The organism is Streptomyces vastus (assembly GCF_039532825.1).
Classification (GTDB): Bacteria; Actinomycetota; Actinomycetes; order Streptomycetales; family Streptomycetaceae; genus Streptomyces; species Streptomyces vastus.
In genome coordinates this window covers 63915-121585 of record NZ_BAAASJ010000027.1, presented here as the reverse complement: position 1 = coordinate 121585, position 57671 = coordinate 63915, and the positions used below count along the sequence as shown (strand labels likewise).

The 57671-nt window shown below is 70.9% G+C and carries 51 protein-coding genes and 4 pseudogenes; 29 read left to right on the top strand and 26 right to left on the bottom strand.

Translation table 11 applies throughout. The annotated features are described in order from the left end of the window. The first annotated feature begins 102 nt into the window (after nt 1-102). The 3 genes from ABD357_RS12965 (at nt 103) to ABD357_RS12955 (ending at nt 3381) form a co-directional block, all read left to right on the top strand. Nucleotides 103-519: a DUF6098 family protein gene (locus ABD357_RS12965; RefSeq protein ID WP_344389902.1), complete on the top strand. Its 417-nt coding sequence runs from the start codon at nt 103-105 to the stop codon at nt 517-519. Between the two features lie 67 nt (nt 520-586). Further along, on the top strand, nt 587-1327 hold the full coding sequence (locus ABD357_RS12960) for an HAD family hydrolase (RefSeq protein ID WP_344389901.1): 741 nt from the start codon (nt 587-589) through the stop codon (nt 1325-1327). Continuing rightward, complete coding sequence (locus tag ABD357_RS12955) at nt 1324-3381, top strand: glycoside hydrolase family 65 protein (protein ID WP_344389900.1); 2058 nt, start codon at nt 1324-1326, stop codon at nt 3379-3381. The genes ABD357_RS12960 and ABD357_RS12955 overlap by 4 nt, the downstream gene beginning before the upstream one ends. A 226-nt stretch (nt 3382-3607) precedes the next feature. On the opposite strand, the gene ABD357_RS12950 is transcribed toward ABD357_RS12955, so the two are convergent. Both ABD357_RS12950 and ABD357_RS12945 read right to left on the bottom strand, forming a co-directional pair. Then, nucleotides 3608-4402 (bottom strand): SAM-dependent methyltransferase, encoded by a 795-nt coding sequence (locus ABD357_RS12950; RefSeq protein ID WP_344389899.1) that lies wholly within the window; start codon nt 4400-4402, stop codon nt 3608-3610. Nucleotides 4403-4861: 459 nt separating this feature from the next. Continuing rightward, the gene (locus ABD357_RS12945; protein ID WP_425584843.1) at nt 4862-5839 is read right to left on the bottom strand and encodes a terpene synthase family protein; all 978 of its coding nucleotides are present in this window, start codon (nt 5837-5839) and stop codon (nt 4862-4864) included. Between the two features lie 1098 nt (nt 5840-6937). Here ABD357_RS12945 and ABD357_RS12940 point away from each other — a divergent pair. Then, nucleotides 6938-7774 carry an ATP-grasp domain-containing protein gene (locus ABD357_RS12940; RefSeq protein ID WP_344389897.1) on the top strand — a complete coding sequence of 279 codons (837 nt, stop codon included), beginning with the start codon at nt 6938-6940 and terminating at the stop codon, nt 7772-7774. Between the two features lie 494 nt (nt 7775-8268). Here the strand turns inward: ABD357_RS12940 and ABD357_RS12935 are convergent, their stop codons facing one another. From ABD357_RS12935 to ABD357_RS12915, 5 genes are all read right to left on the bottom strand, one after another. Then, the gene (locus ABD357_RS12935) at nt 8269-8472 is read right to left on the bottom strand and encodes a cold-shock protein (protein WP_033318262.1); all 204 of its coding nucleotides are present in this window, start codon (nt 8470-8472) and stop codon (nt 8269-8271) included. A 374-nt stretch (nt 8473-8846) separates the two neighbouring features. Then, nucleotides 8847-9407 (bottom strand): TIGR03086 family metal-binding protein, encoded by a 561-nt coding sequence (locus tag ABD357_RS12930; protein WP_344389896.1) that lies wholly within the window; start codon nt 9405-9407, stop codon nt 8847-8849. Nucleotides 9408-9409: 2 nt separating this feature from the next. Further along, nucleotides 9410-9886 (bottom strand): SRPBCC family protein, encoded by a 477-nt coding sequence (locus tag ABD357_RS12925; RefSeq protein WP_344389895.1) that lies wholly within the window; start codon nt 9884-9886, stop codon nt 9410-9412. Between the two features lie 63 nt (nt 9887-9949). Then, the gene (locus ABD357_RS12920; RefSeq protein ID WP_344389893.1) at nt 9950-10288 is read right to left on the bottom strand and encodes an ArsR/SmtB family transcription factor; all 339 of its coding nucleotides are present in this window, start codon (nt 10286-10288) and stop codon (nt 9950-9952) included. A 382-nt stretch (nt 10289-10670) separates the two neighbouring features. Further along, entirely contained in the window at nt 10671-11540 is an 870-nt protein-coding gene (locus ABD357_RS12915; RefSeq protein WP_344389892.1) for an alpha/beta fold hydrolase, read from the bottom strand. Between the two features lie 538 nt (nt 11541-12078). On the opposite strand from ABD357_RS12915, the gene ABD357_RS12910 reads away from it, so the two are divergent. From ABD357_RS12910 to sthA, 4 genes are all read left to right on the top strand, one after another. After that, nucleotides 12079-12651 carry a hypothetical protein gene (locus ABD357_RS12910; RefSeq protein WP_344389891.1) on the top strand — a complete coding sequence of 191 codons (573 nt, stop codon included), beginning with the start codon at nt 12079-12081 and terminating at the stop codon, nt 12649-12651. A gap of 294 nt (nt 12652-12945) precedes the next feature. Then, complete coding sequence (locus ABD357_RS12905) at nt 12946-13806, top strand: SCO2400 family protein (protein ID WP_344389890.1); 861 nt, start codon at nt 12946-12948, stop codon at nt 13804-13806. Nucleotides 13807-13953: 147 nt separating this feature from the next. After that, on the top strand, nt 13954-16755 hold the full coding sequence (locus ABD357_RS12900; protein WP_425584841.1) for a SpoIIE family protein phosphatase: 2802 nt from the start codon (nt 13954-13956) through the stop codon (nt 16753-16755). A gap of 143 nt (nt 16756-16898) precedes the next feature. Further along, the gene (gene sthA, locus ABD357_RS12895; RefSeq protein ID WP_344389889.1) at nt 16899-18302 is read left to right on the top strand and encodes a Si-specific NAD(P)(+) transhydrogenase; all 1404 of its coding nucleotides are present in this window, start codon (nt 16899-16901) and stop codon (nt 18300-18302) included. A 299-nt stretch (nt 18303-18601) separates the two neighbouring features. On the opposite strand, the gene ABD357_RS12890 is transcribed toward sthA, so the two are convergent. Continuing rightward, on the bottom strand, nt 18602-19417 hold the full coding sequence (locus ABD357_RS12890) for an SAM-dependent methyltransferase (RefSeq protein ID WP_344389888.1): 816 nt from the start codon (nt 19415-19417) through the stop codon (nt 18602-18604). A gap of 176 nt (nt 19418-19593) precedes the next feature. Then, complete coding sequence (locus tag ABD357_RS12885; protein WP_344389887.1) at nt 19594-20643, bottom strand: hypothetical protein; 1050 nt, start codon at nt 20641-20643, stop codon at nt 19594-19596. A 498-nt stretch (nt 20644-21141) separates the two neighbouring features. Between ABD357_RS12885 and ABD357_RS12880 the strand changes: the two genes are divergently transcribed. Continuing rightward, nucleotides 21142-23106, top strand: a complete 1965-nt coding sequence (locus tag ABD357_RS12880; RefSeq protein ID WP_344389886.1) for a serine/threonine-protein kinase — start codon at nt 21142-21144, stop codon at nt 23104-23106. Between the two features lie 144 nt (nt 23107-23250). Here the strand turns inward: ABD357_RS12880 and ABD357_RS12875 are convergent, their stop codons facing one another. Further along, a complete protein-coding gene (locus tag ABD357_RS12875) occupies nt 23251-23613 on the bottom strand; it encodes a hypothetical protein (protein WP_344389885.1) in 363 nt (120 codons plus the stop codon). A gap of 450 nt (nt 23614-24063) precedes the next feature. On the opposite strand from ABD357_RS12875, the gene ABD357_RS12870 reads away from it, so the two are divergent. Beyond that, nucleotides 24064-24375 (top strand): ArsR/SmtB family transcription factor, encoded by a 312-nt coding sequence (locus tag ABD357_RS12870; RefSeq protein ID WP_344389884.1) that lies wholly within the window; start codon nt 24064-24066, stop codon nt 24373-24375. Between the two features lie 115 nt (nt 24376-24490). Here the strand turns inward: ABD357_RS12870 and ABD357_RS12865 are convergent, their stop codons facing one another. Beyond that, entirely contained in the window at nt 24491-26470 is a 1980-nt protein-coding gene (locus ABD357_RS12865) for a heavy metal translocating P-type ATPase (protein ID WP_344389883.1), read from the bottom strand. 208 nt (nt 26471-26678) lie between these two features. Between ABD357_RS12865 and ABD357_RS12860 the strand changes: the two genes are divergently transcribed. The 6 genes and pseudogenes from ABD357_RS12860 to ABD357_RS12835 all read left to right on the top strand — a co-directional run bounded on the left by ABD357_RS12860 (nt 26679) and on the right by ABD357_RS12835 (nt 31297). Further along, the gene (locus ABD357_RS12860) at nt 26679-28343 is read left to right on the top strand and encodes a ricin-type beta-trefoil lectin domain protein (RefSeq protein ID WP_344389882.1); all 1665 of its coding nucleotides are present in this window, start codon (nt 26679-26681) and stop codon (nt 28341-28343) included. Between the two features lie 216 nt (nt 28344-28559). After that, nucleotides 28560-29246, top strand: a complete 687-nt coding sequence (locus ABD357_RS12855; protein ID WP_344389881.1) for a nucleotidyltransferase family protein — start codon at nt 28560-28562, stop codon at nt 29244-29246. Continuing rightward, nucleotides 29243-29563 (top strand): hypothetical protein, encoded by a 321-nt coding sequence (locus ABD357_RS12850; RefSeq protein ID WP_344389880.1) that lies wholly within the window; start codon nt 29243-29245, stop codon nt 29561-29563. The genes ABD357_RS12855 and ABD357_RS12850 overlap by 4 nt, the downstream gene beginning before the upstream one ends. Next, entirely contained in the window at nt 29560-30327 is a 768-nt protein-coding gene (locus tag ABD357_RS12845) for a metallophosphoesterase family protein (protein ID WP_344389879.1), read from the top strand. The genes ABD357_RS12850 and ABD357_RS12845 overlap by 4 nt, the downstream gene beginning before the upstream one ends. A 109-nt stretch (nt 30328-30436) precedes the next feature. Continuing rightward, nucleotides 30437-30999 (top strand): annotated as a pseudogene (locus tag ABD357_RS12840) (hemerythrin domain-containing protein). A 103-nt stretch (nt 31000-31102) separates the two neighbouring features. Continuing rightward, a complete protein-coding gene (locus ABD357_RS12835) occupies nt 31103-31297 on the top strand; it encodes a DUF2795 domain-containing protein (protein WP_033319846.1) in 195 nt (64 codons plus the stop codon). A 107-nt stretch (nt 31298-31404) separates the two neighbouring features. Here ABD357_RS12835 and ABD357_RS12830 read toward each other — a convergent pair whose 3' ends face one another. Then, nucleotides 31405-32160 carry an SDR family oxidoreductase gene (locus ABD357_RS12830; protein ID WP_344389878.1) on the bottom strand — a complete coding sequence of 252 codons (756 nt, stop codon included), beginning with the start codon at nt 32158-32160 and terminating at the stop codon, nt 31405-31407. A 517-nt stretch (nt 32161-32677) separates the two neighbouring features. Here ABD357_RS12830 and ABD357_RS12825 point away from each other — a divergent pair. Continuing rightward, on the top strand, nt 32678-33946 hold the full coding sequence (locus tag ABD357_RS12825; RefSeq protein ID WP_425584848.1) for an MFS transporter: 1269 nt from the start codon (nt 32678-32680) through the stop codon (nt 33944-33946). Between the two features lie 126 nt (nt 33947-34072). Here the strand turns inward: ABD357_RS12825 and ABD357_RS12820 are convergent, their stop codons facing one another. The 11 genes from ABD357_RS12820 to ABD357_RS12770 form a co-directional block, all read right to left on the bottom strand. Continuing rightward, entirely contained in the window at nt 34073-35131 is a 1059-nt protein-coding gene (locus ABD357_RS12820) for a glycosyltransferase family 9 protein (protein WP_344389875.1), read from the bottom strand. Then, nucleotides 35128-36528 carry a D-glycero-beta-D-manno-heptose 1-phosphate adenylyltransferase gene (gene rfaE2, locus ABD357_RS12815; RefSeq protein WP_344389874.1) on the bottom strand — a complete coding sequence of 467 codons (1401 nt, stop codon included), beginning with the start codon at nt 36526-36528 and terminating at the stop codon, nt 35128-35130. The genes ABD357_RS12820 and rfaE2 overlap by 4 nt, the downstream gene beginning before the upstream one ends. Then, on the bottom strand, nt 36525-37166 hold the full coding sequence (locus ABD357_RS12810) for a D-sedoheptulose-7-phosphate isomerase (RefSeq protein ID WP_344389872.1): 642 nt from the start codon (nt 37164-37166) through the stop codon (nt 36525-36527). The genes rfaE2 and ABD357_RS12810 overlap by 4 nt, the downstream gene beginning before the upstream one ends. 107 nt (nt 37167-37273) lie before the next feature. Next, nucleotides 37274-38542: a glycosyltransferase gene (locus tag ABD357_RS12805; RefSeq protein ID WP_425584839.1), complete on the bottom strand. Its 1269-nt coding sequence runs from the start codon at nt 38540-38542 to the stop codon at nt 37274-37276. Further along, entirely contained in the window at nt 38539-39504 is a 966-nt protein-coding gene (locus ABD357_RS12800) for a glycosyltransferase (protein ID WP_344389871.1), read from the bottom strand. Before ABD357_RS12800 ends, ABD357_RS12805 begins: the two co-directional genes overlap by 4 nt. Beyond that, complete coding sequence (locus ABD357_RS12795; RefSeq protein WP_344389870.1) at nt 39501-40592, bottom strand: glycosyltransferase family 9 protein; 1092 nt, start codon at nt 40590-40592, stop codon at nt 39501-39503. Before ABD357_RS12795 ends, ABD357_RS12800 begins: the two co-directional genes overlap by 4 nt. Further along, a complete protein-coding gene (locus tag ABD357_RS44660; protein ID WP_425584837.1) occupies nt 40589-41569 on the bottom strand; it encodes a D-glycero-alpha-D-manno-heptose-1,7-bisphosphate 7-phosphatase in 981 nt (326 codons plus the stop codon). The genes ABD357_RS12795 and ABD357_RS44660 overlap by 4 nt, the downstream gene beginning before the upstream one ends. Beyond that, entirely contained in the window at nt 41566-42651 is a 1086-nt protein-coding gene (locus ABD357_RS12785; RefSeq protein WP_344389868.1) for a glycosyltransferase family 2 protein, read from the bottom strand. Before ABD357_RS12785 ends, ABD357_RS44660 begins: the two co-directional genes overlap by 4 nt. Further along, nucleotides 42648-44315, bottom strand: a complete 1668-nt coding sequence (locus ABD357_RS12780; protein ID WP_344389866.1) for a carbamoyltransferase family protein — start codon at nt 44313-44315, stop codon at nt 42648-42650. Before ABD357_RS12780 ends, ABD357_RS12785 begins: the two co-directional genes overlap by 4 nt. Before the next feature lie 88 nt (nt 44316-44403). After that, a complete protein-coding gene (locus ABD357_RS12775; protein ID WP_344389864.1) occupies nt 44404-45387 on the bottom strand; it encodes an NAD-dependent epimerase/dehydratase family protein in 984 nt (327 codons plus the stop codon). A 494-nt stretch (nt 45388-45881) separates the two neighbouring features. Next, nucleotides 45882-46409: a hypothetical protein gene (locus ABD357_RS12770; protein ID WP_344389862.1), complete on the bottom strand. Its 528-nt coding sequence runs from the start codon at nt 46407-46409 to the stop codon at nt 45882-45884. 297 nt (nt 46410-46706) lie between these two features. Here ABD357_RS12770 and ABD357_RS12765 point away from each other — a divergent pair, with 297 nt between their 5' ends. The 7 genes and pseudogenes from ABD357_RS12765 to ABD357_RS12735 form a co-directional block, all read left to right on the top strand. After that, nucleotides 46707-46886, top strand: coding sequence for a hypothetical protein (locus ABD357_RS12765; RefSeq protein ID WP_344389860.1), 180 nt, complete (start codon nt 46707-46709; stop codon nt 46884-46886). A gap of 231 nt (nt 46887-47117) precedes the next feature. After that, nucleotides 47118-49196, top strand: coding sequence for a SpoIIE family protein phosphatase (locus tag ABD357_RS12760; RefSeq protein WP_344389858.1), 2079 nt, complete (start codon nt 47118-47120; stop codon nt 49194-49196). A 223-nt stretch (nt 49197-49419) separates the two neighbouring features. After that, a pseudogene (locus ABD357_RS44655) lies at nt 49420-49482 on the top strand (universal stress protein); the annotation flags it as partial. Nucleotides 49483-49774: 292 nt separating this feature from the next. Beyond that, nucleotides 49775-50020 (top strand): universal stress protein, encoded by a 246-nt coding sequence (locus ABD357_RS12750; RefSeq protein ID WP_344389941.1) that lies wholly within the window; start codon nt 49775-49777, stop codon nt 50018-50020. Between the two features lie 261 nt (nt 50021-50281). Then, nucleotides 50282-50947, top strand: coding sequence for a DUF4389 domain-containing protein (locus tag ABD357_RS12745; RefSeq protein WP_344389855.1), 666 nt, complete (start codon nt 50282-50284; stop codon nt 50945-50947). After that, entirely contained in the window at nt 50944-51324 is a 381-nt protein-coding gene (locus ABD357_RS12740) for a hypothetical protein (protein WP_344389853.1), read from the top strand. Before ABD357_RS12745 ends, ABD357_RS12740 begins: the two co-directional genes overlap by 4 nt. 161 nt (nt 51325-51485) lie before the next feature. Continuing rightward, nucleotides 51486-51703 (top strand): annotated as a pseudogene (locus ABD357_RS12735) (ATP-binding cassette domain-containing protein); the annotation flags it as partial. A 212-nt stretch (nt 51704-51915) separates the two neighbouring features. Here ABD357_RS12735 and ABD357_RS12730 read toward each other — a convergent pair. Together ABD357_RS12730 and ABD357_RS12725 are read right to left on the bottom strand one after the other, a co-directional pair. Next, nucleotides 51916-52602 (bottom strand): helix-turn-helix domain-containing protein, encoded by a 687-nt coding sequence (locus ABD357_RS12730; protein WP_344389852.1) that lies wholly within the window; start codon nt 52600-52602, stop codon nt 51916-51918. A gap of 6 nt (nt 52603-52608) precedes the next feature. After that, nucleotides 52609-53694, bottom strand: a complete 1086-nt coding sequence (locus ABD357_RS12725) for an alcohol dehydrogenase catalytic domain-containing protein (protein WP_344389851.1) — start codon at nt 53692-53694, stop codon at nt 52609-52611. 255 nt (nt 53695-53949) lie between these two features. Between ABD357_RS12725 and ABD357_RS12720 the strand changes: the two genes are divergently transcribed. Continuing rightward, the gene (locus ABD357_RS12720) at nt 53950-54654 is read left to right on the top strand and encodes a CBS domain-containing protein (RefSeq protein WP_344389850.1); all 705 of its coding nucleotides are present in this window, start codon (nt 53950-53952) and stop codon (nt 54652-54654) included. A gap of 457 nt (nt 54655-55111) precedes the next feature. Continuing rightward, nucleotides 55112-55567: a hypothetical protein gene (locus tag ABD357_RS12715; RefSeq protein WP_344389848.1), complete on the top strand. Its 456-nt coding sequence runs from the start codon at nt 55112-55114 to the stop codon at nt 55565-55567. Nucleotides 55568-55686: 119 nt separating this feature from the next. Here the strand turns inward: ABD357_RS12715 and ABD357_RS12710 are convergent, their stop codons facing one another. Next, a complete protein-coding gene (locus ABD357_RS12710) occupies nt 55687-55959 on the bottom strand; it encodes a hypothetical protein (RefSeq protein WP_344389846.1) in 273 nt (90 codons plus the stop codon). A gap of 13 nt (nt 55960-55972) precedes the next feature. On the opposite strand from ABD357_RS12710, the gene ABD357_RS12705 reads away from it, so the two are divergent. The 3 genes and pseudogenes from ABD357_RS12705 to ABD357_RS12695 all read left to right on the top strand — a co-directional run. Further along, nucleotides 55973-56470 carry a transposase family protein gene (locus ABD357_RS12705; RefSeq protein ID WP_344389844.1) on the top strand — a complete coding sequence of 166 codons (498 nt, stop codon included), beginning with the start codon at nt 55973-55975 and terminating at the stop codon, nt 56468-56470. Between the two features lie 232 nt (nt 56471-56702). Continuing rightward, nucleotides 56703-57326 carry a hypothetical protein gene (locus ABD357_RS12700; protein ID WP_344389843.1) on the top strand — a complete coding sequence of 208 codons (624 nt, stop codon included), beginning with the start codon at nt 56703-56705 and terminating at the stop codon, nt 57324-57326. 160 nt (nt 57327-57486) lie between these two features. Next, nucleotides 57487-57671 (top strand): annotated as a pseudogene (locus ABD357_RS12695) (Rv1733c family protein); the annotation flags it as partial.

The following is a 57671-nucleotide window of genomic DNA, read 5'->3' as shown; positions in this document are numbered from 1 at the left end:
GAGCGGGGCGCGGTGAGGAGGACACGCGAAACGCCCTCGGAGCGATGGGCCGGCCGCGAGGCCGGCGGCCGGAGGAGCCGACCGCAAGGAGTGACCACCCGCATGAACACCTCGGGCGATCTGCCGGTCCTGCACACACTGCAGGACATCGCCCGTCTGGTCGAACGGCACCAGGGTCTGTACGTGCGCTGGTCCCGCGGCCCCGAGACGGACCTCGGCGATGCGAAGAGCAGGGACGATCTGAAGAGCAGGGACGACCTGACGGGCACGCACATGCCGGGGCTGTCCGCCAATCCTCTCGACGTCGAACCGTGGTGGGACGACCGGCCCGTCGACCTGTGGGTGGCACGCCGCTGGGTGCTGCTCGGCCGCGAGAAGGGCCGCGGGCCCGAAACCGAGCCGCTGGTCCAGGACGTCGAGCCGATGGGATGGATCGATTCGAAGGTGATCGAGGAGGCTCGCGCCGAGGTCGCCCGGCAGGACAGCGCGTGGGGGCCGCTGCGGCGCGCACATGACTGACCTGCGATCAAAAACGACCCTCTATGCGCCACCTTGTGGTCGGCGCCTCACCGGGAAGGTTTCCTGTATGACAAAGCTCGGTCTGCCGGACGATATCCAGGCCTGCCTGTTCGACCTGGACGGGGTCATCACCAAGACGGCCGTCGTCCATGCGGCTGCCTGGAAGGAAGCCTTCGACGAGTTCCTGCGCCGGCGGGACGGCGGGGGTTTCCGTCCGTTCGATCCGGTCGGGGCATACGACGAGTACGTGGACGGCAAGCCGCGAGCCGACGGCGTTCGTTCCTTCCTCGCCTCCCGTGGCATCGAACTGCCGGAAGGCCGGTCCGACGACCCCCCGGGCCGGCCGACGGTCCACGGACTGGGCAACCGCAAGAACGACCTCCTGCTGGAGAAGATCCGTACCGGTGGTGTCGAGGCGTACGAGGGCACCTTGCGCTACATCGAGGCCGTACGGGCCCACGGCCGGCGCACCGCCGTGGTCTCCTCCAGCGCCAACTGCCGCGACGTGCTGCGTGCGGTCGGCGCGGAATCCCTCTTCGACGTACGGATCGACGGCGTCGTCGCCGCTGAGCGGCACCTGCCGGGCAAACCACGGCCCGATACGTTCCTGGCCGCGGCGAGCGACCTCGGCGTCGAGCCGGCGCAGGCCGCGGTGTTCGAGGACGCGCTGGCCGGCATGGACGCGGGGCGCTCCGGTCACTTCGGCTACGTCGTCGGTGTGGACCGAGTCGGTCAGGCCGACGCCCTGCGCGCCCACGGCGCGGACCAGGTCGTCAAGGACCTCTCGGAACTGGGGGGCGAAGCATGATCACGCACGCGTCCTATGGAGTCGAGCCCTGGTGCCTGCGTGAGAAGGTCCTGAACCTCGACGTACTGCCGCAGAGCGAGTCGGTGTTCGCGCTGTCCAACGGCCATGTCGGCTGGCGCGGCAACCTCGACGAAGGCGAACCGCACGGACTGCCCGGCTCCTATCTCAACGGCGTCTACGAGACCCACCCGCTGCCCTATGCGGAGGCGGGCTACGGCTATCCCGAGTCGGGGCAGACCGTTATCAACGTGACCAACGGCAAGGTCATCCGCCTGCTGGTGGACGACGAGCCCTTCGACCTGCGCTACGGGCGGCTGCTGTCCCACGAGCGGGTGCTGGACCTGCGCGCGGGTGTACTGCGGCGCACCTGCGAGTGGACCTCCCCTGCCGGCCGCACCGTACGGGTGCGCTCCACCCGGCTGGTGTCCTTCACCCAGCGGGCGATGGCCGCCATCGCCTTCGAGGTCGAGGCAGTCGACAGCCCGGTCCGCGTCGTGGTCCAGTCGGAACTCGTCGCCAACGAGCAGTTGCCGACGTCGGCGAAGGACCCCCGCGCCGCGGCGGTGCTCGAGTCGCCGCTGGCGGCAGAGGACCACCTCGCGGCCGGCAGGCGTCTGCGACTCGTACACCGCACCCGGCGCAGCGGGCTGCGAGTCGCCGTCGCCGCCGACCACACGGTCAGCGGACCCGACCGGACCCGGACGAGCAGCGAGTCCGGCGACGACATCGCCCGGCTCACCGTCACCTCCGCTCTCGACCCCGGGCAGCGGCTGCGCCTGGAGAAGTTCGTGGCCTACGGCTGGTCGAGTATGCGATCCCTGCCTGCCGTCAGCGACCAGGTGGACGCGGCGCTGGCGGCGGCCACCGACACCGGCTGGCCGGGACTCGTGGACGACCAACGGGCCTACCTGGATGCCTTCTGGGCTCACTCGGACGTCGAAGTCGACGGCGACGAAGAAGTCCAGCAAGCTGTCCGCTTCGCGCTCTTCCACGTCCTGCAGGCCGGCGCGCGGGCGGAACGGCGTGCGATTCCGGCAAAGGGTCTGACCGGCTCCGGATACGACGGTCATGCCTTCTGGGACACGGAGACGTTCGTTCTGCCCCTGCTGACGTACACCGCGCCGAGTGCCGTGGCCGAGGCACTGCGCTGGCGCCACGCGACCCTGCCCGCCGCGCGGGAACGGGCGGCCCAACTGGGCCTCCAGGGCGCGGCGTTCCCCTGGCGCACGATCGACGGCTCGGAGGGCTCCGCATACTGGCCCGCCGGCAGCGCCGCCTTCCACGTCAACGCCGACATCGCCGATGCCGTGGTGCGCTACGTCTCCATGACCGGCGACGAGCAGTTCGCCCGCGACAGCGCGGTCGAGCTTCTCGTCGAGACGGCCAGGCTGTGGAGGTCGCTGGGCCACCACGACGCGCACGGAGCGTTCCACATCGACGGCGTGACCGGCCCCGACGAGTACAGCGCGATCGCCGACGACAACACGTACACCAACCTCATGGCCCGGAGGAACCTGCTGGCGGCCGCCGACATCATCGAGCACCACCCCGAGCAGGCCGCCGCGCTCGGTGTCGACGAGGAGGAGAGCGCCGCCTGGCGGGACGCCGCCGAGGCCGTGCACATCCCGTACAACGCCGATCTGGGTGTGCACGAACAGCACACCGGCTTCACTCGCCACCAGCACTGGAACTTCGCGGCAACCCGGCCCGACCAGTACCCGCTGATGCTGCACTTCCCCTACTTCGACCTTTACCGCAAGCAGGTGGTCAAGCAGGCAGACCTGGTGCTCGCGATGTACACGTGCACGGACTGCTTCGACGAGGAGCACCAGGCCCGCAACTTCGCCTACTACGAGCCGTTCACATCTGTAGTCCAGCCGCCAGATTGCTGGACGACTCTCTGTAGCCGACGGGAAAGCCTGCCATCACGTGCGGAGACCACGTCTCTCCACCCCTACCTGGACCGCATCGACCACGACCCCTGGCTCGAGGCAAGGATCGCCGACACCGGCCCGGTCTGGCTCGACTTTTACGTCAACCCTCCGCCCACCTGAGACCCCCTTCTCGCAGACCGGACGCGGCACCATTTCGAACTGTTTGGGCTGGCCAAACTCTTCGCCGTCCAGGCCAACCGCACCCTGAACAACATCCGCCAGCACCTCATAACAAGCCAGGCGGCAGGCGGCAGGGAACTGGTCCGCTGTAGGCACGACGTCCTTTCCCCCTACGGCCGACGCGACTGAAGCTCTCTATCCATACGGCAGGCCCCTGGACGGCTGACTACTGCTTGCGCGCCACACCACCGAAGTCGTCGACCTCGGCGGGCGCTTGTTCTCCGGACTGGCTGGGGCGCCACCGGGAGACGGAGACCAGGCCGGGCTCCAGCAGTTCCAGGCCATCGAAGAACCGGGCGAGTTCTTCCGGGCTGCGGTTGATACGGGGGTTGTCGCTCGCCTCATTCCACTGCTCGATCATCTCGCGCATCTGCTGCGGGTTGAGTACCTCGGTGTCGTCGCAGAGCACGAGGTAGCTGCCGGAGGGCAGAGCGTCCATCAGGCGGCCGACGATGTCATAGGCGGTGTCGTCGGTGATGTGGGCGGTGATCCCCAGCAGTATCAGCGCGACCGGCTGGGTGAAGTCCAGTGTCTTGGCGGCCAGTTCCAGGATGGCGGTGGGATCGCGCAGATCGGCGTCGATGTAGTCCGTCGTCCCTTCGGGCGTGCTGGTGAGCAGCGCCTCCGCATGGGCCAGGACGACCGGGTCGTGATCGACGTAAACGATCCGGGTCTCGGGGACCAACCGTTGGGCGACTTCGTGGGTGTTGTTCGCGGTGGGCAGGCCGGTACCCACGTCCAGGAACTGGCGTATGCCGGCCTCGCCGACGAGGTACTCCACCGCCCGGACGAGAAACGCCCGCTGCGCCACGGCGATGTCGAGGATCGCCGGGTTGGCGCCCGCGATCTGGTCGCCGACCTCCCGGTCGATCTCGTAACAGTCCTTCCCCCCGAGCCAGTAATTCCAGATCCGGGCGGAGTGCGGCACACTGCTGTTGATCAGCGAGCGCTCAAGTGGCATGGGAACTCCCCGAGTTGGGCGGATGACACTCCATAACCTAGACGTGTGAACCAACGCGCGCCCGGAATCGCCGGCGCCGGCTCCGGGGGGTTCGGGGAGCCCGGCGTGCGAGGACTGGGAGACCGAGACCATGCGCGCCCACGGCTGGGCACGCACCGCGCCGCCGGAGCCTCCCGCCAGCAGACCTCCCGCCTGGCCTCACACCGCGCGGACGAGGCCGGGCACGAGCACGCCGAAGCCTCCGACACCCACGAGCTGACTCAGTACGGCGTGGCACCGTCTCAGGGGCCGTGCCATCAGCGATCCGGCCCCCGACGACCTGCTGGACCGGCTGCGCCACCTGCCCGTCATCATCGGGAGAGGTCCCTGCAGGGACGGCCTACCGTGCTCGTCGACGTCGACGACGGAGGTGGGCGACGGACGCACAGGCGCCGCGGACCGGGGGCCACTGCCGCCGTGCTACCGCCGCCATCGGCCGCAGTCGGCAGTCGGTTGCGGATTCGAGGGGACGACAAGGCCGAGTGCGTCGACGGCACGGACGGGGCAACCGCCCGGTGAGACCCTCGCGCACCCGCTGCAGGGGCACCTCAGGCGCGGCCCCGTCCGCGGGACGGCGGCAGGAGTGCGGAGGCGTGCGGAGGCCGGGATACGAGCCGCTGATGTACCGAGACCGGTGGGACGGGTGGGCAGGCTGGTCCACCTGCCCACCGGGCGGCACAGCTCGGCCTCCTCGTATCGGTGGCACTGCCGGTGCCAGATGAGGATTCCGGCGAGCCAGTGCTTGAGCTCCTGTGCGTACCCGGTGAGCGTGGCCCGTGTGTCGGAGTCGAGATCCAGCTGGTCGAACATCTCCGGCAGCTCGGTGGACACCACGCGTTCGAACTCCCGCATCCGTGAGGTCATCAGATCGGCGACGATGCCGAGCGCTTCGGTGAGGCCGCAGTCGAAGAAGTCCTGGACGACGAGGACGGCGTTGTGGATCTCACCCTCGAACTCGATCTCCTTCTGGTACGAGTACAGGTCGTTGATCAGGGCCGCGTAGTCCGCCGCCGAGTTCTGCATCGCCTGGACGGGACGGCTCCGGTACGCCTCCGGCGGTACCGTGCGCCGGAGGGACAGGCGGCACAGACTCATCGTGAGGTCCGCCCCGAAGGTCTTGCGCCGCATCTCGATGTAGTCGACCGGGTCGGGGATGCGGTTCTCCGCCGCGTTGCACAGTTCCCACACCCAGCTGCCGGTCATGTCCTCGATGGTGCCGCGGAACGCGCGTCGTGCGGCGGTCGTCATCGGGCCGACCGTACGGGACCACAGGTCCGCGAGCCCGCGTTCCAGCGCGTTCGCCGGGGTGGGGACCGCCGTGGAGTCCACCGGCATGAACGCGGACAGCCGCTCGTTGCACAGCCTGGCGCCGGTGATGTCGGACCGGGGTCCGAACACGGCGGGGTAGACGGCCGCGCCCGCCGCCCCGGGACGAGGAACGCGTGCGCAGGGCCGCCGCGGCCAGTACCGCCGGAGCCAGGAGCAGCAGGGCCAGGGTCATCAACGAGATCCCGTCGCGTGTCGCTCTGCGCGGCGGGGCCTGGTACGTCCGGTGCGTGACGGGCTGCGGGGTCGGCGCCGCCCGCTCCGGCTGCTTCGGCTTCTGGCTCGGCGTACCGGCCGCCTTCGAGGGGTGCGGCCGGGCCGGCACGGGAAGCGCGGCCTGCGGAGCTGTGACCCTCGGTGGGGAGGGCGTGGGGGTCGGGGAGGTAGGGGTGGGGGACGGGGCGCTCGGAGGCGAGGGCTCAGGACGCGGAGTAGGTGGGGGCGGTGCGGGCGGCGTGGCGGGCGGCCTCTCGCACGGTCGCTTCCACACGAGGCTCAACTGCAGCTGGGGCGCCGTGCGCGCTGTCACGGCCACGTACGAGTGTGGGCAGGCGTCACATCCCACGGTCACCAGGGAGTGGCTGCCCTCGGTGTCAACCATCGAACGGCATCCAGGCGCGGGCCACGCCGTCACTTCGACACGTACACCGTGGGGCGGCGAGCTGTCCGTATCGGCCGTCTCCGCCCGCACCGCACCGCTCGTGAATGCAACCGAGCCCAGCACGACAACGGCGGCCACGCTCACTCGCGTCAGTCCCCTGCGGGCCGACGTGATCCCCCACTCCGTCATGTCTTCAAGGCTGTGCAGGTAGACCTGCGGGCAATCGGGATACGTCGCGCTTCCGCCGGACGAGGCATGCCACGACCTGGTGTTCGAAGAGACAGGAGTCCGGGGATCCCGCAGGAGGCCCGGCCGGCCTCCGCCGACCCGCAGTAGCCGGCTGTCCGCCGGCACGATCAACTCCGCGGTGGCGTCCGCCCGCACGCCCCCGTGACAGCCGCCCCGTTCTCCTCTTCCGCCGCCTCCCACGGTCCCCCTCTGGGAGGGGCCGTGGTGCAGGGGAGGGGCCAGGGCGCGAGCTCGGTGGGCACTGGTGGAGGCGGGCCCGGCGCGGGGCGGTGTTCGGCGGCGTGGGTAGGTTTGGTGGCCACCGACCCAGGAGATGCCCCGTGCCCGGCCGTCCCAGCGTTTTGTTCGTGACTGATCTCGCCTACCAGGCCCGGGGGCGGCGCTACTGCGACGAGGACATCTTCCTGTCTTCGCGGCTGCGGAACGACTTCGACATCGCTTTGTGCCACCCGCTGGATGCCGCCGCTCTCATGGACACCTTCGACGGGGTCGTGGTCCGCAACAGCGGCCCCGTGCTGCACTACCAAAAGGAGTACGACGCCTTCCGGAACCGGGCCGCAGAGCGCGGCACCCGGGTCTGCAACCCGCTGTCCGGCCGGGCCGACATGGCTGGCAAACAGTACCTGCTGGACCTGACGGCAGCCGGATACCCGGTCATCCCCACCATCGACCGGCCCCAGAACCTCGGCGCGCTGCCCGAGACCGACCAGTACGTGGTCAAGCCCATGGCAGGGGCGGACTCCATCGGCCTCAACTTCGTCTCCCGGGACCAGCTGGAAGGCCTCACCTACGGCCACATTCTGGTCCAGCCCCGCATCGACTTCCGCTATGAGGTGTCGTTCTACTACGTCGACGACGCCTTCCAGTACGCCCTCCACGCCCCCGAACCCGAACGTCGTTGGGTCCTTGAGCCCTACCAGCCCACGGAAGCCGACCTCGGTTTCGCCCGCTGCTTCATCGACTGGAACACCCTAGGTCACGGTATCCAGCGCGTGGACGCCTGCCGTACCCAGGAGGGCGACCTTCTCCTGGTCGAGCTGGAAGATCTCAACCCCTACCTGTCCCTTGACCATGTCGACGACCCGACCCGTGACACCTTCGTCGCCAGCATGACCACCTCCCTCCACCAGTTCCTGGGCATCTCACCCCGCACCTGACCGGCACACCCCCGATCACCTCAACTGACGCCGGCAAGTGTGCAGGCAGTGATGGCCCCGGCGTACAGGTCGACCTTCGACTGCGAGTGACAGAGGCCGACGCGCCCACGGGCTCGGGATGGCCTTTACCGACGTGGGGTTCGCCGATTTCTCCATCGACTGACTCGCCCCGGCCCCCCGTTAGCGGGCGCGGTCATGCATGCAGGGCCAGGGTGGCCGCGGCGTCGTCGTATCCGCCGGGGCGGGCGGTGGCGAGCTGCTGGGAAGAGGCGCCGGCGAAGAGCGCGGCGGCGAGGCCGGCGGCCAAGCGCGGGGGCGTCGGTCGCGGGCCGGAGGGCGGGTACCTGCTCGGCGACCGCGATCGTCAGGCTCAGCACGCCGGCGTCGTAGGGGCTACTCGTTCCTCGGCAGCCGCTTCACGTTGAGTGAGACGGTTATCTCACCTGGTCGGTGCCCCAGTGCCGGCCTTCCATCTGGTCCTGCGGGGCGCTGTGTCACGCCGGGCGGATGTTCTCCGCCTGCGGGCCCTTCTGGCCCTGCACGACGTCGAACTCAACTTTCTGCCCCTCCTGCAGCTCGCGGAAGCCCTGAGCGGCAATGTTGGAGTAGTGGGCGAAGACGTCGGGTCCGCCGCCCTCCTGCTCGATGAAGCCGAAACCCTTTTCGCTGTTGAACCACTTCACTGTGCCCTTGGCCATGGCCTGCTCCTTCGAGGAACCCCGGGCTCGCACTCTGCAGACCCGGGATGTGACTGCCCTGATCCGGAGAGGCGCTGAACAGCAAGAACGCCCATGATCGTGATCACGGGCGAACTGGACTTCGGAACCACGACAGCTGAATACCGACGCTACACCGCGCGGTCGGCAGCCGCTATCGGCGCGGCCGCGGATCGTCGCGCTTTCCCCGGCTGTCGCGTGGGAAACGGCGGGCCCGCCGGTGACGGGCCGGACGCTCCCCTGCGCACGTCATCCCATGACATCAGTGGTGGCAGGCAAGGTGGCGGGCATGACCACACCAGTCGCAGTGATCGTGGATGCCTGCGCCGGACCCGCCGACGGTGCCTTCCGGCGCGTCAGGGCTTGCGGCCGATGAAAGCAAGCAAGCGAGTCTGGACGTCGGCTGTCTCAGGCATTTCGACTCGCGGGCCGTACTGCCCGCTCGCACGGAGAACGTCGTCGAGCGGCATCATCCCGTCGAGCAACTGGGCGCATTTGACGGGATCGAGTTGTTCGTCCTGGCCGGTGGCCCGTGCCAGGTCCCAGGTGTGCATGAAGACATCTGCGGTGTAGAACCGGTCGACCGCCTGGTCCAGTGGGATCTCACCGATGTGCGGATTAGACAGCAACTTGTGTGCGGTGGCCGGATCGTCGAGGAGGGCCTGAACTCCGTCGCGGTGCATCGCCCAGGCGGCCACCGGGTCGTCGTCCACTGAGGGCCCTTTCGGCAGTTCGACTCCGGCGCCGGCTTCGAGGAAGGCGGGGAACCACTCGACGAGGTGGCGGACGACGTCCCGGGCGGCCCACCCCTCGCACGGCGCCGGGTTGTCCCATGCCTCTGGATCCGTGCCGCGTACGCGGTCGGTGAATGCGCGAGCCACGGTGCGGTGCTCATCGGCTGATGTTCTCGCTGCCATGATCAAGATCCTGTCTCGGTGTGCCGGTCGACGTGCCGGCCGACGCTGTTGCTCTGTTGGCTGCCGAGCAGCTCGTCAAGCCGCTCGTGGCCTTCGCGGACGCCGTGGTCCATGCCGCTCTTGAGCATCGAATCGCGGGCTTCTATGGAGTCCATGAGCGACTTGCCGGTGACCCGGGTGCGGCCACCAAGGTCCTCGAAGACGGCCGTCTCCAGGCTGACGCCGTCCGGATAGCCCTCGTAGGTGAAGGTCTGCACGATGCGCTCGTCGGGGCGCACCTCGTGGAACACACCGTGGAAGCCGTACTCGGTTCCGTCGTCGTCGCGATGCACATAGCGATAGGAGCCGCCGCTGCGCGCGTCGTACTGGTCGATCCGCATCGTGAGCCGGCGTGGGCCGAGCCACTGGACGACCAGATCGGGGTCGGTGTACGCCCGGAACACGTGCTCCGGCGGAGCGTCGAACTCCCGGGTGATCACGATTGTGGGCAGATGCGGGTCGGCGACGATCCGTCTCGTTGCGGTGGTGCGTGTCCGTGGTGCTCATGATGCCGCCTCTTTCCCCTGGGTGTCCGTCACCGGCTGCTCGCCCATCTGTCCAAGGAGGGCATCGAGTCGGAGAAGACGGTCCTCCGCCTCGCGCCGATATCGCTCGATCCACTTCGTCATCAGGTCGAAGACCTCTGCCTCGAGGTGGCAGGGCCGCCGCTGGGCGTCTCTGCTGCGACTGACCAGACCAGCGTCCTGAAGGACCTTGATGTGCTTGGACACGGCCTGCACCGTGACCTCGTGCGGCTCGGCCAGTTCGTTGACCGTGGCGTCCCCGGCGGCGAGCCGGGCCACGATGTCGCGCCGAGTGGGGTCGGCCAGTGCAGAGAACACCAGAGACAGTCGGTCGTCAGCCACTTCGCACCCGGTTCGGTGCCCTGATCATGGCGGCCTCCAGCCGCTGCCGCGCTCACACACCCGCCGTCACCTCGGCTGGTATCCGCACCACACCGACATGCTGACCATGGTCGGAGAACCTCGCTTGAGAGAGGAGGCTTCCGCCCGCCCGTAACTGTCGCCCCCGCGAGGGCTGGGTACACATCGCTCCACTGCACCAACACGGCAGCCTCCTGGCCTGGGACAGGGCCGCCCGCCCCACAAGGTGTGGGCGTTGATCGCCAGCAGGCACCGATACCGCTGCGGGTTACGCGGCGTGCTGCACCTGGGGGGGATCGTCGTCGCCACTGCACGTCACGCAGTGTCTGCAGGACGATCGTCAGCCGGCGTCGTCGAGGACCTCGCGCAGCTTGCGTGCGAAGGCCTCGGGCTGCCCGGGGTAGCCGAACTCGCCGTCGAGGAAGCCGCCGTGGTGGCTCGGGAACACCGTTGCCTGCTGACCGAGCAGCTCGGCCGTGGCCTCCGAGGTGCGTCCGGTGAAGGTGTCCCGCGACTCCTCGCCCACTGCGATCACGATCCGCGTCGGCGCCGCAGTGAGCGCGTCGACGTCCGGCTGGTAGCTGCTGACCGCCCAGGACCGGTCGGACAGCAGCGGATCGTCACGAGAGCCGTCATCCTCGGCCGGCATCCCGAAGGCGGCGGGATCCGGCACGGGCTGGGCGAAGTAGTCGTCGGTGAACTCGCCCTGCCACGACGTCATCACGATGAAGGCCGCCATGCCGGCACCCCAGCCCTTCTCCTGGTACGCATCCCGCATGCCGGCCCGGGCGCGCTCGGCAGCCTTGGCGTCGGGGAGCACCGCAATGAGCGGCGGCTCGTGCGCCACCAGGGTGGTCACGTCCTCGGGGTACGCCGCCACGAGGGCGAGCGCGGTCACCGCACCGCCGCTGCTCGCGAACATCTCGACCGGACCCGCGCCGAGCGCCTTGATGACGGCGTGCACGTCGGCAGCCTGGATCTGGGGTGCGTGGTCGACGCGGCCGTCCTTGCGGGTACTACGACCAAGGCCACGCGGGTCGTAGGTGATCACGGTGCGCTCGGGGAAGTGCGACGCCAACGCGCCGAAGCCGCTGGCGTCCATGGGCTGACCGATCATGATCAGCGGTGGGCGTCCGTCGGCGGTCGGCAGCGGACCGTGGACGTCGTAGGCGAGGTCAGCCCCGGGAGTCTCGAGCATCTGTGTAGTCATAACCGTGTAGACCCCGTCCCCATCGAGAACTCATCGGTCGCTGTGCCCGCAGTGCCCCGACATCTGTCACCGGTTCGCAGTCTGGCCTCGGGGCAGCTTGGCGGCCTGCGCGAACAGGCCCTTGCTCGGCACGCTCGGCCTCCAGTGGTCGGCCACCGGGCTGATCCGGCGACGGAGCGCAGCAGTTGCCACTGCTCCTGGAGGGCCGTTGCGTCTGCCCGTCTGTCAATGTCGGTGGAGACGCACACGCCGGCCAACCCCGCAGAGGCAGCCGAAGCAGGCGAATCCGTGCGCCTGGCATTCATCTGTATGTGGCTGCGGGCAGGCAGGACAGTATCCCCGGGCCTCACCTACAGCCCATGGGGACGATCGTCCGGCTGAAGCCCCATGGAGCCCTCCGCCGAGAGGCAACCGCCCTCCGCACGCCACCACCTCACTGCCCCGGCTGGTCTCCCCCGTCCCGCCGGGGCTTTCGGCGGCGCGACGACCATGGCAAGGTCAGCGTGATCGTGAATATGCCGTGGGTGAGGGGAAGTTCGTGGACACGCAGGTATGGGACGCACTGGTCGCATCGATGAAGAACGCGTACACCGCGGGCCTGGGCGAGGGAGCGGTGCCCCGCCCGGTCATCATGCCTCTGGTGCGCGGCGAACTGGTCGGCCTGGTCTGGGTGCGCCCCTTCAAGGCCGGCGAGGACGCACTCACCGGCATTGCCGCGCTCTCGAACATTGCCGCGGCGGCCGGGGCCGACGAAGTCGTCCTTGCCTGGGAGAGCCACGACGTTGCCACCGCCTGCCGGCTGCCCCTCGTCGGGCCGGCGCCGTGCCTGAACATGGTGCACGCCACGAAGGACGGCCACGTCCTCCACCAACTGCCCTACACCGAGCCGTCCGTGGCCCAAGCCCCCGAGGGCCCGGCCCTGGTAGGACCCCACTGGCTTCCTGCCCTCGAGCCCCAGCGAGGCGGCGAGCTGGTCCCGCCGATCCAGGCCGCCGTCAACTACTCCTTCACACCGCTCGAGCTGGACCACCCCTCCCCCTTTGGTGTCACGGTCCTCCTGATGGAAGAAGACGGCTACAGCGTGCGCCTGACCGAGACATTCGCCCGCTGACCCGGCGCAGGCGGCGGACATCCGACGCCCGCCAGGCCCTGAGAATGAGACCCGGAGCCGGATCCGGGCAGCACCCAACGCCAGACGCGGAAGCGCCGCCGACCGGCGAGCCCCGGCCACACCCGACCACACACCGCACACGCGCCTCCGGAGAATCTGTGCAGGAGTGCCACATGGGCTGCACACAGCCTTTCGGCAGCCCCGTTAGCGTTGCTGGCTGCTCGATCTCACGTGCGGCCGTTCCCGGGCCGCAGCCCGGCGGGTCGACGGGACGTCAACTCAGGAAGACCGCACATGGACTATTGCTCCTCGTGTCACCGGCATCTCAACGGCGCCCTCGTGTGCCCGGGGTGCGGCGCGTACGCCCCGGACATCGCTCCCCCGGCGGTCGAGGGTCGCGCCCTGCCGACGACGACCGAAACGGCGGTGACCGCAACGTCGCAATGGTTCACGGCCTCCCGGACGCGGCACGGCAGCGATCTTCGTGGCGAGGCAGCGGGCGGCGACGGCACGGATGAGGTCCCGCACACCGGGTCTTCCGACGGCCTGGGAGCAGCGCCGCAGGGGCGGGCGGCGCGGCGTCGCCAGCTGGCACGATGGAAGAAGAACAAGCGCCGGGCCGTGGTCGCGACCGCTGTCGCACTCGTCGGGGGCGGCCTGACCGTCGCCGCGCTGGACCGGCCCTCGACCGACCGGGCCGAGGCGGCAACGGCGCCGGACGACACGAACAAGGACGACGCATACAAGGGTGTCCCGGAGGAACCGCCGGCACTGCCCACGCTTCCGGCACCGACCCAGCCCGATACCAGCCGGTCTTCGCGCACTCCCCCCGTACGACCGCCTGCGGCCGATCTGCCGCGTGAGAAGTCCCCCGCCCCCGCGCGCCGCACGACGCGGACGGTCACCCGGCCCGACGCCGCAGCCCCTGCGCAACCGACTCCGGCGGCGCCGGCGACGTCGGGGCCGCAGTCGCAGACCGACTCACCGAACTCTCCCGAGACGGACCAGGGCGGCACCGGAAGGGCAGCGGAGCAGCCGCCCCCGGCCGCCGACGGCTCGGACTCGGGAACGTCCTCCGGGGCCACCCAGCCCAGCCCCTCCCCGAGCGCGACGTCCCCATCGGAGATCTGCCTGCTCGTGGTGTGCATTGGCTGAGTACGCGGCACCCCGCTCCCCTGCGTCCTCAGAGCACTCATGGCCCAGCCTCAAGCCGGCGTGGCCTCGGCAGCGGGACCGAGGCCACGGCTGTCGCAACGCGTGACGCCCTCGCCTCCTGGCATCGAGGAGTGTAGACATGGGCACATGCTCCGCCACTCGGGTCGATCCCGGCCCCAGTCGACCTCCTCTGCCATCGGTCTGCGCGCACGGCTTGGGCGTGCCGGTGCTCGCCGGGCGCACGAGCAGCGGGCACGACAGGTCTCGCACGGGTCTGCCGCAGAGCAAGAACCGCCCGCGGACGGGCCCCGGCGCAAGCCGGCCGACAGATTCCGGTCGGCGTTGAGCGGGCGAAGCGTCGCCGGGCAGGTCTTCGTGCTGCAGGTCGTGATCGTGCTGATGCTGGTCGTGGCCGCGGTGGTGGCGCTGGTGCTGCAGGTGCGGCACGACAGCACAGAGGAGGCCCGCAACCGTTCACTCGCCGTCGCCGAGACGTTCGCCAATTCCCCGGGCCTGCGCGAGGCATTGCGTGGTTCCGACCCCACGGCTGTGCTGCAGCCGCGTGCCGAAGCCGCACGCGTGCGGTCGAAGGTGGACTTCGTCGTTGTGATGAACGTCGACGGGACCCGCTATACGCACCCCAAGCCGGACAGGATCGGCAAGAAGTTCGTCGGGACCATGGAACCCGCGCTGGCCGGCCGTTCCATCACCGAGGAGATCGAGGGAACCATCGGGCCGCTGGTTCAGGCCGTGGTTCCGGTCAAGGCTCCCGACGGATCGGTCGTGGGCCTGGTGTCGGCCGGTATCACGACCGCCAATGTGGGTGGCGTCGCGGAGAGGCAGCTGCCGATCCTCCTCACGGCCGCGGCTGCGGCACTCGGCCTGTCCACGGCGGGGACAGCGCTGGTGAGCAGACGACTGCTGCGCCAGACGCGTGGTCTGGGTCCGTACGAGATGACCCGGATGTACGAGCACCACGACGCCGTGCTGCACGCCGTCCGGGAGGGAGTGATCATCGTCAGCGGTTCGGGGCGGCTGCTGCTGGCCAATGACGAGGCCCGGCATCTGCTCGGCCTGCCCGCCGACGCCGAGGGCCGGCAGATTCTCGAACTCGGTCTTGACGCGGACACCGCCGGGCTCCTGGCCTCGGGACGCGTCGCCACGGACGAGGTACACCCGGTCGGAGACCGGCTGCTGGCGATCAACCAGCGGCCCACGGACCGCCAAGGAGGCCCGCCCGGCAGCGTCGCGACGCTCCGCGACACGACTGATCTGCGCGCCTTGTCCGGACGGGCCGAGATGGCACGTGAACGCCTCAAGCTGCTGTACGACGCCGGGGTGGGCATAGGCACGGACCTGGACGTCGCACGCACCGCGGAAGAGCTCGCGGAGGTGGCCGTCCCGCGGTTCGCGGACTTCGTCACCGTGGATCTGGCCGACGCCGTGCTGAACGGGGAGGATCCGAACAAGGTCACCGATCTGCGCCGCACGGCGTTCAGCGGAATCCGTAAGGACGCCCCTCTGTACCCGGTGGGCGAGCGCATCAGATTCGTCGCTTCCTCACCCCAGGCCCGTAGCCTCGACACCGGCCAGGCTGTCGTCGAGCCGAACCTCAAGGACGCCCCCGGGTGGCAGGCCCAGGATCTGGAACGCACCGAACAGGTCGTCGCGTACGGAATCCACTCGCTGATCAGCGTCCCCCTGCGGGTGGGAGGCCTGGTGCTGGGTGTGGCCAACTTCTGGCGCTCTCAGAAGCCGGAGCCCTTCGACACGGAGGAGGTGGCCCTGGCGGAGGAACTGGTCGCCCGGGCCGCGGTCTCCATCGACAACGCGCGCCGCTACACCCGCGAGCACACGATGGCCGAGACGCTGCAACGCAGCCTGCTGCCGCGCAACCTGCCCGAGCAGAATGCACTGGATGTCGCCTACCGCTATCTGCCCGCGCAGGCGGGGGTGGGCGGGGACTGGTTCGATGTGCTGCCGCTGCCCGGCGCCCGGGTCGCCCTTGTCGTGGGCGATGTCGTCGGCCACGGCCTGCACGCCGCGGCCACGATGGGCCGGCTGCGTACCGCGGTGCACAACTTCTCCGCCCTGGATCTGCCGCCCCATGAACTCCTCGGCCTCCTCGACGAGTTGGTCGGCCGCATCGATCAGGACGAAGCGGAGGACAGGGGTGCCGCGATCACCGGCGCCACCTGTCTGTACGCGATCTACGATCCGGTCTCCCGGCAGTGCAGTGTCGCGCGCGCAGGCCACCCGCAGCCCGCGCTGATCCGGCCCGACGGCAGCGTCGACTTCCCCGAGGTTCCGGCGGGTCTCCCGCTCGGCGTCGGGGGTCTCCCGTTCGAGACGGCCGATCTCGAGCTGGCCGAGGGCAGCCGTCTCGTGCTCTACACCGACGGGCTTGTCGAGGACCGGGAACGGGACATCGACGTGGGGCTCGAGTTGCTGCGCACCGCGCTGGCCGGGGCCGACAGGTCGCCGGAGGACACCTGCCGGGTCGTACTCGACGCGATGCTTCCCGCCCGGCAGAGCGACGACATCGCCTTGCTCGTGGCCCGTACCAGTGCGCTGTCGGCGGACCGGATCGCCGACTGGCAGGTGCCCTCCGATCCGGCGGCCGTCGCCGACGTACGCGAATCGGTCACCCGGCAGCTGGCTCAGTGGGGGCTGGACGACCTGGCGTTCGCGACGGAGCTGATACTGAGCGAACTGGTCACCAACGCGATCCGTTACAGCAGCGGCCCCATCCGTGTCCGGATGCTGCGCGACCGGAGCCTGATCTGCGAGGTCTTCGACAGCAGCAGCACTTCACCGCATCTGCGTTATGCGGCCACCACCGACGAGGGCGGGCGCGGCCTGTTCCTCGTCGCGCAGCTCGCCGAACGCTGGGGCACCCGCTACACCCCCACTGGCAAGATCATCTGGGCGGAACAGCCGCTGCCCTGAGAGCCGGGAGGTGGGCGCAGAGCCTCCGGGGCCGGTTGTTCGCCCCGTGAACGGGATCAACTTCAGTGCAAGAACCCGCTGTTGGTCCCGGACATGGCCGTCCACCCTTTCGGGTGGGACCTTCGAGCTGTCAGACTCCGGACGTGCCCGACTTCGACATGCTCGTCATCGGATCCGGCCCGGGCGGCCAGAAGGCCGCCATCGCCGCGGCCAAGCTCGGCCGCCGGGTCGCCGTCATCGACCGCCCCGACATGGTCGGCGGGGTCTCCATCCACACCGGGACCATCCCCTCCAAGACCCTGCGCGAGGCGGTCCTGTATCTGACCGGCCTCACCCAGCGTGATCTGTACGGCCAGAGCTACCGTCTCAAGGAGGACATCACCGTCGCCGACCTGACCGCACGGACCCAGCACGTGGTGGGCCGCGAGGTCGACGTCATCCGCAGCCAGCTGTCGCGCAACCACGTCTCCCTGTTCGCCGGCACCGGCCGCTTCGTCGACGACCACACCGTCGCGCTGCGCGAAGTGACGGGCCACGAGCGGCTGTTGAGCGCCGGGCACATCATCATCGCCACCGGCACCCGCCCTGCCCGGCCCGCCAGCGTCGAGTTCGACGACCGGACGATCATCGATTCGGACAAGGTCCTCAATCTGGAGCGGGTGCCGCGGTCCATGGTCATCGTCGGCGCCGGCGTGATCGGCATGGAGTACGCCTCCATGTTCGCCGCTCTCGGCAGCAAGGTCACCGTGGTCGAACAGCGGCCTGGGATGCTCGACTTCTGCGACATCGAGGTGATCGAGTCGCTGAAGTACCACCTGCGGGACCTGGCCGTCACCTTCCGGTTCGGGGAGACTGTCGCCGCGGTCGAACGTCATCCGCGGGGCACTCTCACCATTCTGGAGAGCGGCAAGAAGATACCTGCGGACGCCGTGATGTACTCCGCGGGCCGCCAGGGCCTCACCGACGACCTCGAACTCGACAAGGCCGGTCTGTCCGCCGACCGACGCGGCCGGATCAAGGTCGACGAGCACTACCGCACCGAGGTGCCGCACATCTACGCCGTCGGCGACGTCATCGGCTTCCCGGCGCTGGCCGCGACCTCGATGGAGCAGGGGCGTACAGCGGCGTACCACGCCTGCGGCGAGCCGGTGAACCAGATGGACGGCCTTCAGCCGATCGGCATCTACACCATCCCGGAGATCAGCTTCATCGGACGGACCGAGGACCAGCTCACCGAGGAGTCCGTACCGTACGAGGTCGGCATCTCCCGCTATCGCGAGCTGGCCCGGGGGCAGATCATCGGCGACTCGCACGGCATGCTGAAGCTGCTGGTCTCGCCGGACGACCGCCGGCTCCTCGGCGTGCACTGCTTCGGCACCGGGGCCACCGAGCTGATCCACATCGGGCAGTCGGTGATGGGCTGCGGCGGCACGGTCGACTACCTGGTCGACGCGGTGTTCAACTACCCCACGCTCGCGGAGTCCTACAAAGTCGCAGCCCTGGATGCGACGAACAAGATCCGGCAGATCGACCGGCTCAGGGATTGATACCGGCCAGCTCAAGGATGGATGAGGAGGACCTCGCGTCGATGACGGCAGCCGATTCGAGCCATTTACGTTGCTGGGGTGCCCCGCGACCGCCTCCGGCGCCCGTGCCGCCGGGCCGGTCGGCTGGGCCTCCGTCAACGGCGGCACCACCGGGGCAACCGGAGCCGGGCCGGAATCGGTGTGGACGGTGTCGACGCGTGCGGAGCTGAAGGAGCCGGCCTCGTGGCCGCACCCCTTGGCGACGTGCGACTTCACGGCTTCACGACATCACGGCTCAACGGCTTCACGGCTTCACGGCTTCACGGCTTTCGAGCGACGCCACCCACAGCGATCACTTCGCCTTCAGAGCCGGTCGTTGTGGGGTCGGGGCGCCAGTCGGTGATGGGTACGACGCCGGGCTCCAGCAGTTCCAGGCCGTCGAAAAAGCCCGCGAGCTGCTGCGGGCTGCGCAGGTGGTACGGGGCCGCGCCGCTCTCGTTGTAGAGGCGGGTGGCTTCGGCGTTGGCCTGGTTGGTGTCCACGCTGTCGTTGAACGCGAGGTAGCTGCCGGACGGCAGCGCCCCCATGAGCGTGCTGACGATGGACCGCGCTTCGTCGTAGTCGGCGATATGCCCGCTGACCTGCATCAGTGTGAGTGCCACCGGCTGAGTGAGGTCGAGGGTACGGGCCGCTTCGCGCAGCACGGTGCCGGGGTCGTGCAGGTCCGCGTCGATGTAGTCGGTCACTCCCCCACGGGTGCTGGTCAGCAGTGCCTGGGCATGGGCCAGGACCAGGGGGTCGTTGTCGACGTAGACGATGCGGGCGTCGGGGGCCACCCGCTGGGCGATCTCGTGGGTGTTGTCCGCCGTGGGCAGGCCCGTGCCGATGTCGAGGAACTGGCGGATCCCGGCCTCACCGGCCAGGTGGCGCACGGCGCGGCCGAGGAAGGCCCGTGAGTCGCGGGCGAGGTCGGTGATGCCGGGGAAGACCTCGCGGAAGGCGTCGCCTGCTTCCTCGTCGACGGGGTAGTTGTCCTTGCCGCCGAGCCAGTAGTTCCAGATCCGGGCCGAGTGCGGCACTGCCGAGTCGATCTTCGCTGATGCCGCGGTGTCGGGGGCGGGCGAGTCCTGCGTCACCGGACAGCCTCCTTCTGTGAAACCATCGTTGGCCTTGGGCATCCAACGTAGAGTCAACTGCCCTCGTTCCACCGGGGCTTTGCGGGTTGAGGTCCCTCTCGACTGCCCGCGTCGCACGCGCTGCCGCCTCCTGACCGTGAGGCAGGAGGCGGCCCGTTGTCGGCGTCCGTCGGTGGTTACAGGGGGATGCGTGCCTGGGCGGTGGAGATGACCGGCTCGCGCCGGCGGTGGCGCTGCTCGTACTCGGCCACCTCGCGGGCCACGCTCAGGGAGACGTTCTGCAGCTGGGCCATGATCTCGCTGGGGTCCATGGTGTCGTAGCCCGGCCACGGTTCGCCGCCGCGCAGCTGCTCGATCGTGTCCAGGACCGCGTCCCGGTTCGCGTGAGCCCGCTCGTAGCCCTCGATCACCGTCAGGTCGGACTGTGACAGCGGGCGCAGCCGCTTCTTGGTCTCGTCGAGGCCGAGCCGGCCGTACCCGGCGATCGGCAGGTCCTCCTCCCGGGTCACCGCGCCCTGGACCTCCTCGGCCATCCGTGTCACTCCGGGCATCTCGCGGACCACGCCCTCGGCCGCGGACCTGGTCTGGCGGCTGCCGGTCTGGACGATGTCCCGTAGCCGGTCGGCGGTCGTCCGCACGACGTGCATGAGCTCGTCCCGCACGCTGCCTTCGTGCTGCGGGCCGAAGCCATTGCCCGCGGCCACCACGGCCCGCGCGTGTGCGGCGACGCTGTCCTCCAGTTTCTCCAGCAGCTCCTGGTCCTGGCGGCGCAGCGAACCGAGCAGATCGGCGGCGGCCTGGTCCTGGATCTCTTCGGCGATGCTCTCCCCGGCGCGGGACGCGGCCAGCGCCCGGGCCGCGGCCGTGAACTCGTTCTCGGAGTTCTTCAGCAGCCGCAGCTCATTCGCCTGCCGGCCGCCCAGCAGCCCGGTCACCAGGGACGACCCGATCGCCAGCGGGAGCATGGCCGTACGCATGGCGCTGCGCGTGACGAGCCCCGCCATGTCGACCGTGCTGCCGAGCAGGCCGCGCGGGTGCGTTTCGCGTAGGTGATGCTCGATCCGCTGAAGGCTGTCCAGGACCTCGGCGACCTGGCGCTCCAGCATCTGGCGGTACGGACCCGGAGGCGTGACCGTCACATCCGCCCGGAACCGGTCGGCGACTGCGGCATGTGTCTGCCGGGCATCTTCCAGCGCCGGTGCCAGCGCCTGCGTCATCACTGCCATCTGCTACTCCCTGAGTGGGGGATCGGGCGGCTGTCCGCCGCGCGCGGGGAACGGCTGCTCGTCGGCCCTTTCCACGGCCGGGCAACCCTCACCATCCTGCGAGACCCCCACCGTGAACGCCCGGCGAGCGGCGCTCGGCGGACGGGCACCGCACGGCTCCGGGGCCCCGCCCGGTGCGGACTTCCCACGCCGTGCCACACCTGCTGGATTACTCCGTACGGGTGACGGCGCCCTCTTGGCGGCAGCGGCCCGTTGGTGCGGTGCCTGTGCGGTGGGCCCTGCTTTCCGGGCAGCGAAATGCCGCCGCATCGTCTGACGGCGCCTTCACGGGGGATAGTCACTCATGCACCGTCGACCTCATCACCTCTACACATAAGGGCGCCTGATGGAGGCTCCGGGGAGACCCTGCGTAACCTCCCCGGTACGCAGTAGGTTCGGGATCAGAACGCGCGCGGCCACGTGGCCGCGCGCGTTCTGGATCGAGATGAGGGGAGAACCGTGCGTCGTGGAGACGAATTCGCCGGCCGCTATGTCCTCAATGAGGTCATCGGCGAAGGGCGGAGCGGTGATGTGTGGCTGGCCCACGACAAGGTGGTCGGGCAGGACGTCGCGCTGAAACCGGAGCGGATCGAGGGCGACCGCGAGACCGCGGTACGGCGGCTGCTGGGCGAGCCGCGCGCCATGGCCAAGTTCCGCGATCACCCCCACGTCGTGACCCTCTTCGATGTCGTGACCGTCCCACAGGACGGCGACAGCGAGGGAGGCGGGGAGGACACGTATTGGTTCATCATGGAGTACGTGCCTGGCGGCGGCCTGGACCGGGAGTCACCGATGTCCCCCCAGCGGGCGGCCCGCATCGGTGCCGAGCTCGCCGACGCACTCACCGCCCTGCACGAGACGGGCATCGTGCACTGCGACATCAAGCCCGCCAACATCGGCCTCACAGGGCGCGGCACCGCGAAGCTGCTGGACTTCGGTGCCGCCCACCGGGCCGGCGGCACGGAAACCGTCACGGCCAACGGCCCGTCCAGCTTCACTCCGGCCTATGCCGCACCCGAGCTGGCCCGCGGGAACATCCCCCAGCCGGCTTCGGACGTGTTCTGCCTGGGCGCCACGCTCTACGCGCTGGTCACCGGCTCGCCGCCGCGCGGCAACGCGTGTGACGGGGACGATGAGCACGGGCAGGAAGGCGTCGAGGAGGAGGACACCGAACGCCTCACCCACTGGAAGGCCGAGCGGGGCGTCGTCGAGATGGACGCCGAGGCCGTGGGACCGCTGCATCCCGTCCTCACCGCCATGCTCCAGCGCGATCCTCGGCAACGTCCGGAAGCGGCCGAGGCCAAGCGGCTCCTGGCTGCCATCGCCGGGCCCGAGCGGGATGCCGGCGAGCGGACCCTTGATGACAATGACAATGACAATGACAAGCCGCCTGGGCGCGGGCGGCGGCGCTGGCCATTGCTGGCCGCGGCCCTCGGCATCAGTGCCGCCATGGCCTTGACCCTTGTCTTCGTCCCCGATGACGACGGCGACGACACGCATGACACCGACCAGGCCGGTCAGAGCCAGCTCACGGACGAGGCCTCGAACGGCTCGGGAAACGGCTCGGGGCAGTCCCTGATCGGCGATCCGCACACCGCCGACCTGTGCAAGCTGGCCGACCCCACTGCTCTCGGGCAGTTCGGCGAGGCCCAAGTGGACGTGGACTACGGGAACTTCGACCGCTGTGACGTGCTCGTCCACACCGACGAGGAGACCCGTATCGATGTGTCGCTGGACCTCCAGCCGGGCTCACGTCCCGAGTCGTCGCAACCCGCCAGGACCGTCGGGAAGATCGGCATCATGGAGAAGGAGCCGCAGGACGACGAGTGCGGGCTGCTTCTGGTGCCTGACGCCGGATCCGACGGCATTCTCGTAGAGGTTCGCGTCAACGTGGGTGACGGCACGGTGACCGGCGGCGCCGCGACTTTGTGCACGGTCGCCAACTCGGCCGCCCAGAGCGCGGCCGACGTGCTGAACCAGGGGCCGATCCCCCGCCGTTCCTCGCCCTACCCGAAGGACTCGCTGGCCTGGTCGACCGCCTGCGATCTGCTCGACGCCAAGGCGCTGTCCGTCATGCCCGGCATCAAAGCCGGCGCGCCCGCGGACATCGATGTCGCGAAGTGGAGATGCGAGTGGTCCAGCGACGTCGACGATCTGGAGACGGAGGTGAGCTTCTTCCGCGATCAGCCCAAGACCGCGGCGGACGGCGATCCCGTCCGGCTCAGCGGCTACGACGCCATCGTCGAAGCCGAGGAGGACACCTGCTCGGTCTTCGTCGAGTACCGCAGGTACAGCGGCAAGGACGCCGAAACGGCCGCCGAGATGCTCCGCCTGCAGGTCGACGGTCGTCGCCCGGCCGGCGAACTCCGCTCGATGGCCACGGCCCTGGCGAGGTCGGCTGCCGCGAAGCTGCCTCCGCGCTGACGCCCGGCGCCCCCGCCAACGGGACGCGCGGCCGGTACGCGGAACGGCGTACCGGCCGCAGGCGCGTGAATTGCAGTCCGGTTTTCGGATTCCCACTCGCATGGTTTCCCATTCTTCACATCTGCGAGCGGAAGATGAATTTCGTCAGAGGTGGCGTACTCGCACGGCTACTCCGTGTCCGATCAAGAGGTAGATCACGGCAGGCAGGCCATAATTGAGAAGGACGCGGAGCCCTTCTGTGTCCATCGTGAAAATGTCTTGCGACCACCACGCCAGCCAGTCGGCAGTGCCTTCCACGAACTCGACGAAGACGTTCGCCTGGTTGGCTTCGAGCAGGTAGAGCAAGATCCACAGGCCCAGGAACACGGCGGCGACATCCGCGATGGTATGGATGGCCAGGGCTGCCCGCCTCGCCACGGAGCCGTCTCTTGGCCTTTCCTGGCGGTGGTTGCGAACCTGGCTGTGGTCGTATTGCTGGTTTCCCGGTACGGGTTCGAAGTTACTCACGGGGATTCCCATCCGACGGGTGCACAATTCTCGGCGGCGGACGCGTGCGGGGCATTTTCCGCGCCTTATGGAAACTGCGCCGGGCCCGAATGACGCGTTACACGTCGCCGCAATACGTCCGATATCAACGGTTATTCGCCACCAGACAGCGATGCGGGCTCGGGTATGACACCCGCCGGTGTGGCCGCCGCTGCGACATCCGTGACCCCCATTACGGGGCACATCAGCCCCGATGCATGCAGGAATCGCAATATACAAATGTCGCAATGCGCTGTCGCCCGCAAGAGCCACCGGGCGCACGTCGGCCACATCGACTAGGTGCACGAAGGCCACCGTCACGCCTCCCACGAGGGGCAGCGGGACGACCACTGACGGCCGGTGGCGACTGGCGCCGGATACGGGCAGGTCACGCACCGAATCGGACCCATTGCCACATGCTAACGTCTGCATATGGCAACGACTTCCCCTCCCCCGGCGAGCGAGCCCGCGGACACCCTGCAGGCCGCCAGTGAGCTGCTGCGAGCCCTGGCCTCGCCCGTGCGCCTCGGCATCGTCCGCGAGCTGTCCACCGGCGGGAAGTACGTCCACGAACTGGTCGCCACCCTGGGCGTGAGCCAGCCTCTGGTCTCCCAGCACCTGAGAGTGCTGCGCACTTCCCGGATCGTCACCGCCCGGCGCCAGGCCCGCCAGACCCAGTACAGCCTCACCGACGACCACGTGGCGCACATCGTGCTGGATGCCATCCGTCACGCACAGGAGTAGCGCCGGCCTTTACGCCCCTGTACCGCCTCGATGGCCGTCCGACTTCCCGTCGGACGGCCATCGCCTCGCCTGGGCTCACGCCTCACGGACGGCGTGCCCCTTCGAGGGCCGCTCGTCAGCTGCTTCCCACGCCGGCTGCCCGCTGCCAGGCCGCCTCCCGCAGCAGGCGCAGTCCGTTCAGGCCGACGATGACCGTCGAGCCCTCGTGGCCTGCGACGCCGAGGGGCAGCGGCAGGGTGCCTGCCAGGTCCCAGATGACGAGTGCGGCGATGAACACCCCGGCGATGACGAGGTTCTGGACGACCAGCTCCCGGGCGCGGCGGGAGAGGGCGACGGTGGCGGGAACCGCGGCGAGTTCATCGCGGACGATCACGGCATCGGCGGTCTCCAGAGCAAGGTCGGAACCCGCCCGACCCATGGCGATACCCATGTGGGCGGCGGCCAGGGCGGGCGCGTCGTTGACGCCGTCGCCGACGACCATCACCTTGCGGCCCGCGCCCTCCATCTCCTTGACCGCGCTCAGCTTGTCCTGCGGCAGCAGTCCGGCGCGTACGTCGTCGATGCCGGCCTCGGCGGCCAGGTGGGCGGCGGCCCGGGCGTTGTCGCCGGTGAGCAGGGTCGGAGCGGTGCCGGTCAACTTGGTGAGGGAGGCGACGGTGGCGGCGGCGTCCGGGCGCAGCCGGTCCGCGATGCCCAGTATTCCGGCGGGGAGGCCGTCGACCATGACCAGGACCGCGGTACGGCCGGACTCCTCGAGGTTCTCGGCGATCGCGGCGGACGGGTGCTCCGCATCGTCCAAGAGGCGGGCCGGGGCGCCCACCGCGACCGTGCGCCCGCCGACGACGGCCTTCACCCCGATGCCGGGTGCGGACGTGAAGTCCTCCGTGGCGGGCAGGCCGAGGCCGCGCTCGCGGGCCGCGTCCACGACCGCCCGGGCCAGCGGATGCTCACTGGGGTGCTCGGCCGCCGCCGCCAGCGCCAGCAACTCGTCCTCGTCCAGGCCGGATCGGCGCAGTGGCCGGACGTCGGTCACGTGAGGGCTGCCTTCGGTCAGCGTGCCGGTCTTGTCGAGGGCGACCGTGTCCACCTGTCCGAGCCGCTCCATCACCACGGCCGACTTGACCAGCACGCCGTGCCGTCCGGCGTTGGCGATCGCGGAGAGCAGCGGCGGCATGGTGGCCAGTACGACCGCGCAAGGGGAGGCCACGATCATGAAGGTCATGGCCCGCAGGAGCGAGCCGTCGAGTTCGGCGCCGAAGGCGAGCGGCACGAGGAAGACGGCGAGAGTCGCGGCCACCATGCCCAGCGAGTAACGCTGTTCGACCTTCTCGATGAACAGCTGGGTGGGCGCCTTGGTCTCGGACGCCTCCTCCACCATCCGTACGATCCGGGCGATCACCGAGTCGGAGGCGTCGCGCTCGACACGGACCCGCAGAGCTCCGGTGCCATTCAGGGTGCCCGCGAAGACCTCGTCCCCGGGCTCCTTCGGTGCGGGGAGCGGTTCGCCGGTGATGGTCGCCTGGTCGACCTCGCTCGCCCCGTCCAGTACGCGGCCGTCGGCGCCGACGCTCTCTCCGGGGCGTACGAGGATGGTGTCGCCGACCGCCAACTCCTCGACGGGTACGGCCTGTTCGCCGCCGTCCGGGGTCAGCCGGGTGGCCGTGGAGGGGGCCAGGTCGAGCAGGCCGCGGACCGAGTCGGCGGTGCGGGCGGTGGCCAGTGCCTCCAGCGCGCCGGACGTCGCGAAGATGACGATCAGCAGGGCGCCGTCCATCACCTGCCCGATCGCGGCCGCGCCCAGGGCGGCGACGATCATGAGCAGGTCGACGTCGAGGGTCTTCTCCTTGAGCGCCTTCAGTCCCTCCCAGCCCGGTTCCCAGCCGCCGGTGACGTACGCCAGCGCGTAGAGCGGGCCCCAGGTCCAGGTGGGGGCGCCGGTCAGCTGGAGTGGCAGCGCGAGCAGGAAGAGGGTGGTGGCCTCGGCAGCCCAGCGAGCCTCGGGGAGCGCCAGGATGCGGGTGCGCCGCCGGGGCGCGGTTCCGGCGCGCGCGGGCCCGGCCCGGTCGACCGACGGCTGGGTGAGCGTGGAGGTCATCACTTTCCTTCATGAGGAACGCATGGGGGCGTGCGGGCAGAAGCGGTTCCCGGGGCCGCTCCGCCACCATACAGGATCACATGAAGAGCCATTCATGTCTTCATGTACGCACCCGCCAACCCCTGTCGTCACTAAGGTCACTCCAGACCCACAGACACGACGGGATTCGGACAGGCAGCAACAGCGTGTGGTGCGAGGAGGCGCGGGCATGGCTCGGGGCGAGGAGTCCGACGAGTACTGCGACACCGAGGCCGACGGCGGCGAGCAGGTGCCCCAGCAGCCGATGCCGCCCGAGCAGGACGAACTCCCTTCGGTGTCCGATGCGCGGCTGACCGATCTGCTGCGCGCCGACGCCCGGACCGCGCGCCCGGCTTGGCGCGAGCTGCGCAGCCGCCACCGGCCCGCGGTTCTCTCGTACGCCCGTCTGTGCACCGTCGACGAGTCGGCGGCCCATCGGATCACGGCGACGGCCTTCACCCTCGCGGCCCGCGAGACGGCGCGCGGCCTCGAGCCGCGCACCCCGTGGCGTCATCAACTCCTGCTGCTCGCCTGCCGCGTGGCCGTCGAGTGGTCCGCCGACGAACGTGCCGCCCGCCTCGACCCGGGTCTGCTCACCCGCCTGCGCGAGGCGGATGCGGGCCCCGACGGCCCCGTCCCGCCGATGCTCGCCGCGTTCCTGACGCTGCCCACGCGGGTGCAGGGTCTGGTCTGGTACGGCGTCGTGGACGGGGAGTCCGAGGCCGACACCGCCCGCCTTCTGGGCGTCACGCCCGGGGACGTTGCGTACGGCATGCAAGGCGCATTCCAGGACGCGTGCCACTCCGTGCTCACCACGCGCCTCGCCGGTTCCGACGATCCGGGCTGCCAGGATTTTCATCGCCTGATCGAGGAGGCGGTACACCCCGAGCGCCCTCGCCGCAGCACGGACCTGGACGCCCATATGGGCAGCTGCGCGCACTGTGCCACAGGGTACGAGGAGCTGGCGGCCCTGCGCGACACTCCGCACGCGGCTCTCGCCGAGGGGCTGCTGCCCTGGGCCGGCACGGCCTACGCCATGAGGGGCGGGGCGGCTGTCGAGGGGCGCCAGGAAGCACCCACGACGACGGAGAACGGCGACGGTCCGGCGACCCGGCGGAGCTGGTCGGCCCGGTGGCCGTCCCGGCGCTTCGCGATCGTCTCGGCCGCCCTCGGTGTCGCGCTCGCACCGCTGCTGGTCTACCTGCTGACGAAGGGCGACTCCGGATCGCAGGAGCCGGCCGGTGCTGTGGACACCCCGACGCGGCCGCCCTCGGCCACCGTGACGTCGACGTTCTCGCCGCCGCCGACCCTGTCCGCCACGGCCCAGTCCCCGCCCCCCAAGCCGACGAAGCCGTCGCCCCCTGCCTTACCGAGCCCGAAACCGACGCCCACCCCCACCCCCACGCCGTCGCCGACACGCACGAAGCCCCCGGCGTCCGGGCCGCCGGACAGCTCCTACGCCCAGGTGGTGAACGTCGACTCGGGCCTGTGCCTGGACGTCGAGGACGGCGACTTCGACAACGGCACGAACGTCATCGCCGCCGACTGCTCCGCCTCACCCACCCAGCGCTGGCGGGTCGACGCCGGCAGTGGAGCCTTCCAGTCGTTCGCCGACCCGGACTTCTGCCTGGACAGCCGGGGCTCCGTCGACGACGGCCTCGGTATCTGGACCTGCGAATCGCTCGACAGCAGCAACGGCGACAACCTTCGGTTCGCGGTGGAGAGCACGGGTGTCATCCGCCCGGCCATCGCCCCGGACCACGCCCTGACCCCGGCCGACGGCGACAGCCTGGACCTCGCCCCTGCCGACGGAGACGACGACCAGCGCTGGAAGGCGGGGGCGGGGGTCGACTGACCTCGGCCGCGCCCGGCCCTCGGGGGCCGTGGTGCGCCGCGGTGGAGAGGTGCCGACAGGGGGCGCGGCCACGGAACGCCGACCGTCCTTCCGTACCGCTACGGAACCTGATTGATCCGTCGTGCGGTGGAGACCCGTACAGCCATCAGCGCAGGGTTCGTCGGAGACGGCCGGCCTGCATCGCATGTGCGGCGGCGGTCCGGAAAGGGAGCAGCAGTGGCGCAGAACGCGGATGACGCCGCTCTCGACGGGCGGCGCCCGGCTCCTGACCTGCGTCTGGCGGGCGGCTCGGGCGAGGGCAGCCGTCGGCCCGGTGCGCGTGCTCAGGAGCTTCCGCCCGACCGCCACCAGGCGATCCTGGAAGCGACCAAGCAGGTCGCCGCCCTCCTGAAGAGGAACGGGCACGACTTCGCTCTCGCCGGGAGTGTCGCCGTCTACGCCCACGGCGGGGCAGGCAGTCTCCAGCACGACGCCGACTTCTGCATCAGGCCCGAGGACGCCCAAGCGGTCGCCGCCACACTGGAGGACGCCGGTCTGACGGTGTACGCGCCTCCCGAGGACTGGCTGCTGAAGGCCAAGTGTCTCGGGCAGGACGTGGACCTGATCTTCGGGCTGGCCCATGAGCCGGTCAGCACCGAGCTGCTCGGCAGGGCTCAGGACCTGTCGGTGGACTCCGTACAGATGCCCGTCCTGGCACCCACCGACCTGCTGCGGAGCCTGCTCGCCGCCTTCTCCGAGCACCACTGCGACTTCGGCGCCGTCCTGCCGATCGCCCGGCTGCTGCGCGAGAAGGTCGACTGGGAGCAGATCCGCCGCGAGTTCGGGGACGTACCCATGCCGGCCGCTTTTCTGTACTTGCTGGAGCGCCTGGACGTCATCGCACCGCAGGGAGGACATCAATGAACGCCCATGCCGGACAGGATCCGGGTGGTACGCGGACCACGGCGGACGCCGGCGCCGCCGAGGCACACGCCGAGAACAACATCGAGTACCGCATCGCCCATCTTCAGGAGCGGCTCGCCGCCGGCGAACTGGGCGAACTCGGTATGCGCGTCGAGCCGCGGGGATCGGCCGTGACGGTCATGGGCACCGTGCCCACCGCGCACTGCCGGGAGGAACTGCTGCGCACCCTGAACGAGGAACTGACCGGCCTTGCCGTCCATTACGACATCGTCGTGGCCGAGGCCGCGGCTCCCGATCACCCGGAGGAGGTCGCATGATCCGCGTCGCGGCCGTCGGGGACATTCATATGGGGCTGGACAGCCAGGGCCTGCTCAGGCCGGCTTTCGACACGCTGTCCGACTGTGCCGACCTGCTGCTCCTGGCCGGTGACCTCACCCGGCACGGCACGCCTGAGGAGGCGCGGGTGGTCGCCGAGGAGGTGGGCGGTCTGCCCGTGCCGGTCGTCGCCGTGCTCGGCAATCACGATCACCACGACGAGAAGCCGGAGGAGGTCACCGCCGTTCTGCGCGCGGCGGGTGTGCGCGTTGTCGAGGGGCAGTCAACGGTCGTCGAAGTCGACGGCGCGCGTGTCGGCGTCGCGGGCACGAAGGGCTTCGGTGGCGGATTCGTCGGCCGCAGTGGCAGCGAGTTCGGGGAACCGTTGATGAAGGAGTTCATCCGGTACACGCGCCGCTGCGCCGATGGTCTGCGTACGGCTCTGGACGAACTGGCCGGGCAGGGCTGCGGGACGCGGATCGCGCTCACCCACTTCTCCCCCGTGCCGGACACGCTGGCCGGTGAGCCCCCGGAGATCTATCCGTTCCTCGGCAGTTACCTCCTGGCCGAGGCGATCGACACGGCGGGCGCGGACCTGGCCGTCCACGGACACGCTCACGCCGGTACGGAACACGGGATGACCAGCGGCGGTGTCCCGGTCCGCAACGTGGCGCAGCCGGTCATCCGCAGGGCGTTCAGCGTGTATCACCTGCACGGCCGCGAGGAGCCGACGACGGCTTCCGCCTCCGCCGGCGCCTTCGGCTGAGCCGGCGCCGGCCGGGCGTTAGCTCACCCCGGGCGGGGGCACCCGGAGGCCGAGTGGGGTCCTGACCAGGGGCCGCCGCACCTTGACCGAGGTACTGGAGGTACTGGACATGGCACACGAAGGAAACGTCATCACCGAGCTGGTGACAGACCACCGGGAGGTCGAGGGGATCTTCGGCCGGATCGAGGCGCTGCCGCCCGGCGACAAGGACCGTAAGGTCTACGCCGACCAGGCCACCATGGAGCTCGTACGGCACTCGGTGGCCGAGGAGGAGTATCTCTACCCGGCCGTGCGGCAGTACTTCCCGATGGGAACACCTTGGCCGACAAGGAGATCGACGACCATTCCAAGGCCGAGCAGATCATGAAGGACCTGGAGAGCTGCGAGGCGAGCGATGCCGAGTTCGACCGGCTCATCGGCATGCTCATGAACGAGGTCCGCTCGCACATCGCCGATGAGGAGGAGAACCTCTTCCCCATGCTGCGCGACACGGCTACCGCCGAGGCCCTCGACGAACTGGGCGACAAGGTCCGGCAGGCGAAGAAGCTGGCACCAACGCGTCCGCACCCCTCAGCGCCGGACAAGCCTCCGGCCAACAAGCTCCTGGCGCCCGGAGCCGGACTCGTCGACCGTCTGCGCGATGCGCTGACGGGGCGCGGGAAGAAGGACTGACGGCGAATGGTGCGGCGGGGCACGGGTACTGCGGGGAGTTGTCGGCGCAAGAGGAAGCGCCCACTCCGCAAGTGTCCCGACATCTCACCGCCTGGAGGGCACCATGGCAGATGTCAGCCCCATCGACCTGCAGAAGGCGTTGTCCGGCGTGGACTACCCCGCCGACCCCAAGAAGCTTGCGAAGGCCGCCCGGGACAACGGCGCGCCGAAGGAACTCACCGAGCGCATCTCGCACCTCGGGAAGAAGAAGTTCGAGAACCCTGCCGAGGTGAGCAAGGCCGTCTTCGGCGGCCAGTGACCGACTTCCGTCCATGACGGCCGGGGCCCTGTGCCCCGGCCGTCGTAGTTCTGACGAACGCCTGGAGGCTGCTTCATGGCCGCCTGGACGGTGGCGGGCCCGGGCGGTCAGGGCCAGGACGGTTCCCTGCGTGGGACGACGACGAGTTCGGACACGGCGCTGCCGGCCGGGACGGAGAGGGCGTACAGAACGGTGTCGGCCACGATGTCGGGGCTCTGCAGCATCGATACGTCGGCGTCCGGGAACCGGTCGAGGATGAACGGCGTGTGCATGCCGCCGGCGATGATCCCGGTGACACCGATCCCCTGGCAGTCCCGCTGCGCCTCCTTGAACAAGGTGTGGGTGAACGCGCGCAGACCCGCCTTGCCGGCCGAGTAGGGTCCGGCCTCGGTCCAGGTGCGGTTCGCGGCCGTGGACAGGATGTTGACGATGTGGCCGCCGCCACGGGCGACCATGCGCCGGTAGGTCTCCAGGCACAGATACATGGGCCCCAGCAGATTGGTGGCGATGACTCGCGTCACCTCGTCGGCCGACAGGTGCTCGATCGGCTTGGTGACGTCGACGGCGGCGTTGTTGACCAGCACGTCCACCGTCTGCCCGGTCTCCTCGAGGTCCCGGAAGACCTCCGCGACGGCGTCGGCGTCCCGTACGTCCATCTCCACGAAGCGTGCGTCGCGGTCCTCCCGGGCAAGGCCGTCGCAGAGTTCCTGTGCCAGGTCCTTGCGCACGTCGGCGACCAGTACGGATGCTCCCGCTCCGGCCAGCTTCCGCGTGATCGAGGCGCCCAGGCCTCGTGCCCCGCCGGTGACCAGCGCCTGCTTGCCGTGGAGATCGACCTGTACCGCGCCGTCTGCGCCGCCCATGTATCCGCCTTCCGTCGTGCCGCCGGATGGTGCCCTTCACGCTCGGCGACCGGTTCACGTCCCACTGTGACCGTGACGGAAAGGCCCGGCACGTCGGATTAGCCCGCAGGAACAGCCCGCCGACGGGATGTGCGGCTGTGGCCGTCGCCACTTTCCCCGGCGTCCGGTCCGTGTCGTATGTGCGTATTCGGGTGCTGTGATCAACCCCACGGCGGGCGTCAATTCCCCTACCGGCTCGGGGACTTCATACCTCTGCGGCACCGAGGCGCAGTGGCTTCGGTCCGGACTCGGCGGTCCCGTCTGCCACGATGGGCGGCGCCGATCCGGTGGAGCGGCCGCGCAGCGCAGCCGGCATTCCGAGTTCCCGCCGATTCCTCCGCCTGAGTCCCCGGACTCGTCTCACGAGTACCTCACTGTGTCTTCTTCCCCTTCCGCACCCATGCCCTCCCCTGCCTCCACCGATGTGCCGCCCTCGAGCGAGTCCCGTTCGCCGTGGCGATCCCTGAAGTACCGCAGCATGCGCTGGTGGTCCGTCGCGAACCTCGTGTCGAACGCCGGTACCTGGATGCAGCTCACGGTGCAAAACCTGCTGGTCCTGCAGATCACCGGATCCGCCGCGACCACGGGTCTTTCCGTGTCGGTGCAGGCCGCGCCCGCTCTGCTCATGAGCCTCGCCGGCGGCGCGGCCGTGGACCGCTGGCCCCGCAAGCTGACCGCCGGTGTCAGCCAGGCGCTGCTCGGCGCCGTGGCGTTCGTGACGGCCGTCCTGGTGGCGGTCGATCAGCTGAACGTTCCCGTGCTGATGGTGCTGGCCGCCGTCACCGGTCTCATCGCCACGGTCGACGCGCCGGCGTGTTCGCTGCTGGGCAACGATCTCGTACGTACGGAGGATGTTCCCTCCGCGATCGGGGTGGGCTCGCTGGTGTCCAACGCGGGCCGGCTCGCCGGTACCGCGCTGGCGGGGGTGACGGTCGGCTTCTTCGGCACGGCCGCCGCGTACGCCGCGAACGGGGTGTCCTTTCTCTTCGTCGCCTCGGTCATTCCGTTTGTCCGGCCGGTTTACAAGGCGGCTCGGCGTTCTGAGGTTCCGTCGCCCGCGATTCCGGCGCAGCGCGGTTCCAAGAGCGCGGGTCAGGACATGACCATGCGGGAGGGTCTGGCGTTCTTCATGCGCCGTCCCCGGCTGGTCGCGCTCGCCGGTGTCACCGGCATCAGCGCGGTCTTCGGGCGGAACTACTCGCTCACGCTGGCCGTGCTCGTCACCGGGCCGCTCGCCGGGGGCGCCGGGGCGTTCGGCACGGTCTCCACGGTTCTCGCCGTCGGCGGCATCCTCGGCGCCGTGCTTGGCGCCCGGCTGCGCCGGCCCTCCGTGCGGGTCGTGGGCACCTTGGCTGCCGCGGGTGGCCTCCTCCAGGCGGTGGCGGGGCTCTCGCCGTCGCTCGCCCTGCTGCTGGTCCTCGTCCTGCCCATGGCCGTGGTGGAGTCCGTCTCCGACACGGCCGGGACGACGGTTCTGCAGACCGACCCGCCCGCTCATCTGCGGGGACGCGTTCTCGGCGTGTGGGGCAGCATTCGTACGGCCTGGGGTCTCGCGGGGCCGCCCGCGCTGGGGCTCCTCATGGAGCTGGCCGGGGCACGCGGCGCCCTTGTGGCAGGCGGGCTGATCATCGCCGGTTCGATCGGAGCGGGTTACGTGCTGCGCGAACGCCGGACCACGAAGGCGGTGGTCCTTCGGACGGAGGAACGCGACATGACGTCGCAGCCGGGGCTGAGCACGGCCGCCTGAGTCCTCGCGGACGGGCGGAGTCGGCGTCCGGCCATCCGCCCGGCCGACGCGGCGCGCCGCCGCGCGGCGCGTCACGGTCGGCGCGGCAGCCACCCAGGACTCCGCTGCCCGCCCTTGCCGGGGTGCTCAGTACGAGCTCTCCGGCAACGGCGGCGGGCCCTGCGCCGGCCTCCGACGCTCGTAGGGCGGATGCAACGGATGCGTGTCCGGCTCCGGCAATCCGCGTACCGCCTCGACGACCTCGCCGACCGTGATCCGCAGCAGCCGTTCGTCAGGCAGCCGGCCGTGTGCGTCCCCCGGGCGTGCCGACTCGTCGGTCCCGGGATGCCACAGCACCCGGTGCCGTGGATCGGCAGGCGGTCCCCACAGGCGAGGGGCGACCGGGCCGAACAGGACGACGGACGGAGTGCCGAGCGCCGTGGCCAGGTGGGCGAGCCCGGTGTCGCCGACCACCACGCAGCGGGCCCCTGCGACGAGCGCGGCCAGCTGATCGAACGGCACATCGCCGGCGCCGCCCAGCACCGCGGCCGCCGGCAGCTTGGCCTCTGTTGCCACGAAGCGAGCCAGGCCCTCCTCACCACCGCCCGCGGTCACGACGACATCGTGACCGCCGCGGTACAGCTCCCGTGCCACGGCCGCGAACCGTTCCTTGGGCCAGCGGCGGGCGACGGCGTCCGCTCCAGGGTGGACCACGATCGCGCCGGGGGCCGGGGACGGCGTGGTGGGCGGCGGGATGCGTAGGTCCGTCGGGTCCGCCTCGATGCCGTACCAGCCAAGGAGTCGGCACCAGCGTTCCCGTTCGTGTGCGTCGGGCTGCCATGCGGGGCCGGAGATGTCGGGCGTGTCGGGGTGCGCGTAGGCGAGGAGCCTGCGGGGACGGAGCCGTTGGAGGAGCAGGTGGCTGGGCGGGCCGTTGCCGTGCAGGTCGACGGCGAAGTCGGGCGGTGGTCCGTCCCAGGGCAGATGTGCGGGCACCCCTCGTCCGGGGGCGGAGGCGGGCAGGAGGCGGTCCACAAGTCCGGTCGCCGCCGCGGCCTCGGTCAGCCGCTCGGGGGCGGCCAGGATGATCTCGTGCCGGGGCAGGTGGCGTCGCAGTGCTCGCAGGGCGGGCACCGCGGTCAGCAGGTCGCCCAGCCCCAGTGCGCGCAGTACCAGCGCCCGGGGCCTCGTCCCCGAGGACCTCACGGCGGTGGCGGCCGCAGGGGTACGGCGGCCTGTGCGGCCCGGCGGGCCAGCAGCGTGGTGGAGCGGCCGTCGAGGTAGGGCAGGACAACCGCCTGCCCGCCCCAGGCGCGCAGCACCTCCTCCTCGGGCAGGTCCTGGACGGAGTAGTCGCCGCCCTTCACCCACACGTCGGGCTTCAGGCGGCTCAGCAGTGCCTCGGGGGTGTCCTCCTCGAAGACCGCGACGGCGTCGACGCTGCCGAGGGCCGCGAGGACGCGGATACGGTCCGCCTCCGGGTTGAGGGGGCGGCCCGGGCCCTTGCGGCGGGCGAGGGACGCATCCGAGTTGAGGCACACGATGAGGCAGTCGCCGATCCGCCGGGCGCTCTCCAGCAGGCCGACATGGCCGGCGTGCAGCAGGTCGAAGCAGCCGCCGGTGGCGACCACCGTGCCGCCGCGCGCCCGGACACGCTCGGCGAGGGCGAACGCGTCGGTCGTCGGCGCGTCCTCGGGGCGGGACGCGGGAGCCGTCCGCCACAGCGCCGGGTTCCCGGCGCCGCCCGCAGACACGAACGCGGCGGCTTCGGCGACCGCCCGCTGCACGGCCTCCTCAGGGAGTGCCCCGTCCGCCAGAGCCGCGGCCGTGGTCGCGGCGAAGCAGTCGCCCGCGCCGCAGGGGTCGCCGGTGGCCTGGTACGGCGCCGGGACGAGCATCGGCGTACGGGTGCCGGGCCTGGTCAGCAGCACACCGCGGGCCCCGAGGGTCACGGCGACGCCTGCCGCCTGCCAGTGGTCCGCCAGTTCCGCGCCCCGCTCGGCGTACGCGCGCAGGGATTCGCCGGCGCCGGGGCGCAGGGCGCGCGCCTCCGCCGCGTTCGGGGTGACGAGCCGTGCTCCGGGCACCGGCGTGTCGCCCTTGGGGTGGGGGTCCCAGACCAGGGGCGTACGGGGGGCGACGGCGGCGAGATGGGTCCGTACGGCGTTCGCGGTGTGGCGTCCGTAGTCGGCGACGAGTACGGCGTGGGCGTGGGCCAGCGCGTCGCGTACCGCGTCGTCCGGCTCGCCGGGGATGCCGCCGCCCCGGTCGATCCGCACCACGGGACGGCCGCTCGCGAGGACGCGGGTCTTGACCGGCAGCGTGCCGTCGAGGGGGATCTCCAGCAGATGGACCCTGCCGCGCAGGTCGCGGCGTACGGCTTCGCTGGCCGGGTCGTCGCCGAGCGCGGTCACCAGGATCACTTCGCGACCGCCCCGGGCCGCCAGTGCGGCGGCCAGGCCCGCTCCGCCGGGGTGGCGCCGGTCGCCGGTGACGTCGACGACGGGGGCGGGGGCGTCCGGGGACAGCCGGGTGGCGGTGCCTTCGATGTCCTCGTCGAGCAGGACGTCGCCGACGACCACGAGGGGCTTCGGCTCGTTCACGATGCCCTCCGGTGGGCCGCGACCGTGCTGGGGACCGTGCCGGGGGCAGGCGCGAGCGCCGCGTCGAAGCACTCGCAGAGGAGGTGTACGGCGACGAGGTGGGCCTCCTGCACGGTCGCCGTGCTGTCGGCGTCGATGCACAGGGCCTCGTCGGCGGCCTCTGCGAGGGGATTCGGCCGCGGCCCCGTCATCGCCCAGACGCGCAGCCCCGCCGACCGGCCCGTCACGGCGGCCGTGATCAGGTTGGCGCTGCGGCCGGACGTGGACAGGAGCATGAGGACGTCCCCGGGGCGGCCGTGGGCGGACACCTGCCGGGCGAAGACGTGCTCGAACCCGTAGTCGTTGCCGATGGCGGTCACGCTGGACGTCTCCGCGTGCAGGGCGATGGCCGAATAGCCGGGCCGCTCGTGCCGGTACCGTCCCACCAGCTCGGCGGTCAGATGCTGGGCCTGTGCCGCACTGCCGCCGTTGCCGGCGGCCAGCAGCCGCCCGCCGGCGGGCAGGACGGCGGCGAGCCGGCCGCCCCACTCAGCGACCCGGACGAGACCGTCCCGGCGGAACCGGCCGAGCGCCTGCTGCAGTGACCGGCAGTGCAGGTGCGCGGCATCAAGTGAAGGGGACGCTGCGAATTCCCTCATGATGATCGGGCGTACCGCGTCGCGGAGGACGACGGCCGGACCCGCACCTCCTTCGTGCGACGGTGCTGCGGCGCTGCGGTCGGTCGGACCGGTGCGAGTACGGGATGTCAGATCACCCCCGTCACGGCGGGCGCGGCGTCGAGCACCGAGCAGTACGCCTCCTCGGTGGCCGCCGCGACCCGCGACCAGCCGTAGCGGCTCAGTACGCGGCGGCGGCCCGTGGCCCCGCAGGCCTCGCGCGCCGCCGGGTCGGCGAGAAGCTGACCGGCCGCGCGGGCGAGGGCCTCGGGATCACGGGGCGGTACGAGGCGTCCGGTGCCCGGGTCGGCGACGGTGTCCAGCTGCCCGCCGACGGCGCTGGCGACGACCGGCTTCGCGCAGGCCATCGCCTCCAGCGGGACGATGCCGAACGGTTCGTAGTCCGCGGGGCACAGCACCACGTCGGCGGCCCGCAACAGCGGCGGCACGTCCTCGCTGGACACCCCTCCGGTGAAGCGGACCCGGTGGGCGACGCCGGCCGCGCGGGCGATCTCGCGCAGCCGGCGCACCTCCGGGTCGGTGTCGAGCCGGTCCGGCGTGGGGCCGCCGACCACGACGAGTTCCGTGTCGGGCAGCAGGGTCAGCGCGGTGATGGAGACGGCGGCGCCCTTGCGGGGGACGAGGCGGCCGAGCTGGAGCAGTTGGTGGCGGTACGGGCCGCGCTCGGCGACCTGCCCTCGGGGGGTGAAGCGGTCGGTGTCGACGCCGCACGGCACGATGGTGATCCGTTCGGCGGGTATGCCCATACGCTGCAGCTCGACGACCTCGTCGCGGCAGGTGGCCAGCACCCGGTTGCAGCCCAGGCCCACCTCCCTCTCCCAGGCGATACGGGTGGGCGGGCTCGTGTCGGCGTCCTGCTGGTGGCGTCGCTTGACCGTGCCGAGCGCGTGGTACGTGTGCAGCATCGGCAGTCGCAGCCGGTGGGCCGCCCACAGCGAGGCGAGGCCCGACATCCAGAAGTGCGAGTGCACCAGGTCGGGCGGCCGGGCCCGCCAGGTCCTGGCGAGGTGGCGGCCGAAGGCGCCCATGTGGGGCAACAGTTCGTCCTTGGGGATCGGCTCCGGCGGTCCCGCGGGCACGTGGTGCACTTCGACGCCTTCGCGCAGCGGCACCCGGTCGGGCAGGTCGGGCGAGTCGCGCCGGGTGTGGACGGTGACGCGGTGGCCGCGGTCGGCGAGTGCGCTCGCGAGGCAGGCGACGTGCACGTTCTGGCCGCCCGCGTCGACGCCGCCCAGCACGGCGAGGGGGCTCGCGTGCTCGGAGACGAGTGCGATCTCCATGGTGTCGGGCCCGAGCGGACCGGGGGACGTGCCGGTGGGTGTGCTGACGTAGGTCATGCGCGCGCCTCCGTCATCACGCGCTCCCAGTCGTCCAGGAAGCGCTTGAGGCCGTACCGTCCGAGAGCCGCCTGGCGGGCGCGTGCGCCGTCCTCAGCCGCGGCCCCGGGTTCCTCCATGTAGTGGCGGACGGCCTGGGCGAGTACGTCGGGGCGGGTGGAGAGGGTGCCCGCGCCGGGCGGGACCGCCTCGACGGCCTCCGTGGTGGCGAGGGCGACGACGGGCATTCCCAGGTGCATGGCCTCCAGCAGGGACAGGCCGAGCGACGTCCAGCGCACCGGGTGCAGATAGCAGCGGCGCTCCGCGAGGGCCGCGTGGAGCTCGCTCTGGGGCAGATCGGCGGTGCGGCAGCGGCCGGCGGGGATGCCGAGACGCTCGGCGAGGCCTTCGGTGCGCATGCCGAAGATGTCCAGCGGTGCCGCCTCGGACAGGGCGGGCAGCAGGTCCGTGCCGGTGTAACGGCCGCGCCGCACCGGCTCGTTGACGACGACGGCCGCGCGGGCGAGCCGGCCGGTGTACTGCTGCCCCGGGTCGACGATGCCGTGCTCGATCACCTCGGTGCGGGTGGAGCCGCAGTCCCAGAACAGCCGGTTGAAGTGGGTGACGTGGACCAGGGTCACGTCGTCCCGGTCGGCGAACGGGTGCCGGGTGCGGGGGACGTCGCTGTCCGGTGCGCTGTGTTCCAGGTAGACGGCGGGCGTGTCCCGCCCGGGGCGGCGTCCGCCGAGCCACTCCTCGGCGAGTCCCAGCTCGTGCGGCCGTTGGAGAACGACCAGGTCGACTGGCGTGTCGCGCAGTTCTTCGGGGGCCGCTTCGTGCACCGAGGCGGGCCAGGAGTACGTACGGGCACGGCCGAGGCCGTCCGGGTCGCGGGCCGGTGTGACGGGAACGAGGTATGTGTGCGGGCCCTGGACGAATGCCGTTGTCCAGGAGCCGTGCACATGCCACAACAGGATGTTCATACGGTCGCTCCTCGTTCCGTTTCGGAGCTGCCGCCCTCGCGGGGCGGCTCCGCGTCGGGCTCCGTCCGGTCCTCGTCGAGCGCCGCCACGGCGGCGAGCACCTCGGCGTCGCCGATCCCGTCGAGACAGGGGTGCCCCGGCAGCGGGCAGTGGCGGGCCCTGCTCTCCGCGCACGGCGCGCCCTGATCGCCGAGCAGAACGTGCGGCACGCCGTACGGAGCCCAGCGCTCCGCCGGAACCACCGGTGCGAACAGGGAGACGACCGGCGTCCCCACCGCGGCGGCGAGATGTGCGGGCCCGGTGTTCCCGGTCACCGCCACCCGCGCCCCGGCCAGCACACCCGCCAGCTGCCGCAGATCGGTGGCGCCGCCGAGGTCCAGGGCGTGCTGTCCGGCGACCTTCGCGGTCAGGTCCCGCTCCGCGCGCCCGCCGGTGACCACGACCCGGTATCCCTCGGCGGCGAGGGCAGTGGCGGCCCGGGCCGCCCTCGCGGGGCTCCACGCGCGGGCCGGTACGGCGGCGCCGGGATGCAGCACCACATACGGCTCGGGTCCGGTCAGGTGTGTGGTGTCCGGCGGTGCCTCGATACGCAGCGCCCCGTCGTCGCCGGGCGGCAGGGCGAACCCGGCGTCCCGGGCCAGGTCGAGCGCCGCGAGCGCCTCGTGCCGGTGAGGCAGCCTGCGGTGCCGCAGATCGAGCAGGGCTCCCGGGTAGTCCTCGCTGTCGGCCGCCGTCCAGCCGACTCCGGCCAGCTTCAGCAGCAGGGCGATCGGCAGCGGGCTCTGGTGGTACGAGACGAGCACGAGAGCCCGGTCGAAACGGCCGGCCGACAGCGTGTCCAGCAGCCGGCTCGTCTCCGCGCGGGACACCGGCACCTGTTCGAACCCCACCCAGGGGGCGTCGTAAGTCAGCACCTCGTCCACCCCCGGCAGCAGCCGCGCCGCCTGCGCTCCCTGCGGCCCGCACAACAGCGCGGTGTACGAGGACCCGTCCGCCACAGCGCGCACGGCGGGCCCGGCGAGCAGCACATCACCGGCACTGTCCAGCCGCACGACGAGGGTGCGGGGAAGGATGCGGGGACTGGTCATGACGCCTCCCCCGCCGTGCGGCCGACGAGCTTGGCAGCGGACGCGGCATGTTCCGGGCCGACTGCGTACATGCCGTCGCCCTGGCGCGTGACCGAAGCCCGGCCCGGCCCGGGTCCGGCCCGACACACGCCGTCGGCCTCGCGCTCGTACGCATCTGCCGTCCAACACGCCCGCTTCACGACCGCCGCCGCATCCACTGGCCCCTGACCCGCGAAACCGACCGGAGCCACCGCCGCCGTTCGATCCGCCACCGCTTCCGTCCGGCGCACACCGTCGACGCCGTGCCCGGACTCGGGCCCGCCCGCCGCACGGCACGCCGAGTTCGCGCCCTCAGCCGGATCCACTGCCCCCGGCCGCCCCGGCACAACTCCCGCCCGGCGCATGGACTTCGGCCCGTTGAGACCCGGGCCCAGCACCAGCCGCACCGCCGCGAGCAGGTCGGGAGCCGTGGACTCGGCGGCTTCGATCTCCTCGGGGCGGGTGACCGGCGTCGGCACCAGCACGCCGCGAGCACCCGCGGCGTGGGCTGCTGTCATGTCGGAGCCGATGTCGCCGATGACGATGGTGCGTTCGGTCAGGACGCCGAGTCGGTCGCAGGCGGCCGGCACCAGGCCCGGTGCCGGTTTTCGGCAGTCGCAGCCGTCGTCAGGGCCGTGCGGGCAGATCGCCCAGACGGCGAACGGGCCGAGGAGGTCGTCCGCTCGTCGGCGTACGGCCTCGACCTGACAGTACGTCAACAAGCCGCGCGCCACGCCCGACTGGTTGCTCACCATCCCGACCGGGATCCCCAGGGCGCGTACCGCCTCGACGGCGTCCCGGACGGCGGGCATCGGCTCGACCCGCGCCGGGTCGCCGTTGTAGGGGACGTCGGCCACCAGCGTGCCCTCACGGTCGAAGAGGACCGCCGCCGGGAGGGCGCCGCTCGGGGGCCGTGACAGCGGGGCCGACGGTCCGTCGAACAGCCACGGGCCGGTCATGGGCGCACCCGTTCCTGGACAGGCTCACTCCGTGCGCGCGGCGGCTCGCCGGCCTCGTGCGGGCGCAGCGGCAGCGTCGCGCGGTGCTGCACCTGCCCGCGCAGCCAGTGCCAGGTGGCGGCGGGCGGGATGAGCACGCTGGTCAGCGTCATGGTGATGACCTCGTCCCGGGTTCGCGGCCCCTGCCCGATCCTGGCCAGGGCGAACTCGGCGGTCCCGGCCAGCCAGGCGGCAGCCCAGGCGAAAGCGGCGCGGTGTCTGCCGGCAAGGACGCAGGAGACGGCCGCCACCGCCGCTCCCGTCACTGCCAGGTGCCGGGCCCGTCGACCCCGTGGCGCATCCGCCCTGCTCCACCAGTCGCGGCCGTGTCGCCGGGTCATCAGTACGTCGTCCGCGTTGCCCGCCTGGAGCCGTACGGAGATCCAGCGGCCGGCCGGACGTACCGGGTGGGTCGTGGTGCGGGCCCCTGCGGTCAGCGTCCAGCCTTCGGCGAGCACCCGCAGGGCGAGGTCCGCGTCCTCCCGGAAGGCACGAGGGAACCGTTCGTCGAAGCCGCCGACGGCCTCCAGCGCTTCCCGTCGATACGCCATGTCGGCGGTGATCCACCGGGCGGTGGCCAGCCCGGCGGTGTTGCGTTCCCAGTCCGTGGGCCTGCGGTCCTTCGGCAGCGGCACGCGGATGCGGGCGGTGATCCCGGCAGTCCGGTACGTCGCCCCGGCGAGATCGAGGGCGAGGTCGTCACCCCAGGTGGGGCCGGGCACCACGTCGTCGTCGAGGAAGACGATCCAGGGCACGCGGCCGGCCGCCCGCCACCCCGTGTTGCGTGCGGCGGCCGGTCCCCGGGCACGGCCCCGTACGAGGGTGGTGACGGAACGCAGCGACATCGGAACGTCGACCGGGAGGGGTGCCGCATCGGCCTGCGGGCGGTCGTCGACGAGAACCACCCGCATCGGCCTGGGGCCACCGGCATCGGCCAGCGCGCGCAGACACGCGGACAGACTGGGCCGCCCCAGGGTGGGGATCACGACGGCGTACGCCCCGTTGTCCTCCGGCGCCCCCTCTCCGTCTCCGTACGCGGTCATCGCGCGCCTCCTTCGGCCATGGCGGAGCGGAAGAAGGCCTCACGCCGGATCGCGTACGGCCCGATGGCCAGGAGGTCGACGGGCGAGGAGCCGAAGCACTCGAGGGCGTCGCGCGGGTCGTCCACCATGGGCCTGCCCGCCGTGTTGAGGCTGGTGTTGACCAGCACGGGCAGTCCGGTGAGCCGCTCGAACTCGCCGAGCATGCGGGCGACCAGCGGCTCACGGGCGGGGTCCACGGTCTGGATGCGGGCGGTTCCGTCGACGTGCACGACGGCCGGGATGCGCTCGCGCCAGGGCTCGGCCACGTCATGGACGAAGAGCATGTACGGGCTCGGCAGCGGCCCGTCGAAGATCTCGGCGGCGCGGTCGGCGAGCACCATCGGGGCGATGGGCCGGAACTGCTCGCGTCCCTTGACGTCGTTGAGCCGTTCCAGATTGCCCGCGTGGCCGGGGTGGGCGAGCAGCGAGCGGTGTCCGAGCGCCCTGGGGCCGTACTCGGAGCGCCCTTGGAACCAGGCGACGATCTGGTTGTCCGCGACGGCGCGGGCCACGGTCTCGGCGATGTCGGGCGGCCGGTCGAACGGTACGGCGGCCGTCTTCAGCCAGGCGCCGAGTTCCGCGTCCGTCCAGTCCCGTCCGAGGTCCGCCCCGGTCATGGGCTCCGGCCCGTCCCCGCCGCCTGCGGCGAGCAGCAGCGCGCCGCCCAGGGCCGTACCGGCGTCACCGGCCGCGGGCTGCACCCACACCCGGGAGAACGGGCCCTCGCGGGCGATCCGTGTATTGGCGACGCAGTTGAGGGCGACGCCTCCGGCGAGGGTGAGCGTGCTGTGGTGCGTCTTTCCGTGCAGCCAGCGGACGAGGTCGAGCAGTGTCTCCTCCAGGACGGCCTGGGCGCTGGCGGCCGTATCGGCGTGGTCCTGTGTCCAGGGCTCGTCCGGGGCGCGGGGTGCGCACAGTTCGTGCCAGGGCACGGCGGTGGCGTGGAATCCGCCGTCGCCCGTGGGATACACATGGCGGCGCAGCTCGGGCAGCATGCGCGGGGTGCCGTGCGAGGCGAGGGCCATCACCTTGAACTCGTCGGAGGAGCGCAGGAATCCGAGGTGTTCGGTGAGTTCCTCGTAGACCAGCCCGAGCGAGTGCGGAAGCTCCTGCGCGTGCAGGGATGCCAGCCGGTCCCGTATCCGGTACGCGGCCAGGTGCGAGGCCCGTTCCCCGCGCCCGTCCAGGACGAGTACGGAGGACGGCTCGGCGTCGGGCGCGGCGAAGGCGCTGGATGCGGCATGGGCCATGTGGTGCGGTACGAAGCGGACGATGCCCGGGTCGAGGCCGGGCAGCGCGGTCTTGAGGAATCCGGGGGCCTCGCGTGCGTATGTCAGCCGCAGGTGGTCCCAGGGGTCGTCGAGACCCATGGATGCGGCGGGCCGGGCGAGTGCCGGGTCGAAGGAGTAGGCGACGGCGTCGAGGTCCTGCGGGCGCAGCCCCGCCCGCTTCAGGCACCAGGCGGCGGCCTTCTCCGGCAGTTCCCAGGCGGAGAACGGCACCGGCCGCTTCCCGTGCTTGCGCCGGGAGAACCGCTCCTCCTCCGCGGCGGCGACAGTCCTGCCGTCGACCACGAGGGCGGCGGCGGGGTCGTGGAAGAGGGCGTTGATTCCGAGGATGCGCATGGAGTGAGTCCCCAGGTCGTTCGGCGGATCGGGGGGAAGACGGCGCCGCGCGGGGGCATCGGCGGGAGGGCGTTCGCGGTGCGCCGGTTCAGCGGCCGGCGGTCGCGGTCGCCTGGTCGCGGAACTCGCGGAACCAGGCGATGGTGCGGCGCAGGCCTTCTTCGGCACTCACCCTCGGTTCCCAGGCGAGCTTGTCGCGGGCCAGCGTGATGTCCGGGCAGCGCACGGCGGGGTCGTCGGTGGGGCGCCCGATGAAGCGGATCTGTGAGCGGGATCCGGTGAGTTCGATGACGAGCCGGGCCAGTTCGAGCATGGTGATCTCGGTGGGGTTGCCGATGTTGACCGGGCCGCGCATGCCGTGTGCCGCCACCGCGAGGATGCCGCGCACGGTGTCGTCGACGTAGCACAGCGACCGGGTCTGGCGTCCGTCACCGGTGACGGTGAGAGGTTCACCGTCCAGCGCCTGCCGCACGAAGGTGGGAACCGCGCGGCCGTCGTGACCGCGCATCCTCGGGCCGTACGTGTTGAACAGCCGCACGATGCCGGTGTCGGTGCCGTGGGTTTCGGCGTGCGCGGTGGTCATCGCCTCACCGAACCGTTTGGCCTCGTCGTACACGCTGCGGGGTCCGACCGGGTTCACATTGCCCCAGTAACGCTCGTTCTGGGGGTTCTGCTGTGGATCGCCGTAGACCTCGGAGGTGGAGGCGAGAAGGAAGCGGGCGCCGCAGTCGTGGGCGAACTCCAGGGCGTTGCGGGTGCCGAGGCTGCCGGTCTCAATCGTGTGCAGGGGCAGCCGGAGGTAGTCGGCGGGAGACGCCGGGGAGGCGAAGTGCAGTACGAGATCGGGCGGCCGCTCGACGGTGAGTCCCTCGGAGACATTGGCCCGCACGAGGGTGAATCCGGGACGGTCGAGCAGCGCGGCCACGTTCTCGGGCCGGCCGGTGCTGAAGTCGTCCACACAGGTGACCGCCGTGCCGGAGTCCAGCAGAGCGGCGCACAGGTGCGACCCGACGAAGCCCGCGCCGCCGGTGACGACGGCATGGCCCCAGTTCCGTGCGAGAGCGGTGCTCATGTCGATCTCCTCTGTACGCGGCGACGGCGTATCGGCCCCCCGTTCTTCGTCTCTGGGCTCCTGATGTGGCCGTAGGCCGTCGAGCTCTCGATCAGCGTCCGCCGCGGGTGCGCCGGGGGCTCGGTGATGTACGGCATTCGGGTGACTCACGGAGAGCGAAGGCCGACTCCCGGCGCCCGGTCGGACGGACCGCCGCGGCGCTGTCGCGGCACGCTGAACGCACTGCGGGCTGCCGCCGCCGGGGCCGGAAAGGGACGCGTCGCCGGCAAGGACGTGCGTCGTCGGCCCGCAGTCGCGCGAAGGGCACGCGGGCCGGGCACGGACGCTGAACGCAGTCCCTGGCGCCGCCCGTCAGCCGGAGGGCCACCCGTCCTGTCCGCCCACCGCGCGAGGGCCGCGGCCTCGTATCGCTCGGTGCTCGACATGCGTCACCGAGTCCCCAAACGACCACGGGACATGCCTGACCTCGGACAGTCGGCGTCTGTGCCCCTGTTTCAGGCGCTCAGCGCCTGCCCCGGCTGCAGGCGGTCGAGGAGGTCCGCGTGGTGCAGCTCGGCTATCGGCGCGAGGAGGTCGGGGTGGCGCAGCAGGGCTGCCGCCCGCCGGTCACGGTCGTCGGGAGCGACCAGGCGGCGGAACTCGGCCCGCGCCGAGGACAGGTGGCTGGAGTCGGCGAGCGCGGACACCGCCTGCCCGGCCAGCACCGGGTCGGTGAGCAGGCAGGCGGCCCAGCTCGCCACGACCTCGTCCACCCACGTCCGCCACGCGTACCCGTCCGCGTCGTCGGCCGCGGCCCCTTGCGCTCCCGTGATCCAGTCGAGCCGGTCGGAGCCTCCGGGGCCCGCCACGCCGACGAGCGCGGCGTCCATCGGCGTCGGATAGCGCAACCACGCCGCTACGGTCACGGCCTGCCGGGCCTGCGCCTCACAGAGCGCGGCGTCCAGCGCACCGCCGCCCGGCGGATACGCACACGTCAGCCATTGAGCGGTCGCCGCTATGACCGGGGAGAGATCTGCGTGCACTGGCCGTCCGCAATCACTGGGGGTGGGGAGCAGCACGCTAGCCCGCCGCTCGCCTGAGGGAAATGGCCCAGGTCACGGAAGCGACGTTGCTTCGCCCACAACGTCGGCTCGAAGCGTCGGCCGGTGCCGTTCCCCCCGCTCCCGCCGACCCAGGGAAAAGGTGATACACCGGTGGCCAGATCGAGGGTTGCCCAAGCGGAACTGCCGTTACCAGGGCCCACGTTGACGTTTCAGAGACCGCACGCCGCCGCTCCGCGCGTCGCGTAAAGAGCACAACTCGAGGGCCAGAACGCCTTGTTGGGCGGCCATGCCCAGTGGATCGACAGGGATCCGACCGCCCTCGCGGACGCCGTGGTGTCGCGCGGCCCGCCGGTGCGGGGCGGTGACGCCACCGTGACACTCTCCGTGCACGACTTCGAAACGACGGCCCGGGTGCCACCGCTGCTGGGCGGCGCCCCGGATTCGGTACAGGACTGAGGCATACCCCGCGGCGCCGGATCGTGACGTATGCGGTGGTCTGCTACGAGGCGTCGCCCCGGCTGCTGTGATCTCCCCTGCTCTCCCGGCGTCTTCTCCGGACAGCCGGTGCTGTGTTGAGGGATGGTGGAGAAAGACGAAGGTGACGCCGGAGGGCAGGGTGACCGCGATAACACTGGGATGGTCGGCGCGTGGAACGGTGTGCCGCATGGATCGAGGGCGGTGCGAGGGATGAGCGCAGCCGGATCTCCCGTGACCGAGGGTGACGAACCCGTTCACGGGCCGGTGCAGCCGAGCGGGCTGCTCGATGTGCTGGGCGTGGCCTCGGTGGTGCTGGACACCAAGGGGCGCGTCGTGCTGTGGAGCCCGCAGGCCGAGGAGTTGTTCGGCTACACGGCGCAGGAGGCGCTCGGCGAGTACGCGGCCCGGCTGATGGTCCACGAGGAGCACGCCGACCTGGTCGTCAAACTGTTCGCCGACGTCATGCTCACCGGCGAGGGCTGGGCCGGAGCCTTCCCCGTACGGCACAAGAGCGGCACCACGCGCCTCGTGGAGTTCCGGAACATGCGGCTCCTGGACGACCGCGGTTCCGTCTACGCCCTCGGTCTCGCCGCCGATCAGTCGACCGTGCGCCGCCTGGAGCGAGACGTGGCGCTGTCCGCGCGGATCGTCTCGCAGTCGCCGATCGGCCTGGCCGTCCTGGACACGGATCTTCGGTACGTGTCGGTCAACCCGGCGCTGGAGCACATCAACGGCGTACCCGCGAAGGAGCACATCGGCCGGACGGTCCCCGAGGTGCTGCCGTGCGTCGACACCGACGCCCTGGAGTCCGCGGCGCGCCAGGTGCTGGACACCGGCCTCCCGATCATCGAACAGTCCACCGTCGGCCGTACCCCGGCCGATCCGGAGGAGGACCACGCCTGGTCGGTCTCGTTCTTCCGCCTGGAGGACGCCCTCGGCAGGGTGCTGGGCGTGGCGAACTCGGTCCTGGACGTCACCGAGCGGCACCGGGCGGGTATCGAGGCCGAGGCCGCGCGACGGCGGCTGGCGGTCATCGCCGACGCCACTACGCGTATCGGCACCACGCTGGAACTGGACCGCACCGCCCGTGAGTTGGCCGATGTCGCCGTGCCGGAACTCGCCGACATCGCGGCCGTGGATCTGCTCGAGGCGGTGATGGAGGGCCGTCCCATCGTTCTCCGGCCCGCCCAGCCGGCGGTCATCCGTGCGCTGGCCGTCCAGGCGGACCATGTCACCGAAGCGCTCGGGGCGGCGGACCCTGCCGGGCAGGTCGCCCGCTATGAGCCCGACCGGCTCGTCACCCAGTGCGTACGGACGGGCCGCCCGGTCATGGTGCCGCGGGTGCAGGACACCGATCTTGTCCGCATCGCCCGTGATCCGGAGTCGGCCGCGCTTCTTGCGCGGGCGGGCGTCCATTCGTATCTGGCGGTGCCGCTGATAGCGCGCGGCGAAGTGCTCGGCGCCCTGGATCTCAAACGGACCCGCAACGCGTTGCCGTTCAGCGAGGACGACCTCCTGCTGGCCCGGGAACTGGCCGCCCGTGCGGCGGTGCAGATCGACAACGCCCGCTGGTACCAGAACGCCCGCAACACCGCCGTCACCCTCCAGCGCAGCCTGCTGCCGAGCCATCCGCCCGAGACGACCGGGCTCGAGGTCGCCTCCCGCTACCAGCCCGCGGGCGCCGTCGGTGAGGTCGGCGGCGACTGGTTCGACGTGATCCCCCTGGACGGCGGCAAGACCGCTCTTGTCGTGGGTGACGTGATGGGCAGCGGCATCAACGCCGCCGCGACGATGGGCCGGCTGCGCACCGCGACGAGCACCCTGGCCTCGCTCGATCTCGAACCCCACCGGCTCCTCGAACACCTCGACAAGATCACCGCGGGCCTTGACCACTACATCGCCACCTGTGTGTACGCCGTCCACGACCCCCATGAGCGGCGGTGCAGTTTCGCCAACGCCGGGCACCTGCCGCCCGCCCTCGTCCGTCCAGGCCACCGCCCGAAGCTGCTCGAACTGCCCACCGGGGCACCGCTGGGCGTGGGCGGCGTCCCCTTCTCGACGACCACCGTCGACCTCCACCCCGGCGACCAGCTCGTGTTCTACACCGACGGTCTCGTCGAGACCCGCCAGCACTCCCTCGACGAACGCCTCGACACGCTCCTGAGCCTCCTCGACGACCCCGCCCGCCCCCTGGAAGACGTCTGCGACCTCCTCCTGCGCACCCTGCACCACCCCGACAACCACGACGACGTGGCCCTGCTCATCGCCCGCGCCCAGGAGCAGACGTAACAGTTCGCCTGTTCCCCAATCTTCGCCGCATACCTGGCCACCTGCGTCGCCTTCTACGCCGGCCGCCATCTCCAGCGCCACGACCTCGACCGCGCAGGGCTGCGGGTCCGTACCGAGTTCGCGATGGCCACGGACCGCCCGGCCCGCGTGGCGTCCGTCCAGGTCACGGTCACGCCGCCGCCCGGGCTGCAGCTGAGGCGGTGGGTCACGTTGGACAGCGTGGATCGCCGCCCTCACCGTCGTCGGCACCCGCGGCCACGGCGGCTTCGCCGGACTGCTGCTCGGCTCGGGCAGGCCGCGGGTCGCCGCCCACGCCGAAAGCCCACTGCTCGTCGTCCGGGGCGACCGCGAGGCTGCCCGCACAGCACTGGGATACGACCGGGTCCTGCTCGGCCTGCGGAGCGACACCGCGGCGGCCGGCTTCGCCTTCGAGGAGGCCGCTCGCCGCAAGGCGCGGCTGCAGGTGCTGCACGCCTGGACGTACCGGCAGCTCGCGCCCGCCGGCCTGACGTCGGTGCCCACGAAGGCATGCAGGCAGACCTCACCCACCGCTCGCAGAGCGAGCAGGCCGTCCTCGCATACGCAGTGGCTCGGCTGCGGGAGAAACACCCGGGGTGGAGGTGGACATCGACTCGGTGCGGGGCGGACCGGCACGCACCTTGGTGGAGGCGACCGTCCCGGCCGACCTCGTCGTCGTGGCCGCCCACCGCCGCACGGGCCGACTCGGACTGCAACTGGGCCCGGTGACGCACGCCCCGCTCCACCACGCCCACTGCCCCGTCGTCCTGGCACCGGTCACGTCGTCCGTCGGTTCCGGCGACTGACGTCAATGGGGAGCGGTCTGACTCGTCCATGGCGAACTCGACGCGGTCACGGCCCTGCGGGACCGCATCGACCGGCTCTCGGGTTCCCCGCGACCGGCGACCATGTCCTAGTCCGCTGAGCTCCGGCTGATGGGTACAGCCGGGACCAATGGTCCCCCGGACGGACCCGCAGGGCCCTCGTTACCGTTCCCGGCCGGTGGCCACGCTGGCAGTAGACCCGACCCGGCGGACACCCGCCGGGGGTCGAAGGAGTTGATCGCCATGACGACCCTGGCGGGAGTACCGGCCCGCCCGGTCCGGGTGAACGCGGTGCTCGACATGCCGCTGTCCCGGTGGCTGTGGCTGGTGAAGTGGATCCTGGTCATCCCCCACTACGTGGTGCTGTTCTTCCTCTGGATCGCGTTCACCGTGGTGAGCGTGATCGCGTTCTTCAGCATCCTGTTCACCGAGCGCTATCCGCGCGCGCTGTTCGACTTCAACCTGGGCGTCCTGCGCTGGAGTTGGCGGGTCGCCTACTACTCGTACGGCGCCCTGGGCACCGACCGGTATCCGCCGTTCAGCCTGGGTGAGGAGCCCGGCTACCCGGCGCGGCTGGACATCGCCTACCCCGAGCACCTCTCCCGCGGACTGGTGCTGGTGAAGTGGTGGCTGCTGGCCATCCCGCACTACATCGTCGTCGGCTTCTTCCTCGGCGGCTGGCACCTCGGCTGGTGGGACGGCGGGCTCGTCGCCGTCCTGGCGGTGATCGCCGCCGTGACCCTGGCCTTCACCGAGAAGTACCCGAAGAGCCTGTTCGACCTGATCCTCGGCCTGAACCGGTGGGTGCTACGGGTCGCCGCCTACGCCGCCCTGATGACGGACACGTATCCGCCGTTCCGGCTCGACATGGGCGGCACCGAACCGAGCGATGCGGAGGACCTGTCGTGATCACCGCACTCGTGGGGGCGTTCCTGATCGTGCATGGACTGCTCCACCTGGGCGTCTGGACGACGCCGGAGCAGCCCGACAAGCCGGCCCCGTTCGATCGCGGGCACTCGTGGGCCCTGGCCGCCGCTCACGTCTCCACCGCGCCGACCAGGGCCGCGGCGCTGGCGCTCGCCTGGTACACGGCCCTCGTGTACGTCGTCGCCGGCGCCGGGGTGCTCGCGGGCAGCGGATGGTGGCCGACGGCCGCTTTGGTCGCGGCCGCAAGCGGGCTCGCCCTCAAGGCGATCTGGTTCGACCCGTGGCTCAGCGTCGGCGTACTGCTCGAGGTTGGCGTCCTCGTCGCGGTGGCATCCAGCTGGCCCGGCTCCCTGTACTGAACCACTGCCGCCCGCCCAGGTCATGCGGTACGACCGATGTCCTCCGCCAGGGACGCGGAATCGTCAGAAACGTACGTCTGCAGAGCGCACGGCGGCCGCGAGTGGCCGACCGTCCGCCGTTCCCGGTCCGACATGCGGCATATGCGTTGAGGGGAAGGAACGTGTCCACAGCGATTGCGGTGTCCGGCCTGATCAAGGAATTCGGCCCGACCAGGGCCCTCGACCGCGTCGACCTCACCGTCGGCACGGGCGAAGTGCACGGCTTTCTGGGGCCGAACGCGCCGGGAAGACGACCACCATCCGGATCCTGCTCGGGCTGCTGCGCCGAGACGGCGGGGCAGTGAGCGTGCTGGGCGGTGACCCGTGGGCGGACGCCGTGGCCCACGTCACCGCGACTCCCCTCACGGCTCTGGTCGCGGTCTGCGTGGTCCTCGCCGTGGTGGGCACGGTGTCGCTCCGCCGCCGAGGCCTCGCTCTGCCGGCCTGACCCGAGCTCTGCGGCCACCCCGCTCCCGCGGCCGGAATCGCGGCTGCGTCCGTCCTCGTCCTGCGTGGAGTCCGCTGTCAGCCGGCGGTCCGCCGGCCATGGACTCAACGCACCGTGATCTCACGCCCGGTGATGCCCACAGGGTCGATGCGCACCCATAGGTTGCGCTCGCCGCCCGCCCATGGAGCGCTGTACGCGAGCTTCTCCAGCTGGCGTATGGCATCGGGGTCCGTCACTTCCCGGGCGGGTCCACGGACCAGCACGCTCCAGCCCTGGCTGAGCGCGTCGTCGATGCGGTCGACCTCGAAGGCGACCTGGGTTCCCGCGGCCGCCGCGGGCGTCGTGCGGGGCGCGGTGCGGAAAACGACCGCGCCTTCGATCACGCTGTAGTTGACGGGGACGACGACCGGGCCCTCGGGCGTGGACACCGCTAGGCGTCCCACGCCGTGCGTCGACAGCCGTGCCCGGCATTCCTCGGTGGTCAGCTCGTTCCACTGGGGGTGGAGGGCCGCCCGGCCGATTCCGGGCCGCAGATCGGTGTCGCCTCCGCGCAGGGCCGCGACCGTGGTTTCCAGGGCGTCGGCGAGCCTGATGAGGAGGCCGATGCCCGGCGCGGCGGTGGGCTGTTGCTCCAGGTACTGGATGTATCCGGGTGCGGTGCCCGCTCGTTCGGCCGTTTCTTGCAGGGTGAGGCCCAGTTCCTCGCGTCGGTGCTCGATGCGTCTGCCGATGTCGCTGTGCGGGGACGGCGGCCGTGTGGTCGCGCCGGTTGAGGGTGTCCGGTCGGACATGGTCGTTCACTTCCCTTGGCTGGTCGCCTTGACGGCCACTGTGTCGTGGGGCTGCCCGCCGAGGACGACCTTGAGCGCTCCGGTGACGGCGGCCCGGGCGAAGACGTCGTACGCCTCCTCCATCTGGTTCAGCGGAAAGGTGTGCGTGACCAGGGACGATGCGGGCAGGCGGCCGGCGGCCATCATGCGCAGCAGGGTGGGTGTGGAGGATGTGTCGACCAGCCCGGTGGTGATCGTCACGTTCTTGATCCACAGGTTCTCGAGGTGCAGAGTGGCGGGTTTGCCGTGCACGCCGACGTTGGCCACATGCCCGCCGGGGCGCACCATGCGCGTGCACATCTCGAAGCTCTCCGGCACCCCTACCGCCTCGATCACCACATCGGCGCCGAGTCCCTCGGTGAGGTCGGCGACCAGCTCTTCGGCTTCTTCGCCTGCGGCGGCGGCCACGGCGTCCACGCCGAGTTGTCTGGCCGCCTCCAACCGGGCCGGGGCAGGGTCCACGGCGACCATCCTCTGCGGTGTGTAGAGCTGTGCCGTGGCGATCGCAGCGAGCCCGACAGGCCCCGCTCCGACCACGACGACCGTGTCTCCGGGCCGTACGCCCCCGTTCAGCACGCCCACCTCGTACGCCGTCGGGAAGATGTCGGCCAGCAGCACGGCGTCCTTGCCGTCCAGCGCGCCGGGCAGCGCATGCACGGACAGGTCCGCGTGGGGCACACGGACGTACTCGGCCTGCGTGCCGTTGATCAGATGGCCGAGGATCCAGCCTCCGCCGCCCCGGCACTGTCCATAGACGCCCTCCGTGCAGAAGCGGCAGCGGCCGCACGCCGTGATGCACGAGACCAGCACCCGGTCACCGGGGCAGACCGTGCGCACGTCGCCGCCGACCTCGACCACCTCGCCGACGGCCTCATGGCCGAGGACAGTGCCGGGGCGTACTTCCGGCACGTCGCCCTTGAGGATGTGCAGGTCCGTACCGCAGATGGTGACGGCGTCGACACGGATGATCGCGTCGGTCGCCTCCTCGATCCCGGGGTCCGGGACGTCCTCCCATACCGACTGTCCGGGGCCACGAAAGACGAGTGCCTTCATGACGATCCCTCTTCCCTGCTCTTCCAGCCGCGGCTTCCCATCACGGCGGGGGTACCGCCGGGTGACCTCCGCGCGGCCGGAACGATTCCTCAACTCCATCCTGACCGGGACAGAAGCCGCCCGCATGGGCCGTTCGGCCCACGTGGCCCGGGCCGAGCAGGACCGGGCGGCCTCAGGTGTGGCCCAGGGGCCCCTACGAGATCGGCCCGAGCTGCCGGAAAGTGGAGATGGGCAAAGCCGAAGGAGGCAGCAGCCATGCGGCACCGCATCGTGAGCGAGCTGATGACGACGGATGTCGTGGACGTGCGGCAGGACGCGACCTTCACGGAGATCGCCAAATTGCTTGCGGAGCACGGCATCACGGCCGTTCCGGTCGTGGACGACACCGACCGGCCCCTCGGAGTGGTCTCCGAGGCGGACCTGTTGCGCAAGGAGGCGAGCCGGCTCGATCCGGCCGGGCTCCTGCCTTCCCTGCACCCGGAATCCGCCGAGCGCCCCAAGGCGGACGCGACCACGGCGGAAGGGCTCATGACCAGCCCGGCCGTCGTCGCCCGCCCCGAGTGGACGGTGGTCGAGGCCGCCCAGGCGATGGAACGGAGCCGGGTCAAGCGACTGCCAGTGGTGGACGAGTCGGGTCGGCTGATCGGCGTGGTCAGCCGCGCCGACCTGCTGCGGGTGTTCCTGCGCGGAGACCGTGCCGTCCGCGAAGAAATCACCGGGGACGTGCTGATGCGCACGCTGGGCATCCCGCCCACCGCTGTGACCGTGCATGTCGTCGAAGGACGGGTCACCCTGCGCGGCACCGTCGAACGCAAGAGCGTCATACCGGTCGCCGTGCGGCTGTGCCGGAGTGTGGACGGGGTGGTCGACGTCTCCGAGCACCTGGACTTCAAGGTCGACGACACCGGCAGCCCGGCCGCGGACGCCGGCTACCCGCGTCGCGCCCAGCTCTCGCCCTGAAGGCGTGCGGGATGCGGCACGCGGCCCGACGGGCGCCGGGCCGCATCCAAGGACATCGCCAAACGCTGCACTCTCAGCAGGAGGACACAAGGCGCAGGAGCTTGCCCGGCCAAGCCATGGGTGGCACCGGGGCCTGCTCCACACACGCGGAGCGCCCAAGCGAGCGGAACAACAGCCTCGTCATCCGCCTCCGGCCAAACGGTCGACAGCCGCCCCCAAACGGCACCTCAAGGGGGCCAATGGCCCCTTCCGCTCGCCCCTTCCGCCCATGCCGGTCATGGCTTTTCGAACGGTGAATGTTCGCCATCTTGAATTCGCTGGTCAGGGGTCTGGCGTGACATTCGTTCGGGGTGCTCGTGCTGGTCGTGGGCGGCAGTCTGCGCAGTAGGTCGTCTGGCAGGGCGGTTTCGCCGGTTCCTGCTCGCCGTGACCGGTACGCCTTCTACGATCCGGTCCCATGGCGGACCCCGAGGTGCTGGAACGGATCGCCGCGCGGCGCGCGGAACTGGACGTGCTCGAAGAACGGCTGGCCAAGCAGTTGGCGGAGGTACGGGCCGAGCGAGACGAACTCGCTGTCGCCGAGCGGGTCCTTGAGCGCATGAGCGAGCAGATCGCCGCCGAGCGTACGGTAGCCGCACCAGCGGCTGGGCAGGTGGGCGGCCGAGCGGTGCTGATGGTCCCGCACCGCGCTCCGGGCGTGGAGGAGGCGGCGCTGCCGCCGGAATACCAGCGCATCCTCGCCGTTGTCCGGCAGGCCGGCGGACCGGTCATGGTCCGGCAGGTCGGCGAGGTGCTGGGCTTGGATACAGAGGTGCGGGGCAAGCTGGAGCCGCTGCGCGGGAAGCTGAGCAAGCTGGCCGGCCGCGGCTGGCTGCGGAAACTGCCCGACGGGAAGTTCACCACCCGCCTGTGACCCGTCGCACCACCGGCCGTGGTACCGCAGCGTGGGCGTAACCACGATGCCCCCGGCGGCCGTTGGAATTGTGTGAAGAACACCAAAGAGCACGCCGAGAGCACCGTTTCCCTTGTCTATCAGTGCCGTCTGCCCTGTCCACGAGCACCGTCAACCACCTCGCCGACCTGCTGCGACGCCATCTGAAGGCAATACGGTCGCGGTGGCGGGCCCTGCCACCCGGGAAGATCGCCGTGATTGTCCTGGCCGTGCTGCGGCACGACCAGCGCCAGGCCGACATGGCCGGCGGCAACGACGTTTCCGAAACCACCGTGCGCCGCTGGCGCGACGAGCTGATCGCCCTGCTCGCCGCGAAGGCCCCGCGCCTGGACCGCGCCCTGAAGAAGCGTCAAGCGAGGCGGGGAGGTGGTCCTGATCGACGGCACCCTCATCCCCACCCAGCGCCGCACCGGCACAGAGAACCGCCCCAACTACTCCGGCAAGCACCACCGCCACGGCCTGCACTTCCTCGCCCTCACCGACGAGCGGGGCCGCCTGATCTGGATCTCCGCCGCCCGGCCCGGCCGCACCCACGACATCACCGCTGCCCGCCGCGACCACATCCCCACCCACCTCCAAGACGCCGGACTCGGAGCCCTGGCGGACCTCGGCTTCCTCGGACTGGACGACGACCCGGACGCCCCCGTGGTCGTCACCGGCTTCAAGACCACCCGCGCCCACAAGCTCACCACCAGCGAAAAGGACGCCAACCGGGTACTCGCCGCCGGACGCGCCCCCGTCGAACACGGCTTCGCCCACCTGAAGAACTGGCGAATCCTCACCAAGCTCCGCACCGACCCCACCCGCGCCACCCACCTCCTGCGCGCGCTGCTCGTCCTGACGAACCGCGAGATCAACCGCTGACAGACGATCTACACGGCAGACTGCCACTCACGACCGGCACGAGCACCGCGGACGCCCGTCACACCAGCCCCCTAGGGAGCTGACCAGCGGCTTCAAGATGGCAGTTCACAGAACGCCCTCTCAGGTGCCAGATCACCGCAGCTTGCGCGCGTGTTCACTTCCGTGATTACACATGGAGCCCGTGAGACGTCTGAGGCGATACTCGCGCTTAGTCCAGGATCAGGGAGAGCGCATGGCCAACACGTACAAGGTGCACATTGCACTGGCTCTGCTGCTCGCCGCACTGAGCACGCTCATCGTCGGGCTGACGCTCCTGCCGGGCAGCCCGCTCCTGCCGCGTGCCACGACTTTTGTGGTCCTCGGCCTGACCTTCACGCTGTTCGGCGCAGCCGGGCTGCGTGCCCTGTCAGCCGCGCAGAGCATCGGGCCGGGCAAGCTGCTCCGCATGGCTCCGAGCCGCCTCGTCGTCACGGCCGGGGTACTCGTCGGTGGCGCTGTCGTGTGCCTGGCCGTGGGGGGTCTTCCGTCTGGCGGACAGCCGATGAAGGAAGCCGGCGTCTACTACCTGAACAGCCACGGTGATCTCCGCAAGGTGACGCGTGAGGTTTATGGGGAGTCAATCAAGGCCGAGATGCGCTTCTTTGTCACTTGGTTCACCTTCCTCTCGGCCTACGCGGCTGTTCTGGTCGCCTGCGCTCACCGCGCGGCGGCACCGGACCCGGTTCGTCACACCCCTGCCCTGGCTCCCCCGGCGCCACTCCCGGCTGCGCCCGGGTCCCCCTGCGACGCGGTCGGTGCCTGCGAGTGGTGCGGGCAGCTGAAGTCAGCCACCTCCCTGCCGTACTGTCCCCGCTAGGTCGGTGACTCGGCGGCCATCGTGAATGGGTCAGCTTCCCGCGCAGCGGCTCCAGCTTGTCCCGCACCTCTGTATCCAGCCCATGTGTCGTGCCGTCCCCGAATGCCACCTTTCTCTCAGTGCCGATGACCTGGCAGTGCCCATGAGGAGGTGCGGACCGATGCGCAGGGGCACGCGTACGAAGCAGAGTCTGTGGCGGTGGCGGAGCAATCCGCTGCGACGACGCGACGATGCCGTCGAGGCATGGATCGTGCTGGCCGTGTGGACGGGCATCGCGCTGGGCGGCACGCTCGCCGGCCTGGTCGCGGGGCACACCGCCGCCGAGTCCTTCACGCAGCAGCGCGC

Coding starts and splice junctions, on each gene's coding strand:
- ABD357_RS12860 (WP_344389882.1), top strand. CDS start 26,679: ATGGCTCGGGGCGAGGAGTCCGACGAGTACTGCGACACCGAGGCCGAC.
- ABD357_RS12830 (WP_344389878.1), bottom strand. CDS start 32,160: ATGGGCGGCGCAGACGGCGCGGTACAGGTCGATCTCCACGGCAAGCAG.
- ABD357_RS12850 (WP_344389880.1), top strand. CDS start 29,243: ATGAACGCCCATGCCGGACAGGATCCGGGTGGTACGCGGACCACGGCG.
- ABD357_RS12835 (WP_033319846.1), top strand. CDS start 31,103: ATGGCAGATGTCAGCCCCATCGACCTGCAGAAGGCGTTGTCCGGCGTG.
- ABD357_RS12935 (WP_033318262.1), bottom strand. CDS start 8,472: ATGGCCAAGGGCACAGTGAAGTGGTTCAACAGCGAAAAGGGTTTCGGC.
- ABD357_RS12930 (WP_344389896.1), bottom strand. CDS start 9,407: ATGGCAGCGAGAACATCAGCCGATGAGCACCGCACCGTGGCTCGCGCA.
- ABD357_RS12865 (WP_344389883.1), bottom strand. CDS start 26,470: ATGACCTCCACGCTCACCCAGCCGTCGGTCGACCGGGCCGGGCCCGCG.
- ABD357_RS12825 (WP_425584848.1), top strand. CDS start 32,678: ATGCGCTGGTGGTCCGTCGCGAACCTCGTGTCGAACGCCGGTACCTGG.
- ABD357_RS12780 (WP_344389866.1), bottom strand. CDS start 44,315: ATGCGCATCCTCGGAATCAACGCCCTCTTCCACGACCCCGCCGCCGCC.
- ABD357_RS12720 (WP_344389850.1), top strand. CDS start 53,950: ATGCGGCACCGCATCGTGAGCGAGCTGATGACGACGGATGTCGTGGAC.
- ABD357_RS12955 (WP_344389900.1), top strand. CDS start 1,324: ATGATCACGCACGCGTCCTATGGAGTCGAGCCCTGGTGCCTGCGTGAG.
- ABD357_RS12760 (WP_344389858.1), top strand. CDS start 47,118: ATGAGCGCAGCCGGATCTCCCGTGACCGAGGGTGACGAACCCGTTCAC.
- ABD357_RS12715 (WP_344389848.1), top strand. CDS start 55,112: ATGGCGGACCCCGAGGTGCTGGAACGGATCGCCGCGCGGCGCGCGGAA.
- ABD357_RS12845 (WP_344389879.1), top strand. CDS start 29,560: ATGATCCGCGTCGCGGCCGTCGGGGACATTCATATGGGGCTGGACAGC.
- ABD357_RS12785 (WP_344389868.1), bottom strand. CDS start 42,651: ATGACCGCGTACGGAGACGGAGAGGGGGCGCCGGAGGACAACGGGGCG.
- ABD357_RS12730 (WP_344389852.1), bottom strand. CDS start 52,602: ATGTCCGACCGGACACCCTCAACCGGCGCGACCACACGGCCGCCGTCC.
- ABD357_RS12725 (WP_344389851.1), bottom strand. CDS start 53,694: ATGAAGGCACTCGTCTTTCGTGGCCCCGGACAGTCGGTATGGGAGGAC.
- ABD357_RS12745 (WP_344389855.1), top strand. CDS start 50,282: ATGACGACCCTGGCGGGAGTACCGGCCCGCCCGGTCCGGGTGAACGCG.
- ABD357_RS12775 (WP_344389864.1), bottom strand. CDS start 45,387: ATGAGCACCGCTCTCGCACGGAACTGGGGCCATGCCGTCGTCACCGGC.
- ABD357_RS12700 (WP_344389843.1), top strand. CDS start 56,703: ATGGCCAACACGTACAAGGTGCACATTGCACTGGCTCTGCTGCTCGCC.
- ABD357_RS12950 (WP_344389899.1), bottom strand. CDS start 4,402: ATGCCACTTGAGCGCTCGCTGATCAACAGCAGTGTGCCGCACTCCGCC.
- ABD357_RS12965 (WP_344389902.1), top strand. CDS start 103: ATGAACACCTCGGGCGATCTGCCGGTCCTGCACACACTGCAGGACATC.
- ABD357_RS12900 (WP_425584841.1), top strand. CDS start 13,954: ATGCTCCGCCACTCGGGTCGATCCCGGCCCCAGTCGACCTCCTCTGCC.
- ABD357_RS12870 (WP_344389884.1), top strand. CDS start 24,064: ATGGCAACGACTTCCCCTCCCCCGGCGAGCGAGCCCGCGGACACCCTG.
- ABD357_RS12795 (WP_344389870.1), bottom strand. CDS start 40,592: ATGACCAGTCCCCGCATCCTTCCCCGCACCCTCGTCGTGCGGCTGGAC.
- ABD357_RS12805 (WP_425584839.1), bottom strand. CDS start 38,542: ATGACCTACGTCAGCACACCCACCGGCACGTCCCCCGGTCCGCTCGGG.
- ABD357_RS12885 (WP_344389887.1), bottom strand. CDS start 20,643: ATGGCAGTGATGACGCAGGCGCTGGCACCGGCGCTGGAAGATGCCCGG.
- ABD357_RS12905 (WP_344389890.1), top strand. CDS start 12,946: ATGGACTATTGCTCCTCGTGTCACCGGCATCTCAACGGCGCCCTCGTG.
- ABD357_RS44660 (WP_425584837.1), bottom strand. CDS start 41,569: ATGACCGGCCCGTGGCTGTTCGACGGACCGTCGGCCCCGCTGTCACGG.
- ABD357_RS12800 (WP_344389871.1), bottom strand. CDS start 39,504: ATGAACATCCTGTTGTGGCATGTGCACGGCTCCTGGACAACGGCATTC.
- ABD357_RS12960 (WP_344389901.1), top strand. CDS start 587: ATGACAAAGCTCGGTCTGCCGGACGATATCCAGGCCTGCCTGTTCGAC.
- ABD357_RS12915 (WP_344389892.1), bottom strand. CDS start 11,540: ATGACTACACAGATGCTCGAGACTCCCGGGGCTGACCTCGCCTACGAC.
- ABD357_RS12810 (WP_344389872.1), bottom strand. CDS start 37,166: ATGAGGGAATTCGCAGCGTCCCCTTCACTTGATGCCGCGCACCTGCAC.